The sequence below is a fragment of the Pseudomonas sp. RIT623 genome (assembly GCF_004519305.1).
Classification (GTDB): domain Bacteria; phylum Pseudomonadota; class Gammaproteobacteria; order Pseudomonadales; family Pseudomonadaceae; genus Aquipseudomonas.
In genome coordinates this window covers 1-55,530 of record NZ_SOZA01000011.1, presented here as the reverse complement: position 1 = coordinate 55,530, position 55,530 = coordinate 1, and the positions used below count along the sequence as shown (strand labels likewise).

At 65.4% G+C, this 55,530-nt stretch carries 53 protein-coding genes and 1 pseudogene; 31 read left to right on the top strand and 23 right to left on the bottom strand.

The annotated features are described in order from the left end of the window. Positions 1–60: 60 nt before the first annotated feature. A complete protein-coding gene (locus tag E3U47_RS10375; protein ID WP_134691349.1) occupies positions 61–876 on the bottom strand; it encodes a thermonuclease family protein in 816 nt (271 codons plus the stop codon). 2 nt (positions 877–878) lie between these two features. Beyond that, a complete protein-coding gene (rpmE, locus tag E3U47_RS10370; protein WP_134691348.1) occupies positions 879–1,094 on the bottom strand; it encodes a 50S ribosomal protein L31 in 216 nt (71 codons plus the stop codon). A 169-nt stretch (positions 1,095–1,263) separates the two neighbouring features. Between rpmE and E3U47_RS10365 the strand changes: the two genes are divergently transcribed. From E3U47_RS10365 to E3U47_RS10355, 3 genes are all read left to right on the top strand, one after another. Further along, a complete protein-coding gene (locus E3U47_RS10365; protein ID WP_134691347.1) occupies positions 1,264–3,483 on the top strand; it encodes a primosomal protein N' in 2,220 nt (739 codons plus the stop codon). A 186-nt stretch (positions 3,484–3,669) separates the two neighbouring features. Beyond that, a complete protein-coding gene (gene argS / locus E3U47_RS10360) occupies positions 3,670–5,406 on the top strand; it encodes an arginine--tRNA ligase (RefSeq protein ID WP_134691346.1) in 1,737 nt (578 codons plus the stop codon). A 1-nt stretch (position 5,407) separates the two neighbouring features. Next, a complete protein-coding gene (locus tag E3U47_RS10355; RefSeq protein ID WP_134691345.1) occupies positions 5,408–6,109 on the top strand; it encodes an SPOR domain-containing protein in 702 nt (233 codons plus the stop codon). A gap of 87 nt (positions 6,110–6,196) precedes the next feature. On the opposite strand, the gene E3U47_RS10350 is transcribed toward E3U47_RS10355, so the two are convergent. Continuing rightward, the gene (locus tag E3U47_RS10350) at positions 6,197–6,622 is read right to left on the bottom strand and encodes a TM2 domain-containing protein (protein WP_134691344.1); all 426 of its coding nucleotides are present in this window, start codon (positions 6,620–6,622) and stop codon (positions 6,197–6,199) included. 157 nt (positions 6,623–6,779) lie between these two features. Between E3U47_RS10350 and E3U47_RS10345 the strand changes: the two genes are divergently transcribed. After that, the gene (locus tag E3U47_RS10345; protein WP_134691343.1) at positions 6,780–7,424 is read left to right on the top strand and encodes a C40 family peptidase; all 645 of its coding nucleotides are present in this window, start codon (positions 6,780–6,782) and stop codon (positions 7,422–7,424) included. Positions 7,425–7,503: 79 nt separating this feature from the next. On the opposite strand, the gene E3U47_RS10340 is transcribed toward E3U47_RS10345, so the two are convergent. Further along, positions 7,504–8,493: a type IV pilus twitching motility protein PilT gene (locus E3U47_RS10340; RefSeq protein ID WP_134691342.1), complete on the bottom strand. Its 990-nt coding sequence runs from the start codon at positions 8,491–8,493 to the stop codon at positions 7,504–7,506. Positions 8,494–8,558: 65 nt separating this feature from the next. Here E3U47_RS10340 and E3U47_RS10335 point away from each other — a divergent pair, with 65 nt between their 5' ends. The 9 genes from E3U47_RS10335 to E3U47_RS10295 all read left to right on the top strand — a co-directional run bounded on the left by E3U47_RS10335 (position 8,559) and on the right by E3U47_RS10295 (position 15,134). Then, the gene (locus E3U47_RS10335) at positions 8,559–9,245 is read left to right on the top strand and encodes a YggS family pyridoxal phosphate-dependent enzyme (RefSeq protein WP_134691341.1); all 687 of its coding nucleotides are present in this window, start codon (positions 8,559–8,561) and stop codon (positions 9,243–9,245) included. A gap of 38 nt (positions 9,246–9,283) precedes the next feature. Then, positions 9,284–10,102 carry a pyrroline-5-carboxylate reductase gene (proC, locus tag E3U47_RS10330; protein ID WP_134691340.1) on the top strand — a complete coding sequence of 273 codons (819 nt, stop codon included), beginning with the start codon at positions 9,284–9,286 and terminating at the stop codon, positions 10,100–10,102. A 10-nt stretch (positions 10,103–10,112) separates the two neighbouring features. Further along, positions 10,113–10,703 (top strand): YggT family protein, encoded by a 591-nt coding sequence (locus tag E3U47_RS10325; protein ID WP_134691339.1) that lies wholly within the window; start codon positions 10,113–10,115, stop codon positions 10,701–10,703. Positions 10,704–10,802: 99 nt separating this feature from the next. Then, on the top strand, positions 10,803–11,942 hold the full coding sequence (locus tag E3U47_RS10320; RefSeq protein WP_134691338.1) for a homoserine O-acetyltransferase: 1,140 nt from the start codon (positions 10,803–10,805) through the stop codon (positions 11,940–11,942). 7 nt (positions 11,943–11,949) lie between these two features. Beyond that, on the top strand, positions 11,950–12,570 hold the full coding sequence (metW, locus tag E3U47_RS10315; RefSeq protein ID WP_134691337.1) for a methionine biosynthesis protein MetW: 621 nt from the start codon (positions 11,950–11,952) through the stop codon (positions 12,568–12,570). 25 nt (positions 12,571–12,595) lie between these two features. Then, entirely contained in the window at positions 12,596–13,030 is a 435-nt protein-coding gene (locus tag E3U47_RS10310) for a DUF4426 domain-containing protein (RefSeq protein ID WP_134691336.1), read from the top strand. After that, entirely contained in the window at positions 13,027–13,623 is a 597-nt protein-coding gene (gene rdgB, locus E3U47_RS10305; RefSeq protein WP_134691335.1) for an RdgB/HAM1 family non-canonical purine NTP pyrophosphatase, read from the top strand. The genes E3U47_RS10310 and rdgB overlap by 4 nt, the downstream gene beginning before the upstream one ends. Then, complete coding sequence (hemW, locus tag E3U47_RS10300; protein ID WP_134691334.1) at positions 13,620–14,798, top strand: radical SAM family heme chaperone HemW; 1,179 nt, start codon at positions 13,620–13,622, stop codon at positions 14,796–14,798. Before rdgB ends, hemW begins: the two co-directional genes overlap by 4 nt. 9 nt (positions 14,799–14,807) lie before the next feature. Further along, positions 14,808–15,134 (top strand): DUF3392 family protein, encoded by a 327-nt coding sequence (locus tag E3U47_RS10295; protein WP_134691333.1) that lies wholly within the window; start codon positions 14,808–14,810, stop codon positions 15,132–15,134. Between the two features lie 29 nt (positions 15,135–15,163). On the opposite strand, the gene E3U47_RS10290 is transcribed toward E3U47_RS10295, so the two are convergent. The 5 genes from E3U47_RS10290 to E3U47_RS10270 all read right to left on the bottom strand — a co-directional run bounded on the left by E3U47_RS10290 (position 15,164) and on the right by E3U47_RS10270 (position 18,982). After that, positions 15,164–16,567 (bottom strand): serine protease, encoded by a 1,404-nt coding sequence (locus E3U47_RS10290; protein WP_134691332.1) that lies wholly within the window; start codon positions 16,565–16,567, stop codon positions 15,164–15,166. A gap of 141 nt (positions 16,568–16,708) precedes the next feature. Continuing rightward, positions 16,709–17,431 (bottom strand): tRNA (guanosine(46)-N7)-methyltransferase TrmB, encoded by a 723-nt coding sequence (gene trmB / locus E3U47_RS10285; protein ID WP_134691331.1) that lies wholly within the window; start codon positions 17,429–17,431, stop codon positions 16,709–16,711. Between the two features lie 9 nt (positions 17,432–17,440). After that, a complete protein-coding gene (locus E3U47_RS10280) occupies positions 17,441–18,253 on the bottom strand; it encodes a thiazole synthase (RefSeq protein WP_046853827.1) in 813 nt (270 codons plus the stop codon). 53 nt (positions 18,254–18,306) lie between these two features. Then, the gene (gene thiS, locus E3U47_RS10275; RefSeq protein ID WP_038707614.1) at positions 18,307–18,507 is read right to left on the bottom strand and encodes a sulfur carrier protein ThiS; all 201 of its coding nucleotides are present in this window, start codon (positions 18,505–18,507) and stop codon (positions 18,307–18,309) included. A gap of 103 nt (positions 18,508–18,610) precedes the next feature. Then, a complete protein-coding gene (locus E3U47_RS10270) occupies positions 18,611–18,982 on the bottom strand; it encodes a DUF423 domain-containing protein (protein ID WP_046853826.1) in 372 nt (123 codons plus the stop codon). A 64-nt stretch (positions 18,983–19,046) separates the two neighbouring features. On the opposite strand from E3U47_RS10270, the gene mtgA reads away from it, so the two are divergent. Next, positions 19,047–19,757: a monofunctional biosynthetic peptidoglycan transglycosylase gene (gene mtgA / locus E3U47_RS10265; RefSeq protein WP_134691330.1), complete on the top strand. Its 711-nt coding sequence runs from the start codon at positions 19,047–19,049 to the stop codon at positions 19,755–19,757. 135 nt (positions 19,758–19,892) lie between these two features. On the opposite strand, the gene rpoH is transcribed toward mtgA, so the two are convergent. The 4 genes from rpoH to ftsY all read right to left on the bottom strand — a co-directional run bounded on the left by rpoH (position 19,893) and on the right by ftsY (position 24,090). Further along, positions 19,893–20,747, bottom strand: a complete 855-nt coding sequence (rpoH, locus tag E3U47_RS10260) for an RNA polymerase sigma factor RpoH (protein WP_134691329.1) — start codon at positions 20,745–20,747, stop codon at positions 19,893–19,895. Between the two features lie 111 nt (positions 20,748–20,858). Further along, complete coding sequence (ftsX, locus tag E3U47_RS10255) at positions 20,859–21,887, bottom strand: permease-like cell division protein FtsX (protein ID WP_134691328.1); 1,029 nt, start codon at positions 21,885–21,887, stop codon at positions 20,859–20,861. Beyond that, the gene (ftsE, locus tag E3U47_RS10250; protein ID WP_134691327.1) at positions 21,884–22,555 is read right to left on the bottom strand and encodes a cell division ATP-binding protein FtsE; all 672 of its coding nucleotides are present in this window, start codon (positions 22,553–22,555) and stop codon (positions 21,884–21,886) included. The genes ftsX and ftsE overlap by 4 nt, the downstream gene beginning before the upstream one ends. After that, positions 22,552–24,090: a signal recognition particle-docking protein FtsY gene (ftsY, locus tag E3U47_RS10245; protein ID WP_134691325.1), complete on the bottom strand. Its 1,539-nt coding sequence runs from the start codon at positions 24,088–24,090 to the stop codon at positions 22,552–22,554. The genes ftsE and ftsY overlap by 4 nt, the downstream gene beginning before the upstream one ends. Before the next feature lie 234 nt (positions 24,091–24,324). On the opposite strand from ftsY, the gene E3U47_RS10240 reads away from it, so the two are divergent. The 6 genes from E3U47_RS10240 (at position 24,325) to E3U47_RS10215 (ending at position 31,601) form a co-directional block, all read left to right on the top strand. Further along, positions 24,325–25,680, top strand: coding sequence for a pitrilysin family protein (locus E3U47_RS10240; protein ID WP_134691323.1), 1,356 nt, complete (start codon positions 24,325–24,327; stop codon positions 25,678–25,680). Further along, entirely contained in the window at positions 25,673–27,166 is a 1,494-nt protein-coding gene (locus E3U47_RS10235; protein ID WP_134691321.1) for a pitrilysin family protein, read from the top strand. The genes E3U47_RS10240 and E3U47_RS10235 overlap by 8 nt, the downstream gene beginning before the upstream one ends. Next, positions 27,166–27,768, top strand: a complete 603-nt coding sequence (rsmD, locus tag E3U47_RS10230) for a 16S rRNA (guanine(966)-N(2))-methyltransferase RsmD (RefSeq protein WP_134691319.1) — start codon at positions 27,166–27,168, stop codon at positions 27,766–27,768. The genes E3U47_RS10235 and rsmD overlap by 1 nt, the downstream gene beginning before the upstream one ends. A 97-nt stretch (positions 27,769–27,865) precedes the next feature. Beyond that, complete coding sequence (locus E3U47_RS10225; RefSeq protein WP_134691317.1) at positions 27,866–29,173, top strand: pitrilysin family protein; 1,308 nt, start codon at positions 27,866–27,868, stop codon at positions 29,171–29,173. Further along, positions 29,166–30,548, top strand: a complete 1,383-nt coding sequence (locus E3U47_RS10220; protein ID WP_134691315.1) for a pitrilysin family protein — start codon at positions 29,166–29,168, stop codon at positions 30,546–30,548. Before E3U47_RS10225 ends, E3U47_RS10220 begins: the two co-directional genes overlap by 8 nt. A gap of 60 nt (positions 30,549–30,608) precedes the next feature. Further along, entirely contained in the window at positions 30,609–31,601 is a 993-nt protein-coding gene (locus E3U47_RS10215; RefSeq protein WP_134691313.1) for a hydrolase, read from the top strand. A gap of 89 nt (positions 31,602–31,690) precedes the next feature. Here E3U47_RS10215 and E3U47_RS10210 read toward each other — a convergent pair whose 3' ends face one another. Further along, on the bottom strand, positions 31,691–32,545 hold the full coding sequence (locus tag E3U47_RS10210; RefSeq protein WP_134691311.1) for a sulfurtransferase: 855 nt from the start codon (positions 32,543–32,545) through the stop codon (positions 31,691–31,693). A 35-nt stretch (positions 32,546–32,580) separates the two neighbouring features. Next, on the bottom strand, positions 32,581–33,246 hold the full coding sequence (locus E3U47_RS10205) for a TetR/AcrR family transcriptional regulator (RefSeq protein ID WP_134691309.1): 666 nt from the start codon (positions 33,244–33,246) through the stop codon (positions 32,581–32,583). Between the two features lie 172 nt (positions 33,247–33,418). On the opposite strand from E3U47_RS10205, the gene E3U47_RS10200 reads away from it, so the two are divergent. The 6 genes from E3U47_RS10200 to ggt all read left to right on the top strand — a co-directional run bounded on the left by E3U47_RS10200 (position 33,419) and on the right by ggt (position 39,616). Continuing rightward, complete coding sequence (locus E3U47_RS10200; protein WP_134691307.1) at positions 33,419–34,849, top strand: coniferyl aldehyde dehydrogenase; 1,431 nt, start codon at positions 33,419–33,421, stop codon at positions 34,847–34,849. Beyond that, a complete protein-coding gene (locus E3U47_RS10195; RefSeq protein ID WP_134691305.1) occupies positions 34,849–35,334 on the top strand; it encodes a twin-arginine translocation pathway signal protein in 486 nt (161 codons plus the stop codon). The genes E3U47_RS10200 and E3U47_RS10195 overlap by 1 nt, the downstream gene beginning before the upstream one ends. A gap of 50 nt (positions 35,335–35,384) precedes the next feature. Next, on the top strand, positions 35,385–36,983 hold the full coding sequence (locus tag E3U47_RS10190; protein ID WP_134691303.1) for a GMC family oxidoreductase: 1,599 nt from the start codon (positions 35,385–35,387) through the stop codon (positions 36,981–36,983). A gap of 111 nt (positions 36,984–37,094) precedes the next feature. Beyond that, positions 37,095–37,574 carry a pantetheine-phosphate adenylyltransferase gene (gene coaD / locus E3U47_RS10185; protein WP_134691301.1) on the top strand — a complete coding sequence of 160 codons (480 nt, stop codon included), beginning with the start codon at positions 37,095–37,097 and terminating at the stop codon, positions 37,572–37,574. Positions 37,575–37,682: 108 nt separating this feature from the next. After that, entirely contained in the window at positions 37,683–37,934 is a 252-nt protein-coding gene (locus tag E3U47_RS10180; RefSeq protein WP_011531711.1) for a YfhL family 4Fe-4S dicluster ferredoxin, read from the top strand. Continuing rightward, complete coding sequence (ggt, locus tag E3U47_RS10175) at positions 37,934–39,616, top strand: gamma-glutamyltransferase (RefSeq protein ID WP_134691299.1); 1,683 nt, start codon at positions 37,934–37,936, stop codon at positions 39,614–39,616. The genes E3U47_RS10180 and ggt overlap by 1 nt, the downstream gene beginning before the upstream one ends. A 122-nt stretch (positions 39,617–39,738) precedes the next feature. Here ggt and mutM read toward each other — a convergent pair whose 3' ends face one another. Together mutM and E3U47_RS10165 are read right to left on the bottom strand one after the other, a co-directional pair. Beyond that, positions 39,739–40,551 (bottom strand): bifunctional DNA-formamidopyrimidine glycosylase/DNA-(apurinic or apyrimidinic site) lyase, encoded by an 813-nt coding sequence (gene mutM / locus E3U47_RS10170; protein WP_134691297.1) that lies wholly within the window; start codon positions 40,549–40,551, stop codon positions 39,739–39,741. A 3-nt stretch (positions 40,552–40,554) separates the two neighbouring features. Continuing rightward, positions 40,555–41,373, bottom strand: coding sequence for an HDOD domain-containing protein (locus E3U47_RS10165; protein WP_177414216.1), 819 nt, complete (start codon positions 41,371–41,373; stop codon positions 40,555–40,557). A gap of 268 nt (positions 41,374–41,641) precedes the next feature. Here E3U47_RS10165 and E3U47_RS10160 point away from each other — a divergent pair, with 268 nt between their 5' ends. Together E3U47_RS10160 and ilvD are read left to right on the top strand one after the other, a co-directional pair. Then, the gene (locus E3U47_RS10160) at positions 41,642–42,838 is read left to right on the top strand and encodes a class I SAM-dependent rRNA methyltransferase (protein WP_134691293.1); all 1,197 of its coding nucleotides are present in this window, start codon (positions 41,642–41,644) and stop codon (positions 42,836–42,838) included. Between the two features lie 274 nt (positions 42,839–43,112). Continuing rightward, complete coding sequence (ilvD, locus tag E3U47_RS10155) at positions 43,113–44,954, top strand: dihydroxy-acid dehydratase (RefSeq protein ID WP_134691291.1); 1,842 nt, start codon at positions 43,113–43,115, stop codon at positions 44,952–44,954. Positions 44,955–45,096: 142 nt separating this feature from the next. Here the strand turns inward: ilvD and E3U47_RS10150 are convergent, their stop codons facing one another. Then, positions 45,097–46,152, bottom strand: coding sequence for a haloacid dehalogenase-like hydrolase (locus E3U47_RS10150; RefSeq protein WP_167659465.1), 1,056 nt, complete (start codon positions 46,150–46,152; stop codon positions 45,097–45,099). A 247-nt stretch (positions 46,153–46,399) separates the two neighbouring features. On the opposite strand from E3U47_RS10150, the gene E3U47_RS10145 reads away from it, so the two are divergent. Beyond that, entirely contained in the window at positions 46,400–47,791 is a 1,392-nt protein-coding gene (locus tag E3U47_RS10145) for an L-cystine transporter (RefSeq protein ID WP_134691287.1), read from the top strand. Positions 47,792–47,901: 110 nt separating this feature from the next. Here E3U47_RS10145 and E3U47_RS10140 read toward each other — a convergent pair whose 3' ends face one another. After that, positions 47,902–48,417 (bottom strand): dihydrofolate reductase, encoded by a 516-nt coding sequence (locus E3U47_RS10140; RefSeq protein ID WP_134691413.1) that lies wholly within the window; start codon positions 48,415–48,417, stop codon positions 47,902–47,904. Between the two features lie 54 nt (positions 48,418–48,471). Here E3U47_RS10140 and E3U47_RS10135 point away from each other — a divergent pair, with 54 nt between their 5' ends. After that, positions 48,472–49,863: a DUF2868 domain-containing protein gene (locus tag E3U47_RS10135; RefSeq protein ID WP_134691285.1), complete on the top strand. Its 1,392-nt coding sequence runs from the start codon at positions 48,472–48,474 to the stop codon at positions 49,861–49,863. Then, a complete protein-coding gene (locus tag E3U47_RS10130; RefSeq protein ID WP_134691283.1) occupies positions 49,856–51,220 on the top strand; it encodes a GTPase/DUF3482 domain-containing protein in 1,365 nt (454 codons plus the stop codon). The genes E3U47_RS10135 and E3U47_RS10130 overlap by 8 nt, the downstream gene beginning before the upstream one ends. A gap of 156 nt (positions 51,221–51,376) precedes the next feature. Here E3U47_RS10130 and E3U47_RS10125 read toward each other — a convergent pair whose 3' ends face one another. From E3U47_RS10125 to E3U47_RS25115, 4 genes and pseudogenes are all read right to left on the bottom strand, one after another. After that, positions 51,377–52,399 carry a putative 2-aminoethylphosphonate ABC transporter substrate-binding protein gene (locus E3U47_RS10125; RefSeq protein ID WP_134691281.1) on the bottom strand — a complete coding sequence of 341 codons (1,023 nt, stop codon included), beginning with the start codon at positions 52,397–52,399 and terminating at the stop codon, positions 51,377–51,379. Between the two features lie 30 nt (positions 52,400–52,429). Continuing rightward, entirely contained in the window at positions 52,430–54,154 is a 1,725-nt protein-coding gene (locus E3U47_RS10120) for a putative 2-aminoethylphosphonate ABC transporter permease subunit (RefSeq protein WP_134691279.1), read from the bottom strand. A 1-nt stretch (position 54,155) separates the two neighbouring features. Then, positions 54,156–55,214: a putative 2-aminoethylphosphonate ABC transporter ATP-binding protein gene (locus tag E3U47_RS10115; RefSeq protein WP_134691277.1), complete on the bottom strand. Its 1,059-nt coding sequence runs from the start codon at positions 55,212–55,214 to the stop codon at positions 54,156–54,158. 104 nt (positions 55,215–55,318) lie between these two features. Further along, a pseudogene (locus E3U47_RS25115) lies at positions 55,319–55,530 on the bottom strand (hypothetical protein); the annotation flags it as partial.

Below are 55,530 nucleotides of genomic sequence, written 5' to 3'. Positions count from 1 at the left end.
CTATAACCCACGGGGCTTACCGGGCCCAGTGTGTACAATCTAATAGCAAACTGTCTACAACTATTTGGGCTCCACCATGCTCGGATCGGTCAATGGCAACAGCCAGCGTCGCTGCCCGGGCTTGAGCCCGCCTTTGCGGGAACGATCCAGCACCCAACCGCGCGCCTCGACCTGGCGTCCCTTGAGGTTAGCGAAGAAGCTGGCAGGGAAGCTGCGTTGCAGACGAGCGGGGACCTGCAATACCACGTGCTCGTCGAGCTCCAGCCAGGTACCACCACGATTGCGCTCGATATTTGTGATTTTACCGCTGATGACGGCAAAGCCGGACTGGCGGATGTCCCCGGCGCGCAGCACCGGCGACTGCCGCCATAGCCCGACAGCCGACCTGCGCGCCGTGTGCTCGGCTTGCTGCTGGCAGCCCGACAGGCTGACGTTGGGAGCAATGGCAACCCGATAGCCCAAGCCTTCGCTGAGCAGTTGTGCTTCGAAATTGTCGCCAGTACGGCCATAGATGTGCGCCAGGGTGCGCCCGTACTTGTCCCTGGACTCAGCCCCCGGCACCAGCCCGATCCGTCCGTCGCTAGCCTTGACCAAGGCCTGCAGGCGCCGCTTGGCCGCCTCGGCATAGGGTTCGCTGGTACGCCCCTTGCGGCCGATTTCCGGCGCATTGATACCGATCAGCCGCACACTGCGGCCATCGACCAAGCGCAGGGTGTCGCCATCGACCACTGTGCGCACCTCCACCTGCTGCGCCTGCTTGGGCAACGGGCAGAACGCCTGGGCTGGAAAATGCCAGATCGCGCCCACAAAAAAGGCGCCCACAAGGGGCGCCTTCTTTTGCAACAGCGCGAACCTCGAGAGATTCGCCATGCGCATGATTACTTCTTGGTACCGAACATACCGAAGCGATCGGCGAACTTCTGTACGCGACCACCGGTGTCCAGGACTTTCTGCTTACCGGTGTAGAACGGGTGGCACAGGTTGCAAACGTCGATCGCCAGGGTGCTACCCAGGGTCGAACGGGTTTCGAATTTGTTGCCGCAGCTGCAGGTGACTGCAACCGCTTCGTAGTTCGGATGAATATCTGCTTTCATGGTCACTTCCTCGAGCTGCGTGCCGCCACCCAACACCTATTGTTGAATACCGCACGTAATTAGGCGGCGAATAATACCAGAGCACGGTGCCAGCGCAAGTTGTCGCTTGCACCGGCTGTCGTCTGCTAGGCTCGCCTGATTTGTGAAACGCCCTCCAGAGACCTTCCGCGTGTCCAACGTCATCCTGCGCCTTGCCCTGCCCTCGCCCCTGCGTCGCCTGTTCGACTACCGGGCCACCGCGAGCATGGCGCGCCAGGCGCTGGCCCCCGGCATGCGCATCCGTGTGCCGTTCGGCCGACGCGAGATGATCGGCGTACTGGTGGAGGTCGCCGACAAAAGCGAAGTGCCGGCCGACAAGCTCAAGCCCGCCAGCGCTCTGCTCGACCCAACCTCGCCGCTGCCGCCAGCGTTGTTCAAGCTGTGCCTGTGGACTGCCCAGTATTACCAGCACAGCCTCGGCGATACCCTCAGCTGGGCCCTGCCGACGCTGCTGCGCCAAGGCGAGCCGGCCGAGGCCCGCCAGGAGCGTTTCTGGCACGTTGCCCCCGGCGCGCGCCTGGAGGACCCTCGCATCGCCCGTGCGCCGCGCCAGCGCGATGCGCTCAAGACCCTGTCACAGCACCCCCACGGTGTCGCTCACGCGCTGCTGGGCAAGCTCGGCCTGAACAAGGACAGCCTCGACCTGCTGCTGGCCAAGGAACTGGTGCAGGTCGAAGTACGCCGCCATTTGCCGGCCGCGCGCCACGAACACTGGCTGGCCCAGCCAGAGCTGCCGCTAAACGAAGAACAACGTGCTGCCTTCGAGGCCGTACGCGCGGGCTTCGGCGCCTTCCACGCCTATTTGCTGGCCGGGGTCACCGGCAGCGGCAAGACCGAGGTCTACCTGCAACTGATCCGCGAGACCCTCGAGGCCGGCAAGCAGGCATTGATCCTGATCCCCGAGATCAACCTCGGCCCGCAGACCCTGCAACGCTTCGAACAGCGTTTCAACGCCCGTATCGCCCTGCTGCACTCGGCGGTAAACGACCGCGAGCGCTTGGACGCCTGGCTGGCGGCCCGCGACGGCGAGGCCGATATCATCATCGGCACCCGCTCGGCGCTGTTCACGCCGATGAAGAACCCCGGGCTGATCATCATCGACGAGGAGCACGATGGCTCCTATAAACAGCAGGAAGGCCTGCGCTACCACGCCCGCGACCTGGCGGTGGTGCGCGCGCACCAGGAGAACGTGCCTATCCTGCTGGGCTCGGCCACGCCGTCGCTGGAGAGCCTGCACAACGCCCACAGCGGCCGCTACGGCCTGCTGCGCATGAACCAACGCGCCGGCGACGCCAAGCCACCACGCTTCCTGCGCCTGGATGTGCGCAGCCTGCCGCTGGACAGCGGCATCAGCGGCCCGTTGCAACAGGCCATCCGCCAGACCCTGGAGGCCGGCCAGCAGGTGCTGGTGTTCCTCAACCGCCGCGGTTTCGCCCCGACCCTCCTGTGCCACGACTGCGGCTGGCTGTCGGAATGCCCGCGCTGCGACGCGCGCATGACCGTGCACCAACGCTCGGGCGTGCTGCGCTGCCACCATTGCGGCTATGACGAGCGCCTGCCGCTGCAGTGCCCCCAGTGCGCCCATGTCGACCTACGCCCGGTGGGTGCCGGTACCGAGCGCGCCGAAGAGCGCCTGAAGGTGCTGTTCCCCGAGTATCCGGTCCTGCGCGTGGACCGCGACAGCACCTCGCGCAAGGACGCCATGCACCAGCTGTTCAGCACCATCCAGCGCGGCCAGCCGAGCATCCTGGTCGGCACCCAGATGCTAGCCAAGGGGCACCATTTCCCGCGGGTGACCCTGGTGGCCATCCTCGATGCCGACGGTGGGCTGTTCTCCGGCGACTTCCGTGCCAGCGAGCGCATGGCCCAGCTGATCGTCCAGGTGGCCGGCCGCGCCGGCCGCGCCGAGGAGCCCGGCAAGGTGATAGTGCAGACCCACCTGGCCGACCACCCACTGCTGGTGCAACTCACCGAGCAGGGCTACTTCGCCTTCGCCGAGCAGGCCCTGAGCGAGCGCCGCGCCGCCGGCCTGCCACCGTTCGCCCACCTGGCCCTGCTACGCGCCGATGCGCACAAGCCGGGCCAGGCCGAGGGTTTCCTCGACGAGGCTTGCAGCGCCGCCGAGCGCCTGCTGCGCGAGCAAGGCCTGCACGGCATCGAGCTGCTGGGCCCGGTGCCTGCGCCAATGGAGCGACGGGCGGGCCGGTTCCGCGCGCAACTATTGCTCCAGGCCAATGCCCGGGCGCCCCTGCATCGACTGATCAGCGCCTGGTTGCTAGTGTTGGAGCAGATGCCATCGGGGCGCCAAGTGCGCTGGTCGCTGGATGTCGATCCGGTCGATCTGTACTAAGCGACAAGCTGCAAGCTTCAAGAAAAAGCAGCCCTGCACTGACGCTTGCAGCTTGCGGCTTACAGCTTGAAGCTTGGCGCTATCCGCTCAAAGGTTGGCAACCCGCGCCGGGCAACGGATAATGCCCAGTTTTTCCACCTGCGCATCGAAGCGCTCCACCGCGCTTGCGGTCGAAAAGAGACCCTCATGAAAGACACCATTCGCCAGCTGATCCAGCAAGCCCTCACCCAACTCGTCACCGACGGTGTGCTGCCTGAAGGGCTGACGCCGGCGATCCAGGTGGAAAACGCCCGGGACAAGACCCACGGCGACTTCGCCAGCAACATCGCCATGATGCTGGCCAAGCCGGCCGGCATGAAGCCGCGCGACCTGGCCGAGAAGCTGATCAACGCCCTGCCGAAAAGCCCTGACATCACCAAGGTCGAGATCGCCGGCCCCGGCTTCCTGAACTTCTTCCAGAACACCGCCGCCCTGGCCCAGCGCCTCGACGCCGCCCTGGCCGATGCCCATCTGGGTGCGCGCAAGGCTGGCCCGGCCGAGAAAGTCGTCATCGACATGTCGGCACCGAACCTGGCCAAGGAAATGCACGTCGGCCACCTGCGCTCGACCATCATCGGCGACAGCGTCGCGCGGGTGCTGGAGTTCCTCGGCGACGACGTCATCCGCCAGAACCACGTGGGTGACTGGGGTACCCAGTTCGGCATGCTGATGGCCTACCTCCAGGAAAACCCGATCACCAGTGACGAGCTGTCAGATCTGGAGAACTTCTACCGCGCCGCGAAGAAACGCTTCGACGAGTCCGAAGAGTTCGCCACCCGCGCCCGTGGCCTGGTGGTCAAGCTGCAAGCCGGCGACCCCGAGTGCCTGGCGCTGTGGACGCGCTTCAAGGACATCTCGCTGTCGCACTGCCAAAAAACCTACGAGCTGCTCAACGTCAAGCTGACCATGGCCGACGTGATGGGCGAGAGCGCCTACAATGCCGACCTGGCCAACGTGGTCGCCGACCTCAAGGCCAAGGGCCTGCTGGTCGAGGACCAGGGCGCCCAGTGCGTGTTCCTCGACGAATTCAAGAACGCCGAGGGCGACCCACTGCCGGTGATCGTGCAGAAGGCCGACGGCGGCTACCTGTACGCCACCACCGACCTGGCCGCCGTGCGCTACCGCAGCAACAAGCTGCAGGCTGATCGCGCCCTGTACTTCGTCGACCAGCGCCAGGCCCTGCACTTCAACCAGGTGTTCGAAGTGGCCCGCCGCGCCGGCTTCGTCGGCCACCCGATGAAAATGGAGCACATGGGCTTCGGCACCATGAACGGCGCCGACGGCCGCCCGTTCAAGACCCGCGATGGCGGCACCGTCAAGCTGATCGACCTGCTTACCGAGGCCAAGGACCGTGCCTACGCGCTGGTCAAGGAAAAGAACCCCTCGCTGGCCGAGGACGAACTGCGCCACATCGGCGAGGTGGTCGGCATCGGCGCGGTCAAGTACGCCGACTTGTCCAAGCACCGCACCAGCGACTACAGCTTCAACTTCGAACTGATGCTCAACTTCGAAGGCAACACCGCACCGTACCTGCTGTACGCCTACACCCGGGTGGCCGGCGTGTTCCGCAAGCTGGGCAAAGGCTTTGGCGAGATCGACGGCACCATCGTCCTGCAAGCCGCGCACGAACAGGACCTGGCCGCGCGCCTGGCGCAGTTCGGCGAAATCCTCAACAACGTTGCCGAAAAAGGTACTCCACACGTACTGTGCAGCTACCTGTACGACCTCGCCGGCCTGTTCTCCAGTTTCTATGAGAACTGCCCGATCCTCTCCGCCGATACCGCCGAACAACAGCAGAGCCGCCTGCGCCTGGCCGCCCTGACCGGCCGCACCCTCAAGCAGGGCCTGGAACTGCTCGGCCTGGAAACCCTGGAGCGCATGTAAGTTGGCTGCAAAGAAAAAACCCGCGCCCAAGCGCGGCGCCAGCCGCCACCAGCCACCCGCCAAGCAGCCGATTCCCGGCTGGGTGTGGCTGGCGGTCGGCCTGACCGTGGGCGCCTTTATCGTATTCCTGATGAAGCTCGAACCCGGCGGCGGCGATATCAAGCGCGCCAAGCCCGAGCAGCAGAAACCGGAGCGAGTCGCCGAGGCCAGCAAGACCACCACACCGACACCCCAGCAGCCGGTGAAGCCGAAGTACGACTTCTACACCCTGCTGCCGGAGTCGGAGGTGATCGTGCCGCCCGAGGCCGTGCCGGAGAAAACCCCGCCGGTACCGGCGCAGCCACCGGTGCCGAGCACTCCGGTCACCCCTGCAGAGGCGGCGAAGATCGACACCGCGCGCGCCCAGGCCGCTTTGCTGGGCCAGACACCGCCACCGGCACCACCGGTGATCAAGCCGGCGGCCACCACCCAGTTCTTCCTGCAGGCCGGCTCGTTCCGCAAGCAGGCGGACGCCGACAAGGTCCGTGCACAGATCATCCTGCTCGGCCAGGCGGTGAAGGTTGAGTCGGGGACGGTCAAGGAAGAGACCTGGTACCGCGTGATGGTCGGCCCGTTCAGCAACCGCGAACAGCTGACCGTGGCGCAAAAGCAACTGGCCGGGGCAGGCTTCAGCAACCTGCTGTTGCAACAGCGCCGCCAGTAAGCGCCAGGCCACGAGCCTCAAGCGTCAAGAAAAAGCAGGATCGACCTGTACCTCTTCTTGCAGCTTGTGGCTCGCAGCTTGCCGCTATCAAACCCGGCGCCGCTCGGCGTTGACCTGGGAAATCTGGCTGTTGAGTGTCCAGAAGTCATACAGCACACCGAGCAGGAACAAACCGCCGGTGAACAGGTAGATCAACGCACTGATCCATTTGCCCTGGTACAGCCGGTGCACGCCGAAAATGCCCAGGAAGGTCAACAGGATCCACGCCAGGTTGTAATCCACGCCGCCCGACTCGAAGCGCGTGTCCGCCTCGCGATCCATCGATGGGATCAGGAACAAGTCGATCAACCAGCCGATGCCCAGCAAACCGAGGGTGAAGAACCAGATCGTCCCGGTTATCGGCTTGCCATAGTAGAAACGGTGCGAGCCGGTGAAGCCGAAGATCCACAGCAGGTAGCCGAGGACCTTGCTGTGGGTGTCGTGCGCAGGCACACCCTGTTGATAACCATTCATTCGAAGCCCTCGTGGGTTAGCCGAAAATTTTCTAACGGAAAATGTGACTTTTCCGTGTTGACCCGACATATGGTACGTGGCTGAGCGACCAACGGATCAGAATTTGATCAAAAAGCTGTTATAAAGTTGCGCGCCAACACCTATAAGAGCTTCATCTATGCCACCTTTTTTCAAGACATGGCTGACCCTCTGCCTTTTATTGCCCCTGGCCGCCCACGCCACCAACCGTGAGCAACGACTCCCCAGCGGTTTCACCGGTTACACGGCCAATGCCGATGCCACGGTGAAACGCGCCCCGGTTCAATACCGCAACACCACCCTGCGTGCCCGCCCTGGCAATGCCGCCAAGCAACAGGCCGCGGGCCTGCAGGCCGTGGCAATGTCACCCAAGCAAAGCAGCGAAGTGCTCAGCCGCGCGGTTAACGTACTGGGCACGCCCTATCGCTGGGGCGGCAGTAGCCCGAAGAAGGGCTTCGACTGCAGTGGCCTGGTCAAGTACGCCTTCAACGACGTGGCCGATGTCGACCTGCCCCGCACATCCAACGCCATGGCTCGGGGCCAGGGCGTGAAGGTGGCCAAGGGTGACCTCAAGCCAGGCGACCTGATCTTCTTCAACATCAAGAGCCGCCGGGTCAACCATGTGGCCATCTACCTGGGCAACGACCGCTTCATCCACGCGCCGCGCACCGGCAAGCGGGTGAGTATCGACAGCCTGGACAAGCCCTACTGGCAAAAACACTACGTAGTGGCCAAGCGCGTGCTACCCAAAGACCAACAGGCACTGCGCCTGGCCAAACGCTAAGCCACGGCACCCTGTAGGAGCCAGCCCTGCTGGCCAAGCAGGCGCCGCAGCGCCTGGGTGCTCGCCGGCAAGCCGGCTCCTACAGCACACCCCGCACCTTCAGCACCTGCATCGCCGCGTCCATCGTCCGCATCCCGATCGCCCCGCCAGCCTGCATCAACGAGTAGACCTGCGTCATCCGCCCCTCGCGGATCAGGTTGCGCACCGCAGGCGTCGCCACCAGCACCTCGCGCGCCGCCACCCGCCCGCCATCGCGACGCTGGACCAGCACCTGTGCGACCACCAGGCGCAGCGAGTCGGCAAGCAGCGTGCGCACCAGCGGCTTTTCCTCCGGCGCGAATACCTCCACCAACCGGTCGATGCTGTTCAGCGCCGAGCGCGTATGCACGGTGGCCAATACCAAATGCCCGGTTTCCGCCGCCCGCAGCGCCAGGCGAATGCTCTCGAGGTCGCGCAGCTCACCGATCATGATCACATCCGGATCCTGGCGCAGCGCACTGCGCAGGCCCTGGGCAAAGTCTCGGCTATGACGCCCGACCTCGCGTTGGCTGACCAGGCTGCGCTGACTGCTGTGGATAACTTCGATCGGGTCTTCGAGGGTGACGATGTGCAGCGCATGGTCGCGGTTCAGGCGGTCGACCAGCGCCGCCAATGTACTGGACTTGCCGCTGCCGGTCGGCCCGCCCACCAGCACCAGGCCTTCCCGATATCGAACGACATGCTCAAAGACCTCCGCCAGTTCAAGCGTCTCGATATCCGCCACCTGTGCCGGTATCAAGCGCACGCTGGCACCCAGCCCATTGCGCTGACGAAACAGGTTTAGCCGAAATCGGCCCAGGCCAGGCAGGCTCAACGCCAGGTCCAGTTCATCTGCGCTTCGCCATTGCTGGCACTGGCCATCATTCAGCAATTTGGCCATGCCTTGTTCCAGCCCCTGTGCTGTCAACGGCGCGAGGTCCAACCGCTGCAGCACGCCAGCCAGACGCAGCAATGGCTGTTCGCCCACGGCCAGGTGCAGGTCGCTGGCACCGGCGGCAACGGCCTGGCCCAGCAGCGCGGTCACATCCATGAGACTCCCCAACGGCGATCAAGCAGGTAGAATGCCGCAGACCCCAAAACCGTCGGCGACGAACCATGTCCACCCTAGCAGACAACATTTCCGCCATTGCCCGCCGCATCGACAGCGCGGCCAGGGCCGCCGGGCGCGATCCAGCCAGCGTCCAGCTGCTGGCGGTGAGCAAGACCAAGCCCGCCAGCGCTATCCGCGAGGCCTACACGGCCGGCCTGCGCGATGTGGGTGAGAATTACCTTCAGGAAGCCCTGACCAAACAACAGGCACTTTCCGACCTGCCCTTGATCTGGCACTTCATTGGCCCCATTCAGTCGAACAAGACCAAGGCCATCGCCGAGCACTTCGACTGGGTACATTCCGTGGACCGCCTGAAGATCGCCCAACGCCTCTCCGAGCAGCGCCCTGCCGACTTGGCGCCACTGAACATCTGCCTGCAAGTGAATGTAAGTGGCGAGGACAGCAAGTCCGGTTGCGCGCCCGCCGAACTGCCGGCCCTGGCCCAGGCGGTGAAGGCCCTGCCCGGCCTGTGCCTGCGCGGGCTGATGGCGATTCCAGAGCCAACCGAGGACCGCGCCGAGCAAGAGGCCGCCTTCGCCACGCTGCGCCAGCTTCAGGCGCAACTGGACCTTGGCCTGGACACCCTGTCGATGGGCATGAGCCACGACCTGGAAGCCGCCATCGCCCAGGGTGCGACCTGGGTCCGCATCGGCACCGCCCTGTTCGGTGCCCGCGACTACGGCCAGGCCTGAATCCATGCTTAACTCACTCTTTCCCTCAAGGACCTGACATGAGCAAGACTCGTATTGCCTTTATCGGCGCCGGCAACATGGCCGCCAGCCTGATCGGCGGCCTGCGTGCCCAGGGCCTGGACGCCGCGCAGATTCGTGCCAGCGACCCGGGTGCCGAGACCCGCGCGCGGATCCAGGCCGAACATGGCATCGAAGCCTTCGAAAGCAACGCCCAGGCCATCGATGGCGTGGACGTGATCGTCCTCGCGGTCAAGCCGCAGGTAATGAAGGCGGTCTGCGAAACGCTCAAACCCAACCTGCAACCCGGCCAACTGGTCGTCTCGATCGCCGCCGGCATCACCTGCGCCAGCCTGCAGGCCTGGCTGGGCGCGGTCCCGGTGGTGCGCTGCATGCCCAACACCCCGGCGCTGCTGCGCCAGGGCGTCAGCGGCCTGTATGCAACCGAGCAAGTGTCCGCCGAACAACGTCAGCAAGCCGAGCAATTGTTGTCCGCGGTGGGCACCGCCCTGTGGCTGCAACAGGAACAGCAACTGGACGCCGTCACCGCCGTTTCCGGCAGCGGTCCGGCGTACTTCTTCCTGCTGATCGAAGCCATGACCGCCGCCGGCGAGAAACTCGGCCTGCCGCGCGAAACCGCCTCGCAACTTACCCTGCAAACCGCCCTGGGCGCCGCGCGCATGGCGGTGTCCAGCGACGTCGACGCCGCCGAACTGCGCCGTCGCGTGACCTCGCCGGCCGGCACCACGGAAGCGGCGATCAAGTCGTTCCAGGCCAGCGGTTTCGAGGCGATCGTCGAGCAGGCACTGCAAGCCGCGGCGACCCGCTCCGCCGAACTGGCCGAACAACTGGGCAAATAAGGAGCCTTTGATGAATGCACTGTCCGGCGCCGCGATCTTCGTGGTGCAAACCCTGGTCAGCCTGTACCTGGTGATCGTCCTGCTGCGCTTCGTGCTGCAGCTGGTCAAGGCCGACTTCTACAACCCACTCAGCCAGTTCGCCGTGCGCGCCACCCAGCCGCTGCTCAAGCCGCTGCGCCGGGTGATCCCCAGCATCGCCGGCCTGGACACCTCGTCGCTGCTGCTGTCGATCATCATCCAGGCGCTATTGATGGCCTTCGTGCTGATGGTCACCTACGGCACTTTCGGCGACATCCTGCACCTGCTGATGTGGTCGATCCTGGGCATCACCTCGCTGTTCCTGAAAATATTCTGGGTGGCGATGATCGTCATGGTCATCGTCTCGTGGGTCGCGCCGAACAGCCACAACCCGGCCGCCGAGCTGGCCTACCAGATCAGCGAGCCGGTGCTGGCGCCGTTCCGCCGCCTGGTGCCGAACCTCGGCGGCATGGACATTTCGCCGATCTTCGCCTTCATCGCCATCCAGGTGATCCAGTCGTTCCTCATGCCGCAACTGGCCGCCTACGCCGGCATGCCGCAGGAGCTGTGGCGGATGATCTGATCCGCCCCGCTACATCGACACTTCCAGCGGCAAGCCTTTGCTTGCCGCTGGGGGTAGCGCTCTTTAGACTTACGCCTCCGTCAAGCGTGAGCAGGGTCGATGTCCACTGTCCTTCCCGAAGATTCCGTCGGTCTGGTAACACCGCAAATTGCCCGGTTCGATGAACCGCTGGCCCTGGCTTGTGGCCGCTCCCTGGCCTCGTACGAGCTCATCTACGAAACCTATGGCACCCTCAACGCCGCCGCCAGCAATGCCGTGCTGATCTGCCATGCGTTGTCCGGCCACCACCACGCCGCCGGCTACCATGCCGCCACCGACCGCAAGCCGGGCTGGTGGGACAGCTGCATCGGCCCCGGCAAGCCAATCGATACCAACCGATTCTTCGTGGTCAGCCTGAACAACCTCGGCGGCTGCAACGGCAGCACCGGCCCCAGCAGCCTCAACCCAGTCACTGGCAAGCCCTACGGCGCCGACTTTCCGGTACTGACCGTGGAAGACTGGGTGCACAGCCAGGCACGCCTGGCCGATCGCTTAGGCGTCCAGACCTGGGCGGCCATCGTCGGCGGCAGCCTGGGCGGCATGCAGGCGCTGCAATGGACCATCACCTACCCCGACCGGGTGCGCCACTGCGTGGACATCGCCTCGGCGCCCAAGCTGTCGGCACAGAACATCGCCTTCAACGAAGTGGCGCGCCAGGCGATCCTCACCGACCCTGAATTCCACGGTGGTTCGTTCCAGGACCAGGGTGTGATCCCCAAACGCGGCCTGATGCTGGCACGCATGGTCGGCCATATCACCTACCTGTCGGACGACTCGATGGGCGAGAAATTCGGCCGCGAGCTCAAGAGCGACAAGCTCAACTACGACTTCCACAGCGTCGAATTCCAGGTCGAGAGCTACCTGCGCTACCAAGGCGAGGAGTTCTCCGGGCGCTTCGATGCCAACACCTACCTGCTGATGACCAAGGCACTGGACTACTACGACCCGGCCGCCGCCCACGGCGGCGACCTGGCGGCCACCCTGGCACATGTGACGGCGGACTACTGCATCATGTCGTTCACCACCGACTGGCGCTTCTCGCCGGCCCGTTCGCGGGAGATCGTCGACGCCCTGATGGCCGCGCGCAAGAACGTCTGCTACCTGGACATCGACTCGCCTTACGGCCACGACGCCTTCCTCATCCCGACGCCCCGCTATATGCAGGGTTTCGCCAACTACATGAACCGCATCGCCGTCTGAGGACCCCATGAGAGCCGACCTGGAAATCATCCAAGACTGGATCCCCGCCGGCAGCCGGGTACTCGACCTCGGTTGCGGCAACGGCGAACTGCTGGCCTCGCTGCGCGAGCGCAAGAACGTCACCGGCTATGGCCTGGAGATCGACGCCGACAACATCGCCGCCTGCGTGGCCAAGGGCGTCAACGTGATCGAACAGGACCTCGACAAGGGCCTGGGCAACTTCGCCAGCAACAGCTTCGACGTGGTGGTCATGACCCAGGCCTTGCAGGCCGTGGAATACCCCGACCGGATCCTCGACGAGATGCTGCGGGTGGGCCGCCAGTGCATCATCACCTTCCCCAACTTCGGCCACTGGCGCTGCCGCTGGTACCTGGCGACCAAGGGTCGCATGCCGGTATCGGACTTCATGCCGTATACCTGGTACAACACCCCGAACATCCACTTCTGCACCTTCGAAGACTTCGAGAACCTGTGCCACGAACGCAGTGCCAAGGTGCTCGACCGCCTGGCCGTCGACCGCCTGCACCGTAATGGGTTGGGCGGCCGGCTTTGGCCTAATCTTCTAGGTGAAATCGGTATCTATCGGGTCAGCAGCCCGGGCCTGCAGGAGCACCAGCTCGCGGTCTGACCCTTGCGAACGGAGGAATGCGATCATGCGTCGACTAGCACTGTTTCTGATCAGCCTGTGCCTGGCCTTGCCGGTACTGGCTGCCGATGCCGCCAGGCCCGAGCGCAAGCAGGACTTCGGCGACGTGACGGTGCACTACAGCGCCTTCACCTCGAGCATGCTGCAACCGGAGATCGCCGCAGCCACGGGCCTGACCCGCAGCAAGAACCAGGGCGTGCTCAACATCGCCGTGCTCAAGGCCGGCAAGCCGGCCATGGCGGTGGTCAGCGGCACCGTGAAGGACCTGACCGGGCGCAGCAACCCACTGTCGTTCAAGCAGATCACCGACCAGGGCGCGGTTTACTATATCGCCCAGTTCAAGATCGACCAGGCCGAGACCGTCACCTTCGACCTCAACATCGAATCCGGCGGCGTCAGCCACACACTCAGCTTCAACCAGGAAGTGTTCCCAGGCGAATGATGAATTTCCAGCAACTCGTATTGGCCAGCCACAACGCCGGCAAACTCAAGGAACTGCAAGCCATGCTCGGCGAGTCCGTGCAGCTGCGTTCGATCGGCGAATTCAGCCAGGTAGAGCCGGAGGAGACCGGCCTGTCGTTCGTCGAGAACGCCATACTCAAGGCCCGCAACGCCGCACGCATCTCCGGCCTGCCGGCCCTGGCCGACGACTCGGGCCTGGCGGTGGACTTCCTCGGCGGCGCGCCGGGCATCTACTCGGCGCGCTACGCCGACGGCAAGGGCGACGCGGCGAACAACGCCAAGCTGCTCGATGCGCTCAAGGATGTGCCTGAAGACCAGCGCGGCGCGCAGTTCGTCTGCGTGCTGGCCCTGGTACGGCATGCCGACGACCCGCTGCCGATCCTCTGCGAAGGCCTGTGGCACGGCAGTATCCTGTTCGAGGCCAGCGGCGAACACGGCTTCGGCTACGACCCGCTGTTCTGGGTGCCGGAGCGCAAATGCTCCAGCGCCGACCTGGCCCCTGCCGACAAGAACCAACTCAGCCACCGCGCCCGCGCCATGGCCCTGCTGCGTCAGCGTCTGGGCCTGGCATGAGCGAAAAGCTGTTGGTACAGCCGGCGGGCCTGATCCTTCCCGAACTCCCGCCGCTGTCGCTCTATATCCATATTCCCTGGTGCGTGCGTAAATGCCCGTACTGCGACTTCAACTCGCACCAGGCCGGCCCGGCGCTGCCGGAAGCCGAATACATCGATGCCCTGCTGGCCGACCTCGACCAGGAGCTGCCTGCCGTTCAGGGCCGCCCTATCAGCACGATTTTCTTCGGCGGCGGCACCCCCAGCCTGTTCAGCGCCGATGCATTGGGGCGCCTGCTGCGCGGTGTCGAACAGCGCATCCCGTTCGCCCCGGACATCGAGATCACCCTGGAGGCCAACCCGGGCACCTTCGAGCAGGAGAAGTTCAAGGCCTACCGCCAGACCGGCATCAACCGGCTGTCCATCGGCGTGCAGAGTTTCCAGCCCGCCAAGCTCGAGAGACTCGGGCGCATCCACAATGGCGCCGAAGCGGTGCGCGCAGCCGACATGGCCCGCGCCGCGGGCTTCGACAACTTCAACATGGACCTGATGCACGGCTTGCCAGACCAGTCGCTCGACGACGCCCTGGGCGACCTGCGCCAGGCCATCGAACTGGCGCCAACGCACCTGTCGTGGTACCAGCTGACGGTGGAGCCCAACACCGTGTTCTGGAACCAGCCACCGGAGCTGCCCGAGGACGATATCCTCTGGGACATCCAGGAGGCCGGGCAGGCGTTGATGGCTGCACATGGCTACCAGCAATACGAAGTCTCGGCCTATGCCCAGGCCGGCCGGGCCGCACGGCATAACCTCAACTACTGGCGCTTCGGCGACTTCATCGGTATAGGCGCCGGCGCCCACGGCAAGCTGTCGTTCCCCGACGGGCGTATCCTGCGTACCTGGAAGACCCGCCTGCCCAAGGACTATCTCAACCCGGCCAAGCCGTTCAAAGCCGGTGAAAAGTTGCTCCCGGCCGCTGAGCTGCCCTTCGAGTTCCTGATGAACGCGCTGCGCCTCACCGATGGCGTGCAAGCCGAGCTGTTCAGCCAACGCACTGGCCTGCCACTGACCCAGCTTGCCCAGGCCCGCCGCGATGCCGAACAAAAAGGCCTTTTGCAGGTCGAACCGGATCGGCTGGCGGCCACACCGCGCGGCCAGCTGTTCCTCAACGACCTGCTGCAGTACTTCTTGAACTAAGGATGACCCATGGACCTGGTACTGGACCTGCTCTCGACCGTTTCCCGCTGGAGCCGCAGCAACCTGTCGGAGATCTCGCTGGCCCTGGTGGGCTGCCTGCTGGTGCTGTTCGGCACCGACATCAAGAGCTGGGTGGAAGGCCGCCTGGGCGGCCTGGCGGGCGCCCTGCGCGTGCCGTTCATGGCCCTGCTGGTGATGATCGGCAGTGGCGCGGCGCTGATCTACGCGACGCCTTGGGTGGTGAAAGGGCTGGCCCAGTTCAACAACTATGCCTTGGCGCCGGTGTTGCTGGTGGTGCTAGTGCTGATCGGCGTGGTGGCAGACCGCCGCGGTTGAGCTTGGGCGCAACCTGCGGTCATCGATATTCAAGGTTGCAACCTGGCCTCTACCGCTACCGAACGCTGCCCTGCATGATCAATCCCCACGGCACACAGCCGGCTATCTTGTCGAATGATGATCTTCCCGGTCCCCGTGCCAGGTAAATCGCCGTAGTGAAGGGGGTTCGCACAATCGGTGCGCCGCCAAGGCCCTAGCTTGAACTCCACCCGCTGGAACAAAATGTGCCTTGAGGGAACACTCACTCGATAGGCCCTGCGCCCATAAAAGTCCAGGTAAGGCGCGCTGACCTTCAGTTCCGGTTGCGCCGCAGGCCCGGGCGGGTGCACCAGCACCGGCACGGCCAAGGCATTGCGGTTGGCAGGCTCTGGCCCATCCGTCGCGCGCCCCCATACACACAGCGCCAGTACGGTTGGATTGGCGGGCGCCAGGATAAAACCGGCCACCGACAGGTTCAGCGCCTCCCCCGATGCGCGCACAGGGCCATACCCTTCTGAGCCCTCGCACTGTTCCGGCCATTGCGCAAGCTTGGCCTGGTAAAAGGACGTCGTCGCGTACACGGACGGATCGATGACAATCGGCCTGTGATCGGACTGCTTGTAGATCAAGCGGTTGTCCTCGTCCTTTTCCACTATGGCATTGAAGGTGTTTCCCAAGCCGCAACCTGGGGCTTGGGCATTGAACCGCCCCTGGATCAAGCAAGCCGGGAGAAAACTCAGGTCAGCGGCATGCGCGGCCCCCTCAAGATCGGTGTGCAAGACTGCGACCACGGCATGACTGGCATCCACTACCGGGCTCCCGGAATCGCCATCACGCAGGCTTGCGCCTTCCACTCGCAGCAGGTGTCGGTACAAGACTCCCTCGCCGGTTTGCATGTTGATCCAAGGCAGGTCCTGCACTGGCCAACTGGCGACGCCATTCTGACTGCCGCTCAGGCGCGTCGTCGCGATAACCACCTCGCTATCGAGCGCCTTGCGCCCCGCCAGGGTCATTGGCGTAAGCCCCAAGGCCTTGAGCTCACCCTGAGTCTGGGGCAATTCGAGGATGGCGAAGTCCAGACCCCGGCGGGACAGGTAACGCACGTGCGCGACCTGAAAGTAACGACCTGGAACGCTACCGAAACTAATCTGGCCAACCCCGGCCAACTGCGCGCCGACAAAATCGCCGTCGTCATGCAGCGCATGCCCGCTAGTCACCAACAGAGCCGGTGCGGCGTCGCTGCCACTGTCGAACAGAAATGCCGTGCCCTGGGTAACTTGACGCAGACCGAACGCCCCGTCACTCCCTACCGTGCGTTGATACAGCCCCATAGCAGAGGTATCGATCCCGTGGTCAAGGGGCTCCGACGCGACACTGACACCGGGTGTCATACCCAGCATGGCAGCGGTCAGTAGCGAACGAAGGGGAGAAGAGAAATAACGCGCGACGCACATGGTGAACCTCCTGGCCGAGTCGGGCTTCAATGCCCGGGACCAGAAGGCTCACACAGCCGCTAGACGGCGAAGACATAACATGTGCTATACAGCCGCGACCAGGTGTCGGCAGCCAGTGTAAGAAAGAGGCGCGCGGGAAGCTCAGGCCACCTTCTCGAACTTCAGGTCCCACACCCCATGCCCTAGCCTCTCGCCGCGACGCTCGAACTTGGTGATCGGCCGCTCTTCCGGGCGTGGCACGTAGGTACCATCAGCCGCCTGGTTGCGATAGCCGGGCGCTGCGCTCATCACTTCCAGCATGTACTCGGCATAGGGCTCCCAGTCGGTCGCCATGTGGAACACGCCACTGGGCTTGAGTTTGCGGCGCACCAGCTCGGCGAACTCCAGCTGAACGATCCGGCGCTTGTGGTGACGCGCCTTGTGCCACGGATCGGGGAAGAACAGCATCAGACGGTCAAGGCTGTTGTCCGCCACGCAGCGGTTGAGCACTTCGATGGCATCGCAGTCGTACACCCGCAGGTTCTTCAGCCCCTGTGTCAGCACGCCATTGAGCAGCGCGCCGACACCCGGGCGGTGCACTTCGACACCAATGAAGTCCAGCTCGGGCGAAGCGGCGGCCATTTCCAGCAGCGAGTGGCCCATGCCGAAGCCGATCTCCAGGGTGCGCGGCGCCGAACGGCCGAACACCTGGTCGTAGTCCACCGGGCTGTCGGTCAGCGGCAGGATGAACTGCGGGCCACCCTGGTCCAGGCCACGCTGCTGGCCTTCGGTCATGCGCCCGGCGCGCATCACGAAGCTCTTGATACGGCGGTGCGGGCGGGTTTCGCCGTCTTCGGAGATCGGCGTTTCTTGCGATTCAGTCATCAGGAGCTCTTACTTGATCAGACCATCCAGCGGCGAAGAGGCGCTGGCATAGAGTTTTTTCGGCATGCGACCGGCCAGGTAGGCCATGCGACCGGCAACGATGGCGTGTTTCATGGCTTCGGCCATCAGTACGGGCTGTTGGGCATGGGCGATGGCCGAGTTCATCAGCACCGCTTCGCAACCCATTTCCATGGCGATGGTGGCGTCGGACGCGGTACCCACGCCGGCATCGACTAGCACCGGCACCTTGGATTCCTCCAGGATGATCTGCAGGTTGTACGGGTTGCAGATGCCAAGGCCGGTACCGATCAGGCCGGCCAGCGGCATGACGGCGATGCAGCCGGCTTCGGCCAGCTGACGGGCGATGATCGGGTCATCGCTGGTGTAGACCATCACGTCGAAACCTTCCTTGACCAGCACTTCGGCGGCCTTGAGGGTTTCGATGACGTTGGGGAACAGGGTTTTCTGGTCGGCCAGCACTTCCAGCTTCACCAGCGTCCTAGACTCATGGGACTTGCGGCCATCGAGCAGCTCACGGGCCAGGCGGCAGGTGCGCACCGCTTCCGTCGCATCGAAGCAACCGGCGGTGTTCGGCAGGATGGTGTACTTGTCTGGCGACAGCACGTCGAGCAGGTTCGGCTCGCCCGCGTTCTGGCCCAGGTTGGTACGGCGCACGGCGACGGTGACGATCTCGGCACCCGAGGCCTCGGTGGCCAGGCGGGTTTCTTCCATGTCACGGTACTTGCCGGTGCCTACCAGCAGGCGCGACTGGAAAGTGCGCCCGGCCAGGATGAAGGGCTTGTCGCTGCGAACGTTGCTCATCGTTGTTCCTCAGGAAAGATTGCGGGACTTTGCTGGCGAGGTTTCAGGGGCGGTTAGCCGCCACCGATGGCGTGGACCACCTCGACCTGGTCGCCGTCCTTGAGCTGCGTGCTCTCATGCTGGCTGCGCGGCACGATGTCCAGGTTCAGTTCCACCGCCACCCGGCGGCCGGCCAGCTCCAGCCGGCCCAGCAGCGCCGCGACGCTCTCGCCTGCGGGCAGTTCGTAAGGTTCACCGTTCAATTGAATGCGCATGCGCACGGCCACCATTGTTCTTTGGGGGCCCGCATTCTAGCCCCGATCCGCCCTGCAACCCAAGGGCGACACACGCCATTAGTCGCGATTGTGGACCGACCGGTCAGCCCAGCCGCCAGGCGGCCAGCCCCAGGCAAAGCCAGCCAGCAAGGAAGCACAGGCCACCCAGCGGGGTGATCATGCCGAGCTTGCCCAGGCCGCTGAGCGTGAGGGCGTAGAGGCTACCGGAAAACAGCAGGATACCCACGGCGAACAAGCCACCGGCCCAGCCGACCAGGCGCCCGGGCAAGTGCGCCGACAGCACCGCCACGCCAAGGATCGCCAGGGCATGCACCAGTTGATAGGTGACACCGGTATGAAAGATCGCCAGATAGTCGGCGCTGAGGCGGCTTTTCAAGCCATGAGCGGCGAAAGCGCCGAGGGCGACGCCGGTAAAGCCGAAGAACGCGGCGAGCATCAGGAAGCTGCGAAGCATGGGACGACTCCACGGGAGGGGTCTGTATAATGGCCCGTTCCAACGGTCCGGCCAAGCCATCACCATGCTGTCATCCCTTCTTCGCCGCCTTTCCCGCGCCCTGCTCTGGTTCGCTGCTGGCAGCATCGCCGTGGTCCTGGTGTTGCGCTGGGTGCCGCCGCCCGGCACCGCGCTGATGGTCGAACGCAAGGTGCAGTCATGGGCCAGCGGCGAGCCGATCGACCTGCAACGTGACTGGACGCCGTGGTCGGATATCTCCGACGAGCTCAAGGTGGCGGTCATCGCCGGCGAAGACCAGAAGTTCGCCAGCCACTGGGGCTTCGATATCCCCGCGATCCAGGCGGCGCTGGCCTACAACGAGCGTGGCGGCAAGGTGCGTGGCGCCAGCACCCTGACCCAGCAGGTGGCCAAGAACCTGTTCCTGTGGTCCGGGCGCAGTTGGCTGCGCAAGGGCCTGGAGGCCTGGTTCACCGCGCTGATCGAGCTGTTCTGGTCGAAGGAGCGGATACTCGAGGTGTACCTGAACAGCGCCGAATGGGGCAAAGGCGTGTTCGGCGCCCAGGCTGCGGCGCGCTATCACTTCGGCGTGGATGCCAGCCGCCTGACGCGACAACAGGCCGCGCAGCTGGCCGCGGTGCTGCCAAGCCCGATCAAGTGGAGTGCCAGCCGCCCCAGTGCCTATGTGGCCAGCCGCGCCGGCTGGATCCGCCGGCAAATGAGCCAACTGGGCGGGCCGAGCTACCTGATGCAGCTCGATCCTGCACACCGGCGTTGACCGCGATGGATGGCACCGGCTACACCGGTGTTCGCCGGCAAGCCGGCTCCTAAGGGTTAGGCGATACCTGAAAGACAAATGAAAAGGCCGCTTGCCCAGGAGGCAAGCGGCCTTTTCGACCCAGCCAAGCGCCGATCAGATCGTGATCAATGCCTTGACCTTGTTCATCGCGTTCTTCTCCAGCTGGCGAATACGCTCGGCCGACACGCTGTACTTCTCGGCCAACTCATGCAAGGTGGCCTTCTCCTCGGCCAGCCAACGCTGGTAAAGGATATCGCGGCTGCGATCGTCCAGGCCTTGCAGGGCTTCGTGCAGGTTGCTGGTGGAATTGTCGCTCCAGTCAGCGTCTTCCAGTTGCACGGCCGGGTCGTAGCGGTGGTCTTCCAGGTAATGCGCAGGCGACTGGAAGGCGCTGTCGTCGTCGGCTTCGGCCGCTGGGTCGAAGGCCATGTCATGACCGCTCAGGCGGCTTTCCATCTCGCGTACTTCACGGGGCTCAACGCCAAGGCTTTCGGCCACGCGATGCACTTCGTCGTTGTTCAGCCAGGCCAGGCGCTTCTTCTGGCTGCGCAGATTGAAGAACAGCTTGCGCTGGGCCTTGGTGGTGGCCACCTTGACGATGCGCCAGTTGCGCAGGATGAACTCGTGGATCTCGGCCTTGATCCAGTGCACCGCGAAGGACACCAGACGCACGCCCATTTCCGGGTTGAAGCGCTTTACCGCTTTCATCAGGCCAACGTTGCCTTCCTGGATCAGGTCGGCCTGGGCCAGCCCGTAGCCTGCATAGCTACGGGCGATGTGGACAACGAAACGCAGGTGGGCCATCACCATTTGCCGAGCGGCCTCGAGATCCTGCTCGTAGTAGAGACGCTCGGCCAGTTCACGCTCCTGCTCCGGCGTCAGCAAGGGGATGCTGTTGACCGTGTGCACGTAGGCTTCCAGGTTTGCACCGGGAACCAGGGCATAGGCAGGTTGCAACGAATTGGTCATTCAAGTACCTCCGGCTTACAGACTCATGCCTTTTGGGCACTGCCAGCATAGACAAGGAACCGTTGTACAAGTTCCAGGATGAAAAATTTGTCAATACTGGCCATGAAACATTTATCGCGGTGCAAGCTCGTTCAGGTGACGAGCGACTGCGATCCATGCACCGATATACCCCAACAGTACCGCCCCAATCAAGAGCGAAAGGCCATCCGAGGCCGGCACGCCACCCAGGGCGAAATCACTGCCATACAGGCCGGAAAGCCCGACCACCGCGTCGTTCAGCCAGTTCAGGCCGAACGCCAGGATACCCCAGGCCAGCACGCCCGCACCCAGTCCATACAGGGCGCCCATATACAGGAAAGGCCGACGTACGTAGCTGTCGGTGCCACCGACGAGCTTGATCACTTCGATCTCGACCCGACGGTTTTCGATATGTAGACGAATTGTGTTACCGATTACTAACAGCAACGCGGAAATCAGCATCACCGCCAGGCCGAAGACGAACCGGTCACCCAGCTTGAGAATCGCCGCCAGGCGCTCGACCCACACCAGGTCCAGCTGCGCCACTTCCACGCGAGGTAGCTCGGAGAGGCGCTGACGCAAGGCTTCCAGGGCTGGCTTGTCGACCTCGGTCGGGGTCACCACCACCACGCCGGGCAGTGGGTTGTCCGGCAGTTCGCGCAGCGCCTCGCCCAGGCCTGACTGTTGCTGGAACTCTTCCAGCGCCTGCTCGCGGCTGACGTATTGGGCCTCGGCGACACCGGGCATGCCCTTGATCTCGTCACGCAGGGCCTCACCATCGCGGCTGCTGGCATCGAGCTTGAGGTACAGCGAGATCTGCGCCGCGCGCTGCCAGGAACCGCCGAGTTTCTCGACGTTCTTGAGCAACAACGACAAGCCCATGGGCATGCTCAGCGCCACGGCCATCACCAGGCAGGTGAAGAAACTGCCGATCGGCTGCTTGCCCAGGCGGCGCAAGCTGTCGGCCAAACTGGCACGGTGGCTTTCCAGCCAGGCGTGCAGGAGGCTGCGCAAGTCCGGGCCATCGTCATCGTGATCGCCACGCTTTTGCTTCGACGGCTGCGGATCGGCGGCTTTCGGCGCGACGCGCTCGGAAACCTTTGGTGTACGTGTGGTGCTCATTGCCCGGCCTCCCCATCGCCGATCAAGCGGCCGCGTTGCAGCGTCAGCATGCGGTGGCGCATGCGCGCGATCAGCGCCAGGTCGTGGCTGGCGATCAATACCGTGGTGCCGAGGCGATTGATGTCCTCGAACACGCCCATGATCTCCGCGGCCAGGCGCGGGTCGAGGTTACCGGTGGGTTCGTCGGCCAGCAGCAAGGCCGGCTGGTGGACGATGGCCCGGGCGATGCCGACGCGCTGCTGCTGACCGGTGGACAGGTCGGCCGGGAACAGCTCGCCCTTGTCGCTCAACGACACACGCTCCAGCGCCGAGTCGACGCGCTTGGCGATTTCGGTCTTGGACAGGCCGAGAATCTGCAGCGGCAGGGCGATGTTGTTGAACACGGTGCGGTCGAACAACAACTGGTGGTTCTGGAACACCACGCCAATTTGCCGACGCAGGAACGGGATCTGCGCGTTGCTGATCTGCCCCAAATCCTGCCCCGCCAGCATCAGCTTGCCGCTGGTCGGACGCTCCATGGCCAGCAACAGCCGCAGCAAGGTGCTCTTGCCGGCGCCGGAGTGGCCGGTGACGAACAGGAACTCGCCACGCCGCGCCCGGAAGCTCAGTTCGTGCAGGCCGACATGGCCATTGGGATAGCGCTTGGCTACCTGTTCGAATCGGATCATGAAGGTTCACGCTCGGCGAACAGCGCCTTGACGAAAGGTTCGGCTTCGAAGGTGCGCAGGTCGTCGATACCCTCGCCCACACCGATGAAGCGAATCGGGATGTTGAACTGCTTGGCCAGGGCGAAGATCACGCCGCCCTTGGCGGTGCCATCCAGCTTGGTCAGGGCCAGACCGGTCAGCTCGACGCTCTGGTTGAAGTACTTGGCCTGGCTGATGGCGTTCTGCCCGGTACCGGCGTCGAGCACCAGCAGCACCTCGTGCGGCGCCTCGACATCAAGCTTGCCCATGACCCGACGGACCTTCTTCAGCTCTTCCATCAGGTTGTCCTTGGTGTGCAGACGACCTGCGGTGTCGGCGATCAGCACATCGACGTTGCGGGCCTTGGCGGCCTGCACGGCGTCGAAGATCACCGAGGCAGAGTCGGCGCCGGTGTGCTGGGCGATCACCGGGATCTGGTTGCGCTCGCCCCACACCTGCAACTGCTCCACCGCGGCGGCGCGGAAGGTGTCCCCGGCGGCGAGCATGACCTTCTTGCCTTCGAGCTGCAGCTTTTTAGCCAGCTTGCCGATGGTGGTGGTCTTGCCGGCGCCGTTCACGCCAACCACCAGGATCACGTAGGGCTTGTTCTGCGCCTCGATCTTCAGCGGCTGCTCGACCGGGCGCAGCAACGCGGCCAGCTCTTCCTGCAGCGACTTGTACAGCGCGTCGGCGTCGGCCAACTGCTTGCGGGCAACTTTCTGGGTCAGGTTCTGGACGATGGTCGAGGTGGCCTCGACGCCGACGTCGGCGGTCAGCAGGCGGGTCTCGATCTCGTCGAGCAGGTCGTCGTCGATGACTTTCTTGCCCAGGAACAGGCTGGCCATGCCTTCGCCGATGCTGGCACTGGTCTTCGACAGGCCCTGCTTGAGGCGGGCAAAGAAGCCAGGCTTGGCGGGCTCAGTGACGACAGGGGCAGGCTCTGGCTCCACGGCTGTGACGACAGGTTCAGCCACCACCGGTGCCACCACGGCGGCCACGACCACCTCCGGCTCGGCCGCCGGGCGCTCCGGAATAGCCGGGGGCGCCTTGGGCTCGAGGTCAGGGACCAGCGCCACCGGCTCTTCGGCAACCGGCAGCACCAGGTTGCTCACCGGCGCAGCTGGTTCGGCCAGCGGCGCCGGGGCGGGCTCGACGACCACGGGCTCGACGACCGGAGTCGGCAAGGGCTCGGCGGTCATCGGCTCGACTACAGGCGCCTGCACAGGCACGGACGCGACCGGCTCTGCGGCAGGGGTCGGCAACGGCGTGACAACCACAGGCTCGGGCACAGGCTCGGGCACAGGCGCTGCGGGCACCGGCGCAACAGGTTCAACGGCAGCAGGCGGTTCGACCGCAGGCACCGGTTCGACCGGCGCCGCCGGCTCTACGACCTGCGCTTCAGGGGTTTGCGGCTGTTCGGCGACAGTGGGCTGCGGCTTCTTGCGAAACCAGCTGAACAGGCCTTTCTTCTCGCCAGCCTCGGCCGGCGCTTTTTTGTCGTCGTTGGAACCAAACATGGAAGACGGCTATCTCAGGGTAGCGATGGGCCAGCAGCGGCGCATCGGGAATTCTCGAGTCACGCAGAACAGACTACCGTGGAGCCATCTGGTTCATGCGCAACGTTTTGTCGTTAGGGCCTGCGGGCCAGAACGGCGACAGGCATGGTCGCCAGGCAACCGGATCAGTATCCTAGCACCTCCTGGCCCGCCGACGCTAAACCCAAGCGGGCCGCCGAACAGGTTAAACACCGTATGAATGCTCTAGCCCGCCGCGCCGCAGGCCTGTTGCTCGGCACGTTGTGCCTGCCGCTCGCGGCCTTGGCCGCCGATGTGCAACCCACCCACGAATTCATCCTCGACAACGGCCTGAAGCTGGTCGTGCGCGAGGATCACCGCGCCCCGGTGGTGGTTTCGCAGATCTGGTACAAGGTCGGCTCCAGCTATGAGACACCGGGCCAGACCGGCCTGTCCCACGCCCTCGAGCACATGATGTTCAAGGGCAGCGCCAAGGTTGGCCCCGGCGAGGCCTCGCGCATCCTGCGCGACCTCGGCGCCGAGGAAAACGCCTTCACCAGCGACGACTACACCGCCTACTACCAGGTGCTGGCCCGCGACCGCCTGCCGGTGGCCTTCGAACTCGAAGCCGACCGCCTGGCCAGCCTGCGCCTGCCGGCCGACGAGTTCAGCCGGGAAATCGAGGTGATCAAGGAAGAACGCCGCCTGCGCACCGACGACCAGCCCAACGCCAAGGCCTTCGAGCTGTTCAGCGCCATGGCCTACCCGGCCAGCGGCTACCACACCCCGACCATCGGCTGGATGGCCGACCTCGAGCGCATGAAGGTCGAGGAACTGCGCCACTGGTACGAGTCCTGGTACGCGCCGAACAACGCCACCCTGGTGGTGGTCGGAGACGTCAAGCCCGACGAAGTGAAAGCCCTGGCGCAGAAGTACTTCGGCCCCATCCCCAAGCGTGCGGTGCCGCCGAGCAAGCTGCCGCTGGAGCTGGCCGAACCGGGCCTGCGCCAATTGACCCTGCACCTGCGCACGCAACTGCCCAGCCTGATCTACGGTTTCAACGTCCCGGCCCTGGCCACCGCCAAGGACCCGCGCAGCGTCAACGCCCTGCGCCTGATCTCGGCCTTGCTCGACGGCGGCTACAGCGCCCGCATGCCCGCGCGCCTGGAGCGCGGCCAGGAGCTGGTGGCCGGTGCCTCGTCCAGCTACGACGCCTTCACCCGCGGCGACAGCCTGTTCCTGATCTCGGCCACGCCCAACGTGCAGAAGCACAAGACCCTGGCCGAGGTTGAAAAAGGCGTCTGGGAACTGCTCGACGAACTCAAGACCACCCCACCCAGCACCGAGGAACTGGAGCGCGTGCGCGCCCAGGTAATCGCCGGCCTGGTCTACGAGCGCGACTCCATCAGCAGCCAGGCCACCACCATCGGCCAGCTGGAGACGGTCGGCCTGTCCTGGAAACTGATCGACAGCGAGCTCGACGATCTCAAGCGCGTCACCCCGCAGGACATTCAGGCCGCCGCCCGCACCTACTTCACCCGCGAACGCCTGAGCGTTGCCCATGTACTGCCCGAGGAGTCCGCTCATGAGTGATCGCAGCGCACCGCGCTACACCCTGTTCGGCCTGGCGATCATCGTGCTGGTGGTGGCCGTTGCCGTCCTGCTGGCCCGCCCGGCCCAGTCCGATAACACAGCCAAGCCGGACACCGCCGCCCGCCCGGCCAATACCCTGCAATCGCTGGCCGAGCTCGACGGCAAGGCGCCCAGCCGCCGCCAACTGGACATCCAGCACTGGACCACCACCGAAGGCGCCCGCGTCCTGTTCGTCGAAGCCCGCGAGCTGCCAATGTTCGACCTGCGCCTGACCTTCGCCGCCGGCAGCAGCCAGGACGGCAGCGTCCCTGGCCTGGCCAGCCTGACCAACGCCATGCTCAACGAGGGCGTGGCGGGCAAGGACGTGACCGCCATCGCCGAAGGCTTCGAAGGACTGGGCGCCGACTTCGGCAACGGCTCCTACCGTGACATGGCAGTGGCCTCGTTGCGCAGCCTCAGCGTCGCTGACAAACGCGAGCCAGCACTCAGGCTATTCACCGAGGTGGTCGGCAAACCGACCTTCCCCGAGGACGCCCTCAAGCGCATCAAGAACCAGATGCTCGCCGGTTTCGAGTACGAGAAGCAGAACCCTGGCAAAATCGCCGGCAAGACGCTTTTCGCCAACCTGTACGGCAGCCACCCATACGGTCACCCCAGCGACGGCACCGCGCAGACCATCCCCGGCATCACCCTGGAACAACTGCGCACCTTCCACGCCAAGGCCTACACCGCCGGCAACGCAGTGATCGCCCTGGTCGGCGACCTCAGCCGCAGCGAGGCCGAGGCCATCGCCAACCAGGTATCGGCCGGCCTGCCCAAGGGGCAGCCCTTGGCCAAGCCCGAGCAGCCGCGGCAACCCAAGCCAGGTGTGACCCACATCGATTTCCCGTCCAAGCAGACCCACCTGATGCTGGCCGAGCTGGGCATCGACCGTAACGATCCGGACTGGCCCGCCCTGTCGCTGGGTAACCAGATCCTCGGCGGCGGCGCCTTCGGCACCCGCCTGATGAGCGAAGTGCGCGAAAAACGCGGCCTGACCTACGGCGTGTACTCGGTGTTCAGCCCGATGCAGGTGCGCGGCCCGTTCATGATCAACCTGCAGACCCGCGCCGAGCTTAGCGAAGGCACGCTCAAGCTGGTTCAGGACATCCTCGCCGAGTACCTGAAGAACGGCCCGAGCCAGCAGGAACTGGACGACGCCAAGCGCGAGCTGGCCGGCAGCTTCCCGCTGTCCAATGCCAGCAACGCCAGCATCGTCGGCCAACTGGGCGCCATCGGCTTCTATAACCTGCCGCTGAGCTGGCTGGAGGACTTCATGCAACAGTCCCAGGCGCTGAGCGTCGAGCAGGTCAAGGCCGCGATGAACAAGCATCTCGCGGCGGACAAGCTGGTGATCGTCACCGTCGGCCCGAAGGTGGCGCAGCAACCGCTGCCGGCCCCCACTGACAAACCCGCCGAGCAGCCGCTCGGCGTACCGGAGCACTAATGGCAAGACCCAACACTCCCGCGCGCCCGGCCCCAGGCGCCAGCAAGGGCCCCGGCCAGTTGCGCATCATCGCCGGAGAATGGCGCAGCCGGCGCCTGGCCGTGCCGGAAGGCGAAGGCCTGCGCCCGACCCCTGATCGCGTGCGCGAAACCCTGTTCAACTGGCTAGCGCCCTACATCGAGGGCGCCCTGGTGCTCGATGCCTTCACCGGCAGCGGCGCGCTGGTGCTCGAAGCGCTATCCCGTGGCGCGAAGGATGCCGTGGCGCTGGACAGCAACCCCGCGGCCATCACCAACCTCAAGGACAACCTCGAAGTGTTGCGCTGCCCGCGCGGGCAGATCCTGCAGACCGACGCCCTGCGCTACCTGCAAGGCCTGGCCAAGCAGCAATTCGACGTGGTGTTCCTCGACCCGCCGTTCCACCAGGACCTGCTGGCCAACACCTGCAACCTGCTGGAACAAGGCCAGTGGCTGCGCGAGCAGGCGTGGATCTACACCGAAAGCGAAGCCGTGCCCTCCTCGCTGCCGATACCGGGCAACTGGCGCCTGCACCGCGAGAAAAAGACCGGGCAGGTGCACTACGCGTTGTGGCAACGCGGTTGAAACACCGGCGCCCCGCCTGCAGCACTATGTAACGCAGGCGGGCACCTCACTGGCATGACACTGCTCCGGCATACCGCCGTCAAGGAGCCACCCTGTCATGCCATCACTTTCCCCTACGGGCGCTACCACAGCCCCGACACTGCAACACTTCACCCTCGACAACGGCCTCAAGGTCTACCTGCGCGTAGACCGTCGCACTGCGCTGGCCTGCGCGCAGTTGTGGTACCAGGTAGGTGCCAGCCTGGAACCCACGGGCCAGTCCGGGCTTTCCCATCTGCTGGAACACATGATGTTCGAGGGCAGCAGCAAACTCGCACCCGGCCAGTACTCACGCCTGATCGAGCATCTGGGCGGCGCTGCGAATGCCTTTACCACCCACGATGCAACCTGCTTCTACATGACCTTGCCCGTTTCGCGCATCGAAATCGCCCTGGAAGCAATGGCTGACGCAATGGCGAGTGCAACGCTGGGCGAGTCACCTTTCGACCGTGAACTCGCAGTGGTCATGGCCGAACGCCGCGCGCAGGTCGATAACATGCCACTCGGCCTGGCATACGAACAGCACAATGCCCTTGCCCACACGGGCAGTGCTTACGCGACGCCGGTGATCGGACATCGCAAGGACCTTGAGCGGATGACCAGCCGAGCCATGCGTGACTGGCACCGGCAATGGTACCGCCCCAACAACGCGGCATTGGTGGTGGTCGCCGATATGACCTTGGCGCAGTTGAAAACCATGGTGACGCGCCATTTCAACGACATCGCAGCGCAACCGTTACCGCCCCGCACGATCCCCCGTGCCGCCACCGAGCTGCATCGTCGCGAACAGACCCTGACGCTGCCGGGCCTGCGCGATGGTGTGCTGATCAGCTTCAATGCACCCAGCCTGGCAACCGCCATCCTCCCTGCACAGCCCCATGCACTGCGCCTGATCTGCCACATCCTGACCCAAGGCACCAGCTCCCGGCTGGCCCGCCAGTTGGTAACCACCGAGGAGCTGTTACTGGGGGTGCGCTCCGATTACACCCATCTGAGCCGCGGTGACGATTTATGGACCCTCGCCGCCTACACCTCAGCCAAAACCACCGTGCACGCCGCAGCCGAGCGCGTACTGGAACAGATAGACCTGCTGCGCACGACCCCGCCGACGGCACAAGAGCTCAAACGAGCCAAGGTTCGCCTGCTGGCCGAACTGACCTTCAGTCGAGACGACATCGATCAGCAAGCCACAGCCATTGGCCAAGCCTATGTCGGCGGGCAGGACCCGCACCTGCTGGACCAGGAAACACGGCTTATCAGCCAGGTAAGCGCCGCCCAGGTGCAGGAGGCGGCCCAAGCCTGGCTGACACGCGAACGCATGACCATTACATACCTGCAACGCAAGGAGCAGCACGCCGATGAATGACATCATCCGAAGCGAATCAACGCAAACCACCGGCATCATCCCGGAACAATTCAGCTCGACCCGGGATCTGGACCTGAACCAGCTCGAGCCGATCAGCAAGCCCGTACAGCATTGGCACACCCAGAGTGGGACCTCGGTTCGATTCGTGCCGAGCCACCAGCTTGCCCTGGTCGACCTTGTGCTCGAGTTCAAGGCTGGCCGCGCGCTGGATGGCGATTCACCAGGCCTGTCCGCCTTGACGCTGTACACCCTGGACGAAGGCACCCAGGCCCTGACTGCCAATCAATTCAACGAGCGCCTGGAAAGCCTGGGGGTTACCATCGACAAGCGCCTGCGCGCAGAGCATGCCAGCGTGAGCCTGCGCAGCCTGTCCGACAGCGCCGTACTGGAACCGGCGGTCGACTTGTTGATCGGCATGGTCGCGCAACCTGCATTGAGCGACGCCGCCGTGGCCCGCATCAAACGCCAGGTGCTGGCAGCACAAGCCGCGACAGACGCTTCAGCGCGATCACGCATTCGCGACGAAGCCTTTCGGCAGTTGTTCAAGGGCCATGCCTATGCCCATGCCTTGAGCGCCACCCAAGCAGGCATAGCGTCCATCAACGTCGACGCCGTCAAGACCTTCCACCAACGCGCTTACTCGGCGAGCAACCTGCAGATATCGCTGGTGGGTGACTTGTCCCGGGCACAGGCCGAAACCCTGGCTGAACGCATCTGCCAGGCGCTGCCACAGGGCTGGACAGCTATCGATACGCCCCCCGTGCCGGCCCCGGTAGCGGAAATCATCCATGTGGAACAAGCGGGCGCCAGCGACACGGCGCTGCTGGCCGTCCCCCTACGCCACCCGCTGCGAGCCGGTACGCAGACGTATCTGGCCATGGTGATGGCCAACCAGGTACTGGGCGTGGGCATGGAATCACGACTGATGCGCACACTGCGACAGCAGCGTGGCCTGACCTACGATGTGCGATCGACCCTGATACCGCTGCAAGCAGCGACGATACTGGTCATCGAGTGGGAGATCGACGCGCGCTACAACGATGCCTCCCAGGATCTGGTGAGCGAGGTGCTCAGCCAGTTCATCACTCAAGGCCCGACCCTTCCCGAACTGGACCTGGCCCGCCGGCAACTGGCCGGCACGCGCCTGCGTGAAGTCGCCCGCAACCAGACACTCAGTCGGCTTTTGGCAAAAATGGGCCAGCAGGACTTGCCGGACGACCATCTATCCACTTACGTCGACCGGTTGCTGAGCCTCACCGTGGATGATGTGCGCCAGGCCCTGCAGTTGCTGGACCTCGATGCCATCGTCGCGGTGAGCGCAGGACCATCGCTGGATCAGCAGCCGTTGCCAGCACCGACGACAACCGACCAATAGCGCAGGTACAGTGGCGCTGTTTCATGGCACTCTAGGCGGGCACAACACGAGCCCCCCAGCATGCCCAGCCTCAGCGCCACCTTCTGCCCGGCCACCGGCCTGTCCAACCCCCACCTGCAAACCTTGTGGGGGCCACTGTGGCGCAAACTCCCCGACCTTTCGCGCCAGCGCGAGCGCCTGTGGCTGGCCGACGGCGACTTCCTCGACCTCGACTGGCACGGCCCGCACCGGCCTGAGGCACCGCTGGTGCTGGTACTGCACGGCCTGACCGGCTCATCCCACTCGCCCTATGTCAAAGGCCTGCAGCAAGCCCTGCAGGCGCACGGCTGGGCCAGCGTCGCGCTGAACTGGCGCGGTTGCTCGGGCGAGCCCAACCTGCTGCCGCGCAGCTACCACTCCGGCGCCAGCGAAGACCTGGCCGAGACCCTCCGCCACCTGCGCGCCCAGCGCCCGCTGGCACCGCTGTATGCAGTGGGTTATTCGCTGGGCGGCAATGTGCTGCTCAAGTACCTGGGGGAAAGTGGCTCGGCCAGCTTGCTGGAGGCGGCGGTGGCCGTGTCGGTGCCGTTTCGCCTGGACCAGTGCGCCGACCGTATCGGCCAGGGTTTCTCGAAGGTCTACCAGGCGCATTTCATGCGCGAGATGCGCGGCTACGTGCACAACAAGCAGCGGCTTTTTCGCGACCAGGGCCACCACGAAGGGCTGGCCGCCCTCGAGCGCCTCGGCTCGCTGCGCAACCTGCGCACGTTCTGGGATTTCGACGGGCGGGTCACTGCGCCGCTCAATGGTTTCAACGACGCCCACGATTACTATCGGCGGGCCTCCAGCCGCTATTACCTGGGCGAAAACCGCACGCCGACGCTGATCATCCACGCCAGCGACGATCCATTCGTGTTCGGCCACAGCCTGCCCAATGCCAATGAGCTGGCCACAGGGACACAGTTCGAGCTGCACAGCCGGGGTGGCCACGTTGGGTTCGTGGACGGCAGCCTGCGCAATCCGGGGTATTACCTGGAGCGACGGATTCCACAATGGCTGCTGCAGGGGCGGTGACTCTGTAGGAGCCAGCCTTGCTGACGAATGGGCCTTCTGGCAAGGCTGCGCCTTGCATCGCCAGCAAGGCTGGCTCCTACAGGTCCAGGTCAGTCGCCGGTCGCCACGGGGTGTTGCGAATCATTGATCCACTCGCTCCAGGAACCTGCATACAAACGTCCCAACGGATAGCCCGCCAGCGCCAGGGCGAACAGGTTGTGGCAAGCAGTCACGCCCGAGCCGCAATAGGCCACCAACTGCGCTGGCGAGCGATCGCCCAGTTTCTCGGCAAAACGCTGCTTGAGCTGCACGGCCGGCAGGAATCGCCCATCGGCATCGAGGTTGTCGGTAAACGCCGCGCACTGGGCCCCCGGAATATGCCCGGCCACCGGGTCGATCGGCTCGACTTCACCACGGAAACGCGGCAACGCGCGAGCATCGATCAGGGTCAAGTCCGGCTCGCCCAGGCGCTCGGCCAAGTGCTTGGCGTCGATCAGCAGCTTCATGTCCGGCTCACCGCTGAACGTGCCCTCGCGCCGTGGCGGCGGGTCCAGGCTTAGCGGCAAATGCGCGGCATGCCAGGCCTTGAGGCCGCCATCGAGGATGAACACCGCGCTGCGCTTGCCCAGCCAGGCCAACAGCCACCAGGCACGGGCGGCATAAGCACCCGGGCCATCGTCGTAGAGCACCACCTGGCTGTCATTGTCCACACCCCACTCGCGCAGGCGCTCGACCAGCCGCTGCGGGTCTGGCAGCGGATGTCGCCCGGTGCGGCCCTTGACCACCAGCCCGCTCAGGTCACGCTCCAGGTCGGCAAAATGCGCGCCGGCGATATGTCCCTCGGCATAGCTGCGTTGACCGTAGTCGACATCTTCCAGAGCAAAGCGACAGTCGAGGATCACCAGGCCGGGGGCGTCCAGGCGTTCGGCCAGTTGTTGCGGGGTGATCAGTTGCGCAAAGGGCATGACAATCTCCTGACAAGTGACTCGAAGGCCTTGGCTCAGTGCTCCAGGGCCTGGTTGAAAGGTACATGGAATTCTTCGCAGAGGGTGTCCACGGCACTGCGCGCGGCCGGGGTGACGAAGCCCAGCTCCAGCACCAGTACCTGGTAGACGCCGCGCATGAACGCTTCTTCACCCAGGTGCGCGCTATGCTCGCGGGTAGTGCTGAGAAAACGCACCCAGGAGGTCAGCACGATCCAGGCATTGATGGTCAGCGATTCTATCTGTGCGCCATCCATGGCCAGGATCCCGGCTTCGACGAAGCCGCGGTAGATCGCCTGGCCTTGTTGCAGGCAACGCCGCGAGAAGCGCCGGTAGCGGGCGGCCAGCTCCGGGTCGCTGTCGAGCAGGTGCTCGAGGTCGCGGTGCAGGAAGCGGTAGTTCCACATCGCCGCCAGCAGCGCCTTGAGATAGAAGCGCTTGTCCTCGACGGTGGCGACACGGCCCTGGGGCGGGCGCAGGAAGCTGTCGACCAGCTCTTCGTACTGGCTGAACAACAGGGCGATGATCGCCTGCTTGTTGGGGAAGTGGTAGTACAGGTTGCCGGGCGAGATTTCCATGTGCGCGGCAATGTGGTTGGTACTGACACTGCGCTCGCCCTGCTGGTTGAACAGCTCCAGGCTGTTCTGCACGATGCGCTCTCGGGTCTTCATGCGCGGGGCCATGCTCAGCTCCAGTCTCCGGGCGTTCTCTGATGAAGGGCCATCTTACGGACTATTGACCGGTGCCGTCAGGGCCGAACTGCGCAAATGTCCGCTGATCTGGCAGAACAACCACTCACCGTGGAAAGAATTAGAGTATAGGCTCTATTAACGACCAACCACGGGTGCCCGCGCCATGACCTCGATCACCACCCCGCCTCCTGTTACATCCGACCTCGCCCTGGAGACGATGTTCGCCGCCCAGCGCCAGGCATTCGCCGGCAACTCCATGCCCCCGGCCGCGCAACGCCGGCAGTGGCTCAAGAGCCTGCGCGAAGCGTTGGTGAAAGAACAGGACGCCTTGGTCGCCGCCATCGACAGTGACTTCTCCGGCCGCAGCCGCGACGAGACCCTGATCGCCGAGCTGCTGCCCTCGGTACAGGGCCTGCGCCATGCCGAGCGACACCTGCAGCGCTGGATGCGGCCCTCGCGCCGGCGCGCGGGCCTGGCGTTCCAGCCGGCCAGCGCCAAGGTGCTGTACCAGCCGCTGGGGGTGGTGGGGGTAATCGTGCCGTGGAACTATCCGTTGTTCCTCGCCATCGGCCCGCTGACCGGCGCCCTGGCCGCCGGCAACCGGGTGATGCTCAAGCTCAGCGAGGCCACCCCCGCCACCGGCCTGCTGCTCAAGGACCTGCTCGAACGGGTGTTCCCCGCCGACCTGGTCAGTGTGGTGCTGGGCGAGGTAGAGGTGGGCCAGGCCTTCTCCCGCCTGCCCTTCGACCACCTGCTGTTCACCGGCGCCACCGGCGTCGGCCGCCATGTCATGCAGGCTGCCGCGCACAACCTCACCCCGGTAACCCTCGAGCTGGGTGGCAAGTCGCCAGCCATCGTCTCCGCGGATGTGCCGCTGGACACCGCCGCCGAGCGCATCGCCTTCGGCAAGAACCTCAACGCCGGCCAGACCTGCGTCGCGCCCGACTACGTACTGGTGCCGCGCAATCGCCTCGGCGCCTTCGCCGACGCCTACCAACGCGCCGTGCGTCGGCAGTTCCCGCGCCTGACCGACAACCCCGACTACACCGCGATCATCAACCCACGCCAGTTGCAACGCCTGGAACACCTGCTGAGCGACGCCCGCGAACGCGGCGCCCAGGTGCTCGACCTGTACCCCGAAGAGCAGCGTCAAGGTCGCTGCCTGCCGCCGCACCTGCTGCTGGGGGTGGACGACACCATGCAGGTGATGCACGAGGAAATCTTCGGCCCGTTGCTGCCACTGGTGCCCTACGACAGCCTCGACGACGCGCTGGCCTACATCAACCAGCGCCCGCGCCCGCTGGCCCTGTACTACTTCGGCTACGACCGCGGCGAACAGGCGCGGGTGCTGCGCGACACCCACTCCGGCGGGGTGTGCCTCAACGACACCCTGTTGCACGTGGCCCAGGATGACCTGCCGTTCGGCGGTATCGGCCCGTCGGGCATGGGCCACTATCACGGCCACGAGGGTTTCCTGACCTTCAGCAAGGCCAAGGCGGTGCTGGCCAAGCAGCGCATCAATGCGGCTCGGCTGATCTACCCGCCCTATGGCAAGGCCTTGCAACGCCTGGTCTACAAGCTGTTCATCCGCTGATGCAACGCCGCCAGTTGCTGCGCTTCGGCATGGGGGCCACGCTGGTCCTGGGCGCCACCAGCCTGGTCGGTTGCAGCCAGCAGACGCCCTCGTCCGGCTACCACACGCTGCGCGAGGACGACCTGGCGCTGCTGCGGGCGTTGATCCCGGTGGTGCTGGCCGGCACCCAGGCGACCCCAGAGCTGGTACTGCATAGCCTCGACCACAAACTGGCAGCACTGTCGCCAGCCATGCTCAAACTCAGCCGGCAATTGTTCGATGTGCTGAGCCTACCCCTGACCCGCGGGCCGTTGACCGGGGTCTGGGGCAGTTGGGCAAACGCTGACGCCACGCAGGTCGAGGCGTTTCTGCAACGCTGGCGCGACAGTTCCCTGGGCCTGCTGCGCCAGGGACATGCGTCGTTACTGCAATTGCTGTTGATGGCCTGGTACGAGCGCCCCGAAGCCTGGGCGGCCTGCGGCTACCCCGGACCACCCAGGATCTGACTCATCGCTCCCATGGTTTCAACCACCCGATAGGCGCCAGAGAGAAGCCCATGCCCGTGCCAGACCCGTTTCGCCAAGGCCTCGAACGAGGCTGGACCACCCATGACGGTTCACGCCTGGAGCAAGACCAGACCCTCGAGGCCGACGTCGCCGTGATCGGCAGCGGCGCGGGAGGCGCCACCACTGCCGAGCTGCTCAGCGCCGCCGGGCTGAAGGTGCTGCTGATCGAGGAAGGCCCACTGAAGACCAGCAGCGACTTCCACCTGCTGGAAAACCAGGCCTACGCCGACCTCTACCAGGAAGGCCTCGGGCGCCTGAGCAAGGATGGCGCCATTACCATCCTCCAGGGCCGCGCAGTGGGTGGCACCACCCTGGTCAACTGGACCTCGAGCTTCCGCACACCGCCGCAAACCCTCGAACACTGGGCCCGGGAGCACGCGGTCAAAGGCCTGGACAGCGCCGCCATGGCCCCCTGGTTCGCGCGCATGGAGCAACGCCTGGGCATCAGCCCCTGGGCCCTGCCGCCGAATGCCAACAACGACGTGCTGCGCCGCGGCTGTGAAGCCCTAGGCCATCGCTGGGCGGTGATCCCGCGTAATGTGCGCGGCTGCTGGAACCTGGGCTATTGCGGCATGGGCTGTCCGGTCAACGCCAAGCAGTCGATGCTGGTGACCAGCATCCCCGCCACCCTGGACAACGGCGGCGCGCTGCTCTACCTGGCCCGCGCCGAACGTTTCAGCCACGACGGCCAGCGCATCGACCACCTGCAGTGCCAGGCCCTCGATGCCCAGGGTATCCAGCCCACGGGGCGCCATGTGCGCGTGCGCGCCCGCCACTACGTGCTGGCCGGCGGTGGCATCAACAGCCCGGCCCTGCTGCTGCGCTCCCAAGCGCCGGACCCGCACCAGCGCCTGGGCAAACGCACCTTCCTGCACTTGGTCAATTTCAGCGCCGCGCAGTTCGAGGCACGCATCGACCCTTACTACGGCGCCCCGCAGTCGATCTACAGCGACCAGTTCCAATGGCAGGCGGGCGTCGCCGGGCCGGTCGGCTACAAGCTCGAGGTGCCGCCGCTGCACCCGGCGCTGGCCAGCACCCTGCTGGGCGGTCATGGCCAGGACAACGCCCTGCGCATGGCCGAGCTGCCCCACACCCATGTGATGCTGGCGCTGCTGCGCGACGGCTTCCACCCCGACAGCCCGGGCGGCCAGGTGGAACTGCGCGGCGACGGCTCGCCCGTGCTCGACTACCCGGTTACCGACTACCTGCGCGACGGCTTGCGTCGCGCCTGGCACAGCATGGCGCAGATCCAGTTCGCCGCCGGTGCCCGCCGGGTGTTGCCGGTGCACGGCGACGCTCGCTATGTCGACACGGTCGGGCAAGCCCAGGCGATGATCGACCAGTTGCCCCTGCAACTGTTGCGCATGCGCCTGGGCAGCGCCCATGTGATGGGCGGCTGCGCCCTGGGCGAAGATCCGCGCCAGGCTGTTTGCGACAGCCTCGGCCGCCACCACCAGCTGGAAAACCTGTCGATCCACGATGGTTCGCTATTCCCCACCAGCATCGGCGCCAACCCGCAATTATCGGTATATGCCCTGGCCGCACGGCTCAGCGACGCGCTGATCGGCCGCCTGGCAGCACGCGCATGACAGCCAATGGCCGTACTGTCTATAGTGCCATCGGCCGGCCACGCGACTTGGCCGGGCGCAATCGCTGCGCTACCATCCGACTCCCCAACGCACTCCAGCCAGGATGACGCGATGAACCGAGTGTTGTACCCGGGTACTTTCGACCCCATTACCAAAGGCCATGGCGACCTGGTCGAACGCGCCTCGCGACTGTTCGACCACGTGATCATCGCCGTGGCGGCCAGCCCCAAGAAAAACCCCCTGTTCCCGCTGGAACAACGGGTCGAGCTGGCCCGCGAGGTCACCAAGCACCTGCCCAATGTCGAAGTCATCGGCTTCTCCACCCTGCTGGCGCACTTCGCCAAGGAGCAGGGCGCCAATGTCTTCCTGCGTGGCCTGCGCGCGGTCTCCGACTTCGAGTACGAGTTCCAGCTGGCCAACATGAACCGCCAGCTGGCACCGGACGTCGAGAGCCTGTTCCTGACGCCGTCGGAGCGCTACTCGTTCATTTCCTCGACCCTGGTCCGGGAAATCGCCGCGCTGGGTGGTGATATCACCAAGTTCGTCCACCCGGCCGTGGCCGACGCGCTGACCGAGCGCTTCCGCAAGTAAGCCACGGGGCAGGATGTCGCGCCCGCGTGCACTGCGGGCGCGAATCCGGCACAATTGCCCCCATCGCTTTGAAACATGCCCGGGCCCGACGCCCAGGCCGGAGTCCCCATGTCCCTGATCATCACCGACGATTGCATCAACTGCGACGTCTGCGAACCCGAGTGCCCGAACGCCGCCATCTCGCAAGGCGAAGAGATCTACGTGATCGACCCGAACCTGTGCACCCAGTGCGTGGGCCACTACGACGAGCCGCAGTGCCAGCAGGTCTGCCCGGTCGACTGCATCCCGCTGGATGAAGCCCACCCGGAAACCGAAGACGAACTGATGGCCAAGTACCGCCGGATCACCGGCAAGGCCTGATGCCGTTCGTCGCCGCGATACGCCACGCAGCCCTCGGCGCCGTTCTCGCGCTGCTGGCCAGCGCTGCCCTGGCCGCCGGCCCGGGCCGCTCGGCGATCGCCAGCCCGCACCACGAGGCCACCGCGGCGGCGCAGCACATCCTGCAGCAGGGCGGTAACGCCTTCGATGCCGCGGTGGCCATCAGCGCCGCGCTGGCCGTGGTCGAGCCCTATGGCTCGGGTTTGGGCGGCGGCGGATTCTTCCTGTTGCGCGAAGCGGGCGACACGCCACGCTATGCCTTCCTCGACGCGCGCGAGCGCGCCCCCGCCGCTGCGCGTGCCGATATGTACCTCAAGGACGGCAAGGTGCAGCCGGGCCTGTCGATCAACGGCCCCTTGGCGGCCGCCATTCCCGGCCTGCCCCAGGCCCTGGCCGACCTCGCCGCCACCCACGGCAAGCTGCCGCTCAAGGACAGCCTGGCCCCGGCCATTCGCCTGGCCAACCAGGGTTTTGCCGTCGACCGCATCTACCGCGACCGCGCGACCATGCGCCTGAACGCCCTGCGTGACGACGCCGAGAGCGCCCGGCTGTTCCTCACCGCCAATGACGTGCCGGCCCTGGGCACGCTGATCCGCCAGCCGGAGCTGGCCACCACCCTGCAGCGCATGGCCGAGCATGGCCGCGACGGTTTCTATCGCGGGCCGCTGGCCGAGCGCCTGGTCGATGGCGTGCGCCAGGCCGGCGGCATCTGGACCCTCGACGACCTGGCCAGCTACCGTAGCGCCTGGCGCGAACCACTGCGCTACCCACTGGCCGAGCAGCGCGAGCTGATCAGCAGCCCACCGCCCTCGGCCGGCGGCATCGCCCTGGCCCAGAGCCTGGCCATGCTCCAGCGCCTGCCCTGGCAAAGCGCCGAACCGGTGCAGCGCAGCCACTACGTGATCGAGGTGCTACGCCGCGCCTACCGCGACCGCGGCCTGCTGGGCGACCCGGACTACGTCAGCAACCCGGTCAATCGCCTGCTGGCACGGCACTACCTGAGCGGCCTAGCCGACAGCATCGACGTGCACCAGGCCACGCCGAGCAGCGCCCTGCCCCCCGCGCCGGCCTGGCGCGAAGGCGACCACACCACGCATTTCTCGGTGATCGACGCCCAGGGCAATGCCGTCTCCGCCACGCTGTCGGTCAACCTGCCGTTTGGCGCGGCCTTCAGCGTGCCCGGCACGGGCCTGGTGCTGAACAACGAGATGGACGATTTCGCCGCCGATCCTGGCGCCAGCAACAGCTACGGGCTGGCAGGCAGCCAGGCGAACGCCGTGGCGGCGGGCAAGCGGCCGCTGTCGAGCATGAGCCCGACCTTCATCGAAAGCCCCGGCCAGTTCGCCAGCTTCGGCACCCCCGGTGGCAGCCGCATACCCAGCATGGTGCTGCTATCGGTGATGGGTTTGCTCGAAGGCAGGCCGGTGGCCGAGTGGCCGGCAATACCGCGCTATCACCATCAGTACCTGCCGGATGTGCTGGAGCATGAGCCGGGGACGTTCAGTGCACGGCAGAAGGCCGAGCTTGAAGGACGTGGGTACCGGCTGAAGGATGTCGGGCGCCAGTACGGAAATCAGCAGGTGCTGTACTGGAACAAGACTGGCGGGACCGTCGAGGCGGCCAGTGATCCCAGAGGCGTGGGGCAGGCGGCAGTCGTCGACTGATCCGGTTCAAATTCCTGTAGGAGCCAGCCTTGCGGGCGAACCAGGCAACGCGGTGCCTGGCACCGGCTACGCCGGTGTTCGCGGGCAAGCCCGCTCCCACAGGGATCGCTGCACGTAGTTACTCAACGCTGGCATTTCGGGCAGAACACGCTCGCCCGCTGCCCCAGCTTCACCTCGCGCAGCTCGCTGCCACACAGCTTGCACGGCTGGCCACCGCGCCCATACACGAACAGTTCCTGCTGGAAGTACCCCGGCTGCCCATCACCGCCGATGAAATCGCGCAAGGTCGTGCCGCCCTGCTCGATGGCCGCCGCCAGCACACGCTTGATCTCGATCGCCAGCTTCAGGTAACGCGCCCGGGAAATTCCGCCCGCCTCGCGGCGCGGGTCGATGCCGGCGGCGAACAACGCCTCGGTGGCGTAGATGTTGCCCACCCCCACCACCACCGCGTTGTCCATGATGAACGGCTTGACCGCCATCGACCGCCCGCGCGACAGCTGGAACAGACGTTCGCCGTCGAACAGCTCGGTCAACGGCTCCGGCCCCAGGCGTATGAGCAATTCATGGTTGAGCGGGTCGAGGCTCCAGAGCATGGCGCCAAAGCGCCGCGGGTCGGTGTAGCGCAGCATCAACCCAGACTCCAGCTCGATATCCACATGCTCGTGCTTGGCCGCCGGCAAGCCCAGTTCGACCAGGCGCAAGTTGCCCGACATGCCCAGGTGGCTGATCAGCGTGCCGACCTCGGCATTGATCAGCAGGTACTTGGCCCGGCGCTCGACGCTGACGATGCGCTGCCCCGACAGGCGCACGTCGAGGTCTTCCGGAATCGGCCAGCGCAGGCGCCGGTCACGCACCACCACGCGGCTGACCCGCTGGCCTTCCAGGTGCGGGGCGATACCGCGGCGGGTGGTCTCGACTTCTGGTAATTCCGGCATGCTTCAGTGCCCGCCCATTTCGCGAATGTTCTGCTTGAGCTGCTCGAAGTCGTATTCGGTCAGGCCAATGTAGTCCAGCACCAGCGGGCCGACCATGTTCCATTCGTGATCGACGCTCTGGTTGCCCAGGACACGGTACGAGGCGCAGATGTGCTCGGACATCTTCAGCACCGCCAACAGGTTCTTCAGCTGGGTCTGGGTGTTGCGCGAGGACTCGTCGCGGAACACCGCCACGGCGTTGTGGTGGTTGGCGATGGCCGCGCTGATGTGCTCCGGCAAGCGCCAGGACTTGGCGGTGAAGTAGCCGACCACCGAATGGTTGGTGTTGAACACGCGGTTTTCGGTGTCCACCACGCGAACTTCGTCATTGGCCTTGGCGTAGGACTCTTCCAGCACTTCCATGTAGTTGGGGAAGCGCTTGTGCATCAGCGGCACGCCGCAATCGTGGAACAGGCCCAGGGTGTAGGCCTCGTCCACCGCCTGGATGCCGGTGCGCTTGGCCAGGGTCAGGCAGGTCATGGCCACGTCCTGGGCGGTGTCCCAGAACGGGTTGAGGGTGACGATGGTTTCGTCGCTCATTTCGCCCTTGATCGACTGGGCGTTGATCAGGTTGATGATCGAGCGGCTGCCCAGCAGGTTCACCGCGCGCTGGATCGAACCGATCTTGTTGGCCAGGCCGAACTGCGCCGAATTGACCAGCTTGAGCAACGCACCGGACAGGCCCGGGTCCTGCGCGATCAGCTTGGCGATGGTCTCCAGGTCCGGGTCGGGCATGTACTGCTCGAACTGCAGGTCGACCATGATCTGCGGCTGCGGCGGAATGGTAATGCCCTGCAGGGCTTGCTGGATCTGTTCGGCGGTAAGTTCCTGGGACATGCGTGCACTCTCGCTGGGGACGGGGAATTCTAACCCTGTACTCCGGCAGGGTAACTATCAGTGGATCGTTGGATCCAAGAATTTCTTTAGCGCTGTGGGAGCCAGCCTTGCTGGCTCCCACAGGATGAAGCGATAAACCCACGCTTGGTCGCGGCCCACAGCGCATCCGGGGCCGACGCGGTATACTCCCGCTCTTTTTTCCCGGAGCGACGTCATGTCCCTGCCCAGCCTTCGTCTCAAAGCCAACGCCGACCGCCGCCTGCGCGCCGGCCACCTGTGGGTCTACAGCAATGAAGTCGACGTTGCCGCGACCCCGCTGCAGGGCCTGAAGGCCGGCCAGCAGGCCATTCTCGAAAGCGCCAGCGGCAAGCCCCTGGGCGTGGTGGCCGTGAGCCCGAACAACCTGATCTGCGCCCGTCTGCTGTCGCGCGACGCCAAGCTGCCGCTGGACAAGTCGCTGCTGGTGCACCGCCTGAACGTGGCCCTGTCGCTGCGCGAGCGCCTGTTCGACAAGCCGTGCTATCGCCTGGTATACGGCGATTCCGACCTGCTCCCAGGCCTGGTGGTCGACCGCTTCTTCGACATCCTCGTGGTGCAACTGGCCTCGGCCACCATGGAAGCGCACAAGGACGACGTGATCGCCGCCCTGATCCAGGTGCTCAAGCCCAGTGGCATCCTGTTCAAGAACGACTCCGCCGCCCGCGACGCCGAAGGCCTCGAGCGCTATGTCGACACCGTCTACGGCGAAGTGCCGGACTGGGTGCCGCTGGAGGAGAACGGCGTCAAGTTCGAAGCCCCGGTGCGCGAAGGGCAGAAGACCGGCTGGTTCTACGACCACCGCATGAACCGCGCGCGCCTGGCCCCCTACGTCAAGGGCAAGCGCGTGCTCGACCTGTTCAGCTACATCGGTGGCTGGGGTGTGCAGGCCGGCGCGTTCGGCGCCAGCGAAGTGTTCTGCGTGGATGCCTCGGGCTTCGCCCTGGACGGCGTCGAGCGCAACGCCGCGCTGAACGGCATCAGCGAAAAACTGACCTGCATCGAAGGCGATGTGTTCGAGGCCCTGCGCGAGCTGAAGGCCGCCGAGGAGCGCTTCGACGTGATCATTGCCGACCCACCCGCCTTCATCAAGCGCAAGAAAGACCTGAAAAACGGCGAAGCGGCCTATCGCCGCCTCAACGAACAGGCCATGCGCATGCTGAACAAGGACGGCATCCTGGTCAGCGCCTCGTGCTCGATGCACCTGCCCGAGGACGACCTGCACAACATCCTGCTGACCAGCGCCCGCCACCTGGACCGCAACCTGCAATTGCTCGAGCGCGGCGGCCAGGGCCCGGACCACCCGGTGCACCCGGCGATCGCCGAGACCCGCTACATCAAGAGCATCACCTGCCGCTTGCTGCCAAACAGCTGATCTCTGCCAAAAAGGGCCGCCAAGCGGCCCTTTCCTGCTGCAATCCCCTCTCCAGGCCTGCACATCTGCATTCCCTCGCCGCGCCAGCGGTGTAGAATCGGCCTATTCATCGCCAGTCATCCCCGGCGGGTTTATGAGCTCTGGTCGAGCCTGCGGCGATCCCGCGCGGTCCTTCGACTCCCATCCTTGCCTGTGGCAATCGGCCTTCGGCGCATTAGGACAAGAGAAGCTCACTCCCCTATTAGTGACCTGATTAAGCCGCCAGGAGCGCTCCATGCCTGATTATCGTTCCAAGACTTCCACCCAGGGCCGCAACATGGCCGGCGCCCGTGCCCTGTGGCGCGCCACCGGGATGAAGGACGAAGACTTCAAGAAGCCGATCATCGCCATCGCCAACTCGTTCACCCAGTTCGTCCCGGGCCACGTGCACCTGAAGGACCTGGGCCAGCTGGTCGCCCGCGAGATCGAACGCGCCGGTGGCGTGGCGAAAGAGTTCAATACCATCGCCGTGGACGACGGTATCGCCATGGGCCACGACGGCATGCTCTATTCGCTGCCCAGCCGCGAGATCATCGCCGACGCCGTCGAGTACATGGTCAACGCCCACTGCGCCGACGCCATCGTCTGCATCTCCAACTGCGACAAGATCACCCCCGGCATGCTGATGGCCGCCCTGCGCCTGAACATCCCGGTGATCTTCGTTTCCGGCGGCCCGATGGAAGCCGGCAAGACCAAGCTGGCCAGCCACGGCCTGGACCTGGTCGATGCCATGGTCATCGCTGCCGACTCCTCGGCCAGCGACGAGAAAGTCGCCGAGTACGAGCGCAGCGCCTGCCCAACCTGCGGCTCGTGCTCCGGCATGTTCACCGCCAACTCGATGAACTGCCTGACCGAAGCCCTAGGTCTCGCCCTGCCAGGCAACGGCTCGACCCTGGCCACCCACGCCGACCGTGAACAGCTGTTCCTCACCGCCGGGCGCACCATCGTCGAGCTGTGCAAGCGCTATTACGGCGAGAACGACGAATCGGTGCTGCCGCGCAGCATCGCCAACTTCAAGGCGTTCGAGAACGCCATGATGCTCGACATTGCCATGGGCGGCTCTACCAACACCATCCTGCACCTGCTGGCCGCGGCCCAGGAAGGCGAGGTGGCGTTCGACCTGCGCGACATCGATCGCCTGTCACGCAAAGTACCGCAGTTGTGCAAGGTGGCGCCGAACATCCAGAAGTACCACATGGAAGACGTGCACCGTGCCGGCGGCATCTTCAGCATTCTCGGATCGCTCGCCCGTGGCGGCCTGCTGCACACCGACCTGCCGACCGTGCACAGTCGCAGCATGGAAGAAGCCATCGCCAAATGGGACATCACCCAGACCGATGACGAAGCCGTGCACACCTTCTTCAAGGCAGGCCCGGCCGGCATCCCGACCCAGACCGCCTTCAGCCAGTCGACCCGTTGGCAAACCCTGGACGACGACCGTGAAAACGGCTGTATCCGCAGCGTCGAGCACGCCTACTCGCAAGAAGGCGGCCTGGCCGTGCTGTACGGCAACATCGCCCTGGACGGCTGCGTGGTGAAGACCGCCGGGGTCGACGACTCGATCCTGGTGTTCGAAGGCACCGCGAAGATCTTCGAAAGCCAGGACAGCGCCGTGCGCGGTATCCTCGCCGACGAGGTGAAAGCCGGTGACATCGTGATCATCCGCTACGAAGGCCCGAAAGGCGGCCCGGGCATGCAAGAGATGCTCTACCCGACCTCGTACCTGAAGTCCAAGGGCCTGGGCAAGGCCTGCGCCCTGCTCACCGACGGCCGCTTCTCCGGCGGCACCTCGGGCCTGTCCATCGGCCACGCCTCGCCGGAAGCTGCCGCAGGCGGCGCCATCGGCCTGGTGCGGGACGGCGACAAGGTGCTGATCGACATCCCCAATCGCTCGATCAACCTGCTGGTCAGCGACGACGAGCTGGCCGCACGCCGCATCGAGCAGGACAAGAAGGGCTGGAAACCGGCCGAAGTACGCCCACGCAAGGTGACCACCGCGCTGAAGGCCTATGCCCTGCTGGCCACCAGCGCAGACAAGGGCGCGGTGCGCAACAAGGCGATGCTCGAAGGGCTTTGAGGCCTGAACGCATGAAAAAACCGGCGCCTGGTGCGCCGGTTTTTTTATTGCCTGTACCGGCCTCTTCGCCGGCAAGCCGGCTCCTACAGGGTCGGCACATGACCTGTAGGAGCCGGCTTGCCGGCGAAGGGAGCAACACCGATTACTGTATTTGCTCCGGCGTGACGATCACCCAGTTCTTGTCCGCCGTCACCGGCAAGCCTTCCTTGGCCTGGGCCGCCGCGTTCTTGGCGATCATCCCGTTCAACTGGTCCATGTACTTGGCCTTGCGGTTTATCCACAGGTGGATGCCGCCCTTGTTCACATCGACGCCATGGAACTGCATGTAGCCATCGCTGGTCGGCGTGTCGCCGCCCACCAACACCGGTTTCTTCCACTCGTCGATATAGGTGAGGATCGCTGCCTGCTTGCCAGCCATCCAGGTGGCCGGGGTCCACAGGTAAGGGGTCAGTTCCAGGCCTTCGTTGGCCTTGGGGTCGTAGTGCCCAGCGCTGATCTGCTTGCGCGCGGTGGTCAGCGCGCCGCTCTGGCGATCCTTGAGCAGCAGGCTGACACCGATGACGTTCTGCGGTTTGACGTTGTAACCATACTTGGGGTCGGCGGCGACCATGCGTACCAATTCTTCGGACGCCGCAGAGATCACATAGACCTCGATGCCGTTCTCCATCAGCTTGTTGTAAAGCTCGGCCTGCCCGGTGAAGACCTTGGGTGGCTGCACTTCGGTGGTCTTGACCTGGTCGCCGTCGAAGTAGGTCGCCGGCACCGGCTTGCCCGAAGCCATCAGCTCATCGACCTGGACCTTCAGTTCCTTGAGGGTGAAACCGGCGAACACCTGGGCCACCCACGGGTAGCAGACCATGTCGTCGACTTCACACAGGCGGTAGTAGTAGCTGAACAGGCTCTCCTTGTGCTCGGCGGTGTCCTTGAACGGCATCAGCTTGAGCGAAGGGTCGAGCTTGTCGCGGCTCAACAAGCCCTTGTTCTCCATGAACGGCAGCAACGCCTCCTCGAGGTCGAAACGGTAGCTGGTGTTGTCCATGTCGAACACCGCATAGTTGCCCTGGTTGGCATTGGCGGCAATCATCGCATCCAGCTGTTTCGCGGCCTCGGCGGGCCAGTGCTTGAGCTCGGTGGCCGCCCAGCTGTTGGCGCTCAACAGCAAGGCCAGGCTGGCGGCGAGGATTCTCGGAGCAGACATCATGTGCAGTTCTCCCAAAGACGTGGCCGCTCAACCCTAGACCCGATTTGTGACATCCAGACGCTCGGTACCGACGCCGACGCAACCACAAACGCCATGTTGATTGCCAATAACGACACGTCGTTATTCCATAAACGACTATGTAAATTACTTTTGGGTATAAATTCGTTTGTTTTCAGGCTGTTAGCATTTCCGTTCGTAATCGCTCACAGAGGCGATGCCTCTTCCGCCTTCAACTGGAGCTTCAATGAACCTGCCCCTGTCACTCAACCTGCTGGCGTTCCTGGCCCTGCTGCTGGGCTTGGCGCAAACCCGCCGCACCGACTGGAGCCTGGCTAAAAAGGTCCTGCTCGGCCTGGTGCTGGGCGTGCTCTTCGGCCTGGTCCTGCACACGCTGTACGGCGCGGGCCACCCAGTGCTCAAGGCCACCATCGCCTGGCTCGACCTGGTCGGCAACGGCTACGTCGGGCTGTTGCAGATGATCGTCATGCCACTGATCTTCGCCTCGATCCTCAGCGCCGTGACCCGTCTGCACAACGCCTCGTCACTGGGCCGGATCAGCGTGCTGAGCATTGGCACCCTGCTGCTGACCACCGCCATCGCCGCGCTGATCGGCATCGCCCTGACCAACCTGTTCGGCCTAAGCGCCGAGGGCCTGGTGGCCGGCGTCCAGGAAAGCGCGCGCCTGCAAGCCATCCACAACGACTACGCGGGCAAGGTCGCCGACCTCAACATTCCGCAACTGCTGCTGTCGTTCATCCCCAGCAACCCAGTGGGCGACCTGGCCCGGGCCAAGCCGACCTCGATCATCAGCGTGGTGATCTTCGCCGTGTTCCTCGGCCTTGCCGCGCTGCAACTGATCAAGGATGACAAGGACAAAGGCGAGCGCGCCCTGTCGGCCATCGACGTGTTGCAGGCCTGGGTGATGCGCCTGGTGCGCCTGGTGATGAAGCTCACCCCCTATGGCGTGCTGGCACTGATGGCCAAGGTGGTGGCCAGCTCCAACCTCGAGGACATCCTCAAGCTGGGCAGCTTCGTGGTGGTCTCGTACATCGGCCTGGGCCTGATGTTCGTGGTGCACGGGGTGATTCTGGCGCTGACCGGCGTCAGCCCGCTGCGCTTCCTGCGCAAGGTCTGGCCAGTGCTGACCTTCGCCTTCACCAGCCGCTCCAGCGCCGCCAGCATTCCGCTGAGCATCGAGGCACAGACCCGGCGCCTGGGCGTGCCGCAGTCGATCGCCAGCTTCAGCGCCTCGTTCGGCGCCACCATCGGCCAGAACGGCTGCGCCGGCCTGTACCCGGCGATGCTGGCGGTGATGGTCGCCCCGGCGGTGGGCATCGATACCTTCGACCCGCTGTGGATCGCCACCCTGGTGGCCATCGTCACCCTGAGCTCGGCGGGTGTCGCCGGGGTCGGCGGCGGCGCAACCTTCGCCGCGCTGATCGTGCTACCAGCCATGGGTCTGCCGGTGGAGCTGGTGGCGTTGCTGATCTCGGTGGAACCGCTGATCGACATGGGCCGCACGGCGCTGAACGTGAATGGGTCGATGACCGCCGGCGTGGTCACCAGCCAGTTGCTCAAGCAGACCGACCAGCAGGTGCTGGGCGACGATGAGCATGCCGAGTTGAACCACTCCTGAGGCCGCATTCGCCGGCAAAGCCGGCTCCTACATCTAATCGCGCCGCGCCGATTATTCCCTGCAGGAGCGGCCTTGTGTCGCGAGAGGGCTGCGCAGCAGCCCCAGCAATCTCAAGCCTTGTCCCACACCTCGAAGTGATAGGCAGGCTTACCCTCTTCAGCCTGAGCCGCGCTCGAGGCCAGGTGCCACTGGCTGTCGTCGACTGCGGGGAACCAGGCATCCCCCTGCGGCGACAGCTCGACCCGGGTCAGGTACATCCGGCTCACCAGCCCCTTCTCCAGCGCCTGCGCATACAACTGCGCGCCACCGATCAGCATCAGCTCATCGACACCCTGCTCCCGCGCCCACTGCTCGGCGCGTACCAGCGCCTGCTCCAGCGAGGCGAACACCTCGGCGCCTTCGAGCTGCAGCCCCGGTTGGCGGCTGACCACGATATTCAAGCGCCCCGGCAGTGGCCGGCCCAGCGAGTCCCAGGTCTTGCGCCCCATGATGATCGGCTTGCCCAGGGTGGTGGCCTTGAAGTACTTGAAGTCCCCCGGCAAGTGCCAGGGCATGGAGTTATCGATGCCGATCACACGGTTCTCGGCGAGCGCCGCGATCAGGCTGAGGGGGAGTGATGTATTCATGCCGGCGAGGATAGCATCGGGCACGTGGGTTATGCTTGCGCCCTGACCTGTGCAATGGAAGAGCTTGTGACCGCACTGACGCCACTCGACAAGCGCTGGCTCACCGAAGCGGTGCGCCTGCGCGAGGAACACGCCGGGCCCCTGGAAGACCAGGAGGCCAACCGCCGTGCCCGCCAGCAAGGCGGCGACCTGGCAACGCGTATCGAAACCCGCGCCCTGTGGCTGGCCGAGCGCGACGGCATGACCACGGCGCTGCACCACTGGAAGCAGGGCGCGCGCCTGGCGCTGCTGGCCCTGCTGCTGTTTGCCGGATTCAGCGGCGCCGGCCTCGGCATGGCGGCCTTGGGCGACGGCCAGCGCCCGGTCAACGTGTTCTGGGCCCTGGGCAGCCTGCTCGGGGTCAACCTGCTGTTGCTGATCGGCTGGGCGCTGGGCTTCTGCTTCGCGGGCGATCAAGGCGCGGCGCTGGGACGCTTGTGGCTATGGCTGAGCGAGCGCTTCGCCCGCGACGCCAAGGCCGCGCAACTGGCCCCGGCGCTGCTGGTGTTGCTGCAGCGCCAGCGCCTGAACCGCTGGCTGCTCGGCCTGTTGGTGCATGGTCTGTGGCTGCTGGCGATGCTCAGCGCCCTGGGCATGCTCCTGGCGCTGCTGGCGACGCGGCGCTATGGCTTCGTCTGGGAAACCACGCTACTGGCCGCCGAACCCTTCATTCGCCTGACCCAGGCCCTGGGCGCCCTGCCCGCGCTGCTCGGTTTCAACGTGCCGGACGCCGCGATGATCCGCGCCAGCGGCGACAGCCTGCCGGCCCTCGACCTGGCACGCCAGGCCTGGGCCAGCTGGCTGCTCGGCGTGGTGCTGGTCTACGGCCTGCTGCCGCGCCTGGTGCTGGCCGCGTTGTGCCTGTGGCGCTGGCGCCAGGGCCGCGCGCGCCTGGCCCTGGACCTCAACCTGCCCGGTTACGCGCAACTGCGCGAAGGCCTGATGCCACGCAGCGAGCGGATCGGCGTGCAGGACGCCGCGCCCGAGGCACTGCCACGCTTCGCGGCCGGGCAGCTGGAAAGCGGCAGCAGCGGTGCCCTGCTGGTCGGCCTGGAGCTGGACGACCAGCGCCCCTGGCCACCCGCACTGCCCAAGGGCGTGACCGATGCCGGCGTGCTCGACAGCCGCGAATCGCGCAACAAGTTGCTGGAACAACTCAGCCGCTTCCCCCCGGCACGCCTGACCATCGCCTGCGATCCACGCCGTTCGCCGGACCGCGGCAGCCTGGCGCTGCTCGCCGAACTGGCGCGCAACGCCGGCGCAACGCGGATCTGGCTGCTCCAGGCACAACCCGGCGAGGCGCTGGACGCCGCGCGCCTGGGCGACTGGCACGATGCGCTGGAACGCCTGGGCCTGCCCTACGCCGACACCTTCCCCCTGACCTGGCTGGAGCAAGGCCATGACTGAGCCACTGAAACTGGCGGTGGTCGGCCACACCAACGTCGGCAAGACTTCGCTACTACGCACCCTGACCCGCGATGTCGGTTTCGGCGAGGTCTCGCACCGCCCCAGCACCACCCGCCATGTCGAAGGCGCACGCCTGTCGGTGGATGGCGAGCCGCTGCTGGAGCTGTACGACACACCCGGCCTGGAAGACGCCATCGCCCTGCTCGACTACCTCGAACGCCTGGAACGCCCGGGCGAGCGCCTGGACGGCCCGGCCCGCCTGGAGCGTTTTCTCCAGGGCAGCGAAGCGCGCCAGCGTTTCGAGCAGGAGGCCAAGGTGTTGCGCCAGTTGCTGGCGAGCAACGCCGGCCTGTACGTGATCGACGCCCGGGAACCGGTGCTAGCCAAGTACCGCGACGAACTGGAGGTACTGGCCGGCTGTGGCAAACCGCTGCTGCCGGTGCTCAACTTCGTCGCCAGCCCGCAGCATCGCGAGCCGGAATGGCGCGAGGCCCTGGCTCGCCTGGGCCTGCACGCACTGGTGCGGTTCGACAGCGTGGCGCCGCCCGAGGATGGCGAGCGCCGCCTCTATGAAAGCCTGGCGCTGCTGCTGGAGGATGCCGGCCCAGCCCTGCGCCGGCTGATCGACGACCAGCAGGCCCAGCGCCTGGCCCGCCGGCACAGCGGCAAGCGCCTGATCGCCGAATTGCTGCTCGACTGCGCCGCCTGCCGGCGCGGCGTCGTCGCCGAACCTGCCGCCGAGGCCCAGGCCATCGCGGCCCTGCGCCACGATGTGCGCCAGCGCGAGCAGCGCTGCGTCGAGGCGCTGCTCAAGCTCTATGCCTTCCGCCGCGAGGATGCCAACGCCGGTGACCTGCCATTGCTCGATGGCCGCTGGGGCGATGACCTGTTCAACCCCGAGACCTTGAAGCTGCTGGGCGTGCGCCTGGGCGGCGGCGTGGCCGCAGGCGCGGCGGCGGGCGCGGGGGTGGACCTGCTGGTGGGCGGCCTGACCCTCGGCGCCGCCGCCCTGGCCGGGGCGATTGCCGGCGGTGCGCTGCAGACCGCGCGCAACTATGGATCGCGGCTGATGGGCAAGCTCAAGGGGCAACGTGAGCTGACCGTGGACGACACGGTGTTGCGCTTGCTGGCGCTACGTCAGCAGCAACTGATGGTAGCGTTGGAGGGGCGTGGGCATGCGGCGCAGGACAGCATTCGCCTGAAAGCACCGGACGAGAAGGCATGGCGCGAGGGCAAGCTGCCGGAGGCGCTGAGCAAGGCGAGAGCGCATCCGCAATGGTCGACGCTCAATCCCGGGGCCAAGGTCAACCAGGCCGAGCGCCAGGAGCAGTTGGATGCCCTGGTAGAGGAGCTGTAGACGGCGCCAATGCGTTCGTGGCTGACCACGCCATCGCCGCCCATGTCCTCGCCGTCGCAGAGCACTGGCATGCTCCTGATGCACGGAATGTTCGCCGGCAAGCCGGCTCCTACAGCGACCGGTAGGAGCCGGCTTGCCGGCGAACGAGGCCGCGGCCTACTGCTGCGCGACTTGCTCCGACTTGCCGTCATAGCGCTTGCGCCATTCGCTGAGGATCTGGTCACGGTTTTTCGAGGCCCAGGCGAAGTCGTTCTTGATCAGGCGCTGCTCGTAATCGGCCGGTAGCTCGGTCTGCGGCTTGGCGATCCCCGGGGCGGCAAGTACGGCGAAGTTCTCCTTGTACAGTTCCATCGCCGCCGGGCTGGCCGAGAAGTCAGCCAGGCGCTTGGCCGCGTCGGTCTTGGGCGAGCCTTTGATCAGCGCCGTGGCTTCGATCTCCCAGCCCAGGCCCTCCTTCGGCAGCACGATGTCCAATGGCGCACCCTGGCGCTTGAGCTGCACCGCCGGGTATTCGAACGAAATCCCGATCGGGAACTCGCCCGCCGCCGCCAGCTTGCACGGTTTGGAGCCGGAATGAACGTACTGGCCGATGTTCTGATGCAGCGCGTCCATGTAGGCCCAGCCCTGCGGCTCGCCAAAGGTCTGCAGCCAGGCGCTCACGTCGAGGAAGCCGGTGCCGGACGAGGCCGGGTTGGGCATGACGATCTTGCCCTTGTACTCGGGCTTGGTCAGGTCCTGCCAGCTCACCGGTTTGCTCAGGCCTTGCTTCTCGGCCTCCACGGTATTGAAACAGATAGTCGCGGCCCACACGTCCATGCCCACCCAGGCTGGCGGGTTGGCAGCGTCGCGGTAGTTCGTCGAGATCTTGCCCAGGTCCTTCGGTGCATAGGCTTCAAGCATGCCGTTCTGGTCGAGGATGGCCAGGCTGGAAGCCGCCAAGCCCCATACCGCGTCGGCCTGCGGGCGGTCTTTTTCGGCCAGCAGCTTGGCGGTGATGATGCCAGTGGAGTCGCGTACCCACTTGATCTCGATATCCGGGTTGGCCTTCTCGAAGGCCTGCTTGTAGCTCTTGAGCTGTTCGGCCTCCAGGGCGGTGTAGACGGTCAGCTGGGTAGCGGCCGAAGCTTGCAGGGTGAAGGCGGCGGATACGGCAGCGGCAAGTGCAAGGAGCTTGAACATGATGCGTTTCCTATGGGTATGGGCAGTCGGTCAGTGACCCGGCGCGCGCTGGCGCCAGGCCTGGGAGCGGCGCAACAGGCCGCGTGAGGCGCCAGCAAGGAGCAGGGAAGCGGCGGCGCTGGTAAGCAGGATTAGAGTGGACATGGCCGCGGCGCCGCCGACGTTGCCGGCGTCGTCCATGTTCAGCACGGCGACGGCGGCAAGGATGGTGTCGGGGCTGTAGAGGAAGATCGCCGCCGACACCGTGGTCATCGCCGAGACGAACAGGTAGCGGATGATGTCCAGCAGCGCCGGCAGGCAGATCGGCACGGTGACGCGCATGAAATGCTTGTACAGCGGCGCCTTGAGCGACAGCGCGGCGGCTTCGAACTCGCCGTCGAGCTGGCGCAGGGCGGTGGTGGCGGTCACCTGCGCGGTGGTCAGGTAGTGGGCGATGGTACACACCACCAGCAGCGCCATGCTGCCGTAGAACACATGCAGCGGGTTGCCGGCCAGGTTGAAGAAAAACACGTAGCCCAGGCCCAGCACCAAGCCCGGTACCGCCATGGGAATGAAGCTGAGCAGGCGCAGCAGTTGGTTGAGCGGACGCAGCCCCGATGTCTTTTCCATCAGGTAGGCGCCGGTGAAGATCACCACGCTGCCGATCAAGGCAGTGCACAGGGCCATGGTCACGCTGTTGCGATAGGCCAGCCAGCCGCCACCGGCGGTGTCGTCGAACATGTAGTGCTTGAGCGACAGCGACAGGTTGTAGGGCCAGAACTTGACCAGCGACGAGTACACCGCCATGCCGATCACCACCAGCAGCACCGCGCACACCAGCAGCACGATGGCCAGGTAGCAGCCATCGCGTAGCTTCGACGGCTTGGGCTCGAACACCTGGGCGCGGCCACTCATACCCTGGCCCTGGCGCCGGCGCAGCCAGGCATCGACGGCAAAGCTGAGCAGCGCCGGCACCAGCAGCACCATGCCGATCAGCGCGCCGCGGCCAAACTGCTGCTGGCCAACCACCGCCTTGTAGGCTTCCAGCGCCAGTACCTGGTAATCGCCACCCACCACCACCGGCACGCCGAAGTCGGTGATGGTCAGGGTGAACACCAGGCAGAAGGCGGCGAACACTGCCTGGCGCGTAGCTGGCCAGGTGATGCTGAAGAACGCCCGGACAGGCCCGGCGCCCATGCTCGAGGCGGCATCGAACAGCCGTGCGTCGGCCAGCGACAGCGCCGACAGCAGGATCATCAAGGCATGGGGAAAGGTGTAGATGGCCTCGCCGAGGACGATGCCCCAGAAGCCGTAGATATTGTCGCTGAGCAGCCCGCGCAGCAGGCCCTGGTTGCCGAACAGATAGACCAGGGCGATGGCCGGCAGCATCGACGGCGCCAGCAGCGGCAGCAGCGAGATGCCACGCCACACGCCCTTGGCCGGAATCAGCGTGCGTTGCAGCGCGTAGGCGAATAGATAGGCCAGCGGCACGACGATGGCCGCGACGGTGAAGGCCACCGACAGGCTGTTGCCCAGCAGCCAGTGGAAGTTCGCGCTGGCGAACAGTTCACGGGCAGCCAGCAGCCCACCACCCTGGCCAGCCTCGCCACTGAAGCCCTTCCAGAAGATCGCCAGCAGCGGCATCAGCACCGCGAACACCAGCAGGGCCAACAGCAATCCCTTGCCGCCGACGACGAACAGGCGGTCACCCAGGGCGACGCCGGTGCGCGGCGCCGCCTTGGCATGGATGAGCGGCTGGGTCATGGACGCGGCCATCTCAGGCAAACACCTGCAGGCTCTGCGGCGGCAGCGCCACCCAGATGTCCTGCGAGCCCAGACGTGGCATGGCCTCTGGCGCCACCTCGGCGAGCAGCGCGTGGCCCGGCAGGGCCATGAGTTCGAAGCTCATGCGGCAGCGGTTGCCGAGGAAGGTGACTTCGCGAACTTTGGCCGGAAACAGGTTTTCCTCGTGCACCAGCGGGTTGACGGTGATCGCCTCTGGGCGGCAGAACAGCCGACCACTGCTGGCACAGCCGGCGTTGCTCGCCAGGCGCATGTGCATGCCGCCGACCTGGGCATGGTTGTCGCCGCTGCGCTGGAACGGCAGCCAGTTGCCTTGGCCAACGAACTCGGCGACGAACGGCGTGGCCGGCTGGTCGTAGATTTCCTGGGGGGTGGCGTATTGCTCGACCTGGCCGTTGTTCATCACGGCGATGCGGTCGGCCATCAGCATGGCTTCGTCCTGGTTGTGGGTGACCATCAGGGTGGTGATGCCGAGCTGGCGTTGCAGTTGGCGCAGCTCGGTGCACAGGTGCTCGCGCACCCGGGCGTCGAGTGCCGACATGGGTTCGTCGAGCAGCAGCAGCGATGGTTTGGGTGCCAGGGCGCGGGCCAGGGCGACGCGTTGTTGCTGGCCGCCGGACAATTGGCCGGGGTATTTCTTTTCGCTGCCCGAGAGGCCGACCAGTTCGAGCATTTCGGCGACCCGCTGGCGGGTGGCGTCGCGGCTGTCGCCGGTCAGGCCGTAGGCGATGTTGGCCTCGACGGTGAGGTTGGGGAACAGCGCGTAGGATTGGAACAGGATGCCGTAGTCGCGGGCCTGGGGCGGCAGTTCGGAGATGTCACGATGGCCGATGTGCAGGGTGCCGCGGTCCTGGCGCTCGAGGCCGGCGATGCAGCGCAGCAGGGTGGTCTTGCCGCAGCCCGAGGGGCCGAGCAGACACACCAGCTCGCCGGCGGCGACGTCGAGGGACACGTCGTTGAGCGCGGTGAAGGCGCCGAAGCGTTTGTGGATACCACGCACTTTCATCTGTGCGCCTGGGGTGACGTTGTTCATGGCCGGTCCTCATCGAAGCGATGGGGGCCATGCTAGGAAGGCTATGAGACGGTTGTATGGCGATGAGGCCAAAGCGGCTGATAGTTGTATTGATGGATTTTGTACTAGCCATGCAAGTACGAGCCGCTGGCTTTGGCTTTGGCTTTGGCTTTGGCTTTGGCTTTGGCTTTGGCTTTGGCTTTGGCTTTGGCTTTGGCGATCAAGAGGCTAGCGCCAACCCCGGCGAGCGACAGCTGCGCCAGCCCAGGCGCCGCCCGTAACTTCGCGACTTCAGGAGGCCGAACGCAGGCCTTGCGTAGGGAGGTGACGGGCATGG

What these genes read in the sequence shown, in the direction of transcription:
- E3U47_RS10375 (WP_134691349.1), bottom strand. Translation starts at nt 876, where the DNA reads ATGCGCATGGCGAATCTCTCGAGGTTCGCGCTGTTGCAAAAGAAGGCG.
- rpmE (WP_134691348.1), bottom strand. Translation starts at nt 1,094, where the DNA reads ATGAAAGCAGATATTCATCCGAACTACGAAGCGGTTGCAGTCACCTGC.
- argS (WP_134691346.1), top strand. Translation starts at nt 3,670, where the DNA reads ATGAAAGACACCATTCGCCAGCTGATCCAGCAAGCCCTCACCCAACTC.
- E3U47_RS10350 (WP_134691344.1), bottom strand. Translation starts at nt 6,622, where the DNA reads ATGAATGGTTATCAACAGGGTGTGCCTGCGCACGACACCCACAGCAAG.
- E3U47_RS10345 (WP_134691343.1), top strand. Translation starts at nt 6,780, where the DNA reads ATGCCACCTTTTTTCAAGACATGGCTGACCCTCTGCCTTTTATTGCCC.
- E3U47_RS10340 (WP_134691342.1), bottom strand. Translation starts at nt 8,493, where the DNA reads ATGGATGTGACCGCGCTGCTGGGCCAGGCCGTTGCCGCCGGTGCCAGC.
- E3U47_RS10335 (WP_134691341.1), top strand. Translation starts at nt 8,559, where the DNA reads ATGTCCACCCTAGCAGACAACATTTCCGCCATTGCCCGCCGCATCGAC.
- proC (WP_134691340.1), top strand. Translation starts at nt 9,284, where the DNA reads ATGAGCAAGACTCGTATTGCCTTTATCGGCGCCGGCAACATGGCCGCC.
- E3U47_RS10325 (WP_134691339.1), top strand. Translation starts at nt 10,113, where the DNA reads ATGAATGCACTGTCCGGCGCCGCGATCTTCGTGGTGCAAACCCTGGTC.
- E3U47_RS10320 (WP_134691338.1), top strand. Translation starts at nt 10,803, where the DNA reads ATGTCCACTGTCCTTCCCGAAGATTCCGTCGGTCTGGTAACACCGCAA.
- metW (WP_134691337.1), top strand. Translation starts at nt 11,950, where the DNA reads ATGAGAGCCGACCTGGAAATCATCCAAGACTGGATCCCCGCCGGCAGC.
- E3U47_RS10310 (WP_134691336.1), top strand. Translation starts at nt 12,596, where the DNA reads ATGCGTCGACTAGCACTGTTTCTGATCAGCCTGTGCCTGGCCTTGCCG.
- rdgB (WP_134691335.1), top strand. Translation starts at nt 13,027, where the DNA reads ATGATGAATTTCCAGCAACTCGTATTGGCCAGCCACAACGCCGGCAAA.
- hemW (WP_134691334.1), top strand. Translation starts at nt 13,620, where the DNA reads ATGAGCGAAAAGCTGTTGGTACAGCCGGCGGGCCTGATCCTTCCCGAA.
- E3U47_RS10295 (WP_134691333.1), top strand. Translation starts at nt 14,808, where the DNA reads ATGGACCTGGTACTGGACCTGCTCTCGACCGTTTCCCGCTGGAGCCGC.
- E3U47_RS10290 (WP_134691332.1), bottom strand. Translation starts at nt 16,567, where the DNA reads ATGTGCGTCGCGCGTTATTTCTCTTCTCCCCTTCGTTCGCTACTGACC.
- trmB (WP_134691331.1), bottom strand. Translation starts at nt 17,431, where the DNA reads ATGACTGAATCGCAAGAAACGCCGATCTCCGAAGACGGCGAAACCCGC.
- E3U47_RS10280 (WP_046853827.1), bottom strand. Translation starts at nt 18,253, where the DNA reads ATGAGCAACGTTCGCAGCGACAAGCCCTTCATCCTGGCCGGGCGCACT.
- thiS (WP_038707614.1), bottom strand. Translation starts at nt 18,507, where the DNA reads ATGCGCATTCAATTGAACGGTGAACCTTACGAACTGCCCGCAGGCGAG.
- E3U47_RS10270 (WP_046853826.1), bottom strand. Translation starts at nt 18,982, where the DNA reads ATGCTTCGCAGCTTCCTGATGCTCGCCGCGTTCTTCGGCTTTACCGGC.
- mtgA (WP_134691330.1), top strand. Translation starts at nt 19,047, where the DNA reads ATGCTGTCATCCCTTCTTCGCCGCCTTTCCCGCGCCCTGCTCTGGTTC.
- rpoH (WP_134691329.1), bottom strand. Translation starts at nt 20,747, where the DNA reads ATGACCAATTCGTTGCAACCTGCCTATGCCCTGGTTCCCGGTGCAAAC.
- ftsX (WP_134691328.1), bottom strand. Translation starts at nt 21,887, where the DNA reads ATGAGCACCACACGTACACCAAAGGTTTCCGAGCGCGTCGCGCCGAAA.
- ftsE (WP_134691327.1), bottom strand. Translation starts at nt 22,555, where the DNA reads ATGATCCGATTCGAACAGGTAGCCAAGCGCTATCCCAATGGCCATGTC.
- ftsY (WP_134691325.1), bottom strand. Translation starts at nt 24,090, where the DNA reads ATGTTTGGTTCCAACGACGACAAAAAAGCGCCGGCCGAGGCTGGCGAG.
- E3U47_RS10240 (WP_134691323.1), top strand. Translation starts at nt 24,325, where the DNA reads ATGAATGCTCTAGCCCGCCGCGCCGCAGGCCTGTTGCTCGGCACGTTG.
- E3U47_RS10235 (WP_134691321.1), top strand. Translation starts at nt 25,673, where the DNA reads ATGAGTGATCGCAGCGCACCGCGCTACACCCTGTTCGGCCTGGCGATC.
- rsmD (WP_134691319.1), top strand. Translation starts at nt 27,166, where the DNA reads ATGGCAAGACCCAACACTCCCGCGCGCCCGGCCCCAGGCGCCAGCAAG.
- E3U47_RS10225 (WP_134691317.1), top strand. Translation starts at nt 27,866, where the DNA reads ATGCCATCACTTTCCCCTACGGGCGCTACCACAGCCCCGACACTGCAA.
- E3U47_RS10220 (WP_134691315.1), top strand. Translation starts at nt 29,166, where the DNA reads ATGAATGACATCATCCGAAGCGAATCAACGCAAACCACCGGCATCATC.
- E3U47_RS10215 (WP_134691313.1), top strand. Translation starts at nt 30,609, where the DNA reads ATGCCCAGCCTCAGCGCCACCTTCTGCCCGGCCACCGGCCTGTCCAAC.
- E3U47_RS10210 (WP_134691311.1), bottom strand. Translation starts at nt 32,545, where the DNA reads ATGCCCTTTGCGCAACTGATCACCCCGCAACAACTGGCCGAACGCCTG.
- E3U47_RS10205 (WP_134691309.1), bottom strand. Translation starts at nt 33,246, where the DNA reads ATGGCCCCGCGCATGAAGACCCGAGAGCGCATCGTGCAGAACAGCCTG.
- E3U47_RS10200 (WP_134691307.1), top strand. Translation starts at nt 33,419, where the DNA reads ATGACCTCGATCACCACCCCGCCTCCTGTTACATCCGACCTCGCCCTG.
- E3U47_RS10195 (WP_134691305.1), top strand. Translation starts at nt 34,849, where the DNA reads ATGCAACGCCGCCAGTTGCTGCGCTTCGGCATGGGGGCCACGCTGGTC.
- E3U47_RS10190 (WP_134691303.1), top strand. Translation starts at nt 35,385, where the DNA reads ATGCCCGTGCCAGACCCGTTTCGCCAAGGCCTCGAACGAGGCTGGACC.
- coaD (WP_134691301.1), top strand. Translation starts at nt 37,095, where the DNA reads ATGAACCGAGTGTTGTACCCGGGTACTTTCGACCCCATTACCAAAGGC.
- E3U47_RS10180 (WP_011531711.1), top strand. Translation starts at nt 37,683, where the DNA reads ATGTCCCTGATCATCACCGACGATTGCATCAACTGCGACGTCTGCGAA.
- ggt (WP_134691299.1), top strand. Translation starts at nt 37,934, where the DNA reads ATGCCGTTCGTCGCCGCGATACGCCACGCAGCCCTCGGCGCCGTTCTC.
- mutM (WP_134691297.1), bottom strand. Translation starts at nt 40,551, where the DNA reads ATGCCGGAATTACCAGAAGTCGAGACCACCCGCCGCGGTATCGCCCCG.
- E3U47_RS10160 (WP_134691293.1), top strand. Translation starts at nt 41,642, where the DNA reads ATGTCCCTGCCCAGCCTTCGTCTCAAAGCCAACGCCGACCGCCGCCTG.
- ilvD (WP_134691291.1), top strand. Translation starts at nt 43,113, where the DNA reads ATGCCTGATTATCGTTCCAAGACTTCCACCCAGGGCCGCAACATGGCC.
- E3U47_RS10150 (WP_167659465.1), bottom strand. Translation starts at nt 46,152, where the DNA reads ATGTCTGCTCCGAGAATCCTCGCCGCCAGCCTGGCCTTGCTGTTGAGC.
- E3U47_RS10145 (WP_134691287.1), top strand. Translation starts at nt 46,400, where the DNA reads ATGAACCTGCCCCTGTCACTCAACCTGCTGGCGTTCCTGGCCCTGCTG.
- E3U47_RS10140 (WP_134691413.1), bottom strand. Translation starts at nt 48,417, where the DNA reads ATGAATACATCACTCCCCCTCAGCCTGATCGCGGCGCTCGCCGAGAAC.
- E3U47_RS10135 (WP_134691285.1), top strand. Translation starts at nt 48,472, where the DNA reads ATGGAAGAGCTTGTGACCGCACTGACGCCACTCGACAAGCGCTGGCTC.
- E3U47_RS10130 (WP_134691283.1), top strand. Translation starts at nt 49,856, where the DNA reads ATGACTGAGCCACTGAAACTGGCGGTGGTCGGCCACACCAACGTCGGC.
- E3U47_RS10125 (WP_134691281.1), bottom strand. Translation starts at nt 52,399, where the DNA reads ATGTTCAAGCTCCTTGCACTTGCCGCTGCCGTATCCGCCGCCTTCACC.
- E3U47_RS10120 (WP_134691279.1), bottom strand. Translation starts at nt 54,154, where the DNA reads ATGGCCGCGTCCATGACCCAGCCGCTCATCCATGCCAAGGCGGCGCCG.
- E3U47_RS10115 (WP_134691277.1), bottom strand. Translation starts at nt 55,214, where the DNA reads ATGAACAACGTCACCCCAGGCGCACAGATGAAAGTGCGTGGTATCCAC.